59 protein-coding genes and 1 pseudogene (2 of these 60 only partly in view) are annotated in these 56,350 nt (G+C 63.8%); 18 read left to right on the forward strand and 42 right to left on the reverse strand.

Annotation, left to right across the window (positions count from 1 at the left end; genetic code table 11):
- The 4 genes from AC51GR_RS07615 to AC51GR_RS07630 form a co-directional block, all read right to left on the reverse strand.
- Positions 1-739 carry the 5' portion of a M23 family metallopeptidase gene (locus AC51GR_RS07615; RefSeq protein WP_496323982.1) on the reverse strand. It extends 8 nt beyond the left edge of the window, so the window shows 739 of its 747 coding nt (coding positions 1-739); its start codon is at positions 737-739; its stop codon lies beyond the left edge, outside the window.
- A gap of 192 nt (positions 740-931) precedes the next feature.
- Entirely contained in the window at positions 932-1,396 is a 465-nt protein-coding gene (locus AC51GR_RS07620) for an SRPBCC family protein (RefSeq protein WP_496323983.1), read from the reverse strand.
- 180 nt (positions 1,397-1,576) lie between these two features.
- Positions 1,577-2,914: an APC family permease gene (locus AC51GR_RS07625; protein ID WP_496323984.1), complete on the reverse strand. Its 1,338-nt coding sequence runs from the start codon at positions 2,912-2,914 to the stop codon at positions 1,577-1,579.
- Positions 2,915-3,103: 189 nt separating this feature from the next.
- Positions 3,104-3,676 (reverse strand): TetR/AcrR family transcriptional regulator, encoded by a 573-nt coding sequence (locus tag AC51GR_RS07630; protein WP_496323985.1) that lies wholly within the window; start codon positions 3,674-3,676, stop codon positions 3,104-3,106.
- A 104-nt stretch (positions 3,677-3,780) separates the two neighbouring features.
- Here AC51GR_RS07630 and AC51GR_RS07635 point away from each other — a divergent pair, with 104 nt between their 5' ends.
- Positions 3,781-4,818, forward strand: a complete 1,038-nt coding sequence (locus AC51GR_RS07635; protein ID WP_496323986.1) for an NAD(P)-dependent alcohol dehydrogenase — start codon at positions 3,781-3,783, stop codon at positions 4,816-4,818.
- A gap of 73 nt (positions 4,819-4,891) precedes the next feature.
- Here AC51GR_RS07635 and AC51GR_RS07640 read toward each other — a convergent pair whose 3' ends face one another.
- Both AC51GR_RS07640 and AC51GR_RS07645 read right to left on the reverse strand, forming a co-directional pair.
- Positions 4,892-5,548 (reverse strand): NADPH-dependent F420 reductase, encoded by a 657-nt coding sequence (locus AC51GR_RS07640; protein WP_496323987.1) that lies wholly within the window; start codon positions 5,546-5,548, stop codon positions 4,892-4,894.
- Positions 5,545-6,402 (reverse strand): helix-turn-helix domain-containing protein, encoded by an 858-nt coding sequence (locus tag AC51GR_RS07645; protein ID WP_496323988.1) that lies wholly within the window; start codon positions 6,400-6,402, stop codon positions 5,545-5,547. The genes AC51GR_RS07640 and AC51GR_RS07645 overlap by 4 nt, the downstream gene beginning before the upstream one ends.
- 154 nt (positions 6,403-6,556) lie before the next feature.
- Here AC51GR_RS07645 and AC51GR_RS07650 point away from each other — a divergent pair, with 154 nt between their 5' ends.
- A complete protein-coding gene (locus tag AC51GR_RS07650; RefSeq protein ID WP_496323989.1) occupies positions 6,557-6,814 on the forward strand; it encodes an ester cyclase in 258 nt (85 codons plus the stop codon).
- A 150-nt stretch (positions 6,815-6,964) separates the two neighbouring features.
- The gene (locus tag AC51GR_RS07655) at positions 6,965-7,495 is read left to right on the forward strand and encodes an SDR family NAD(P)-dependent oxidoreductase (protein WP_496324117.1); all 531 of its coding nucleotides are present in this window, start codon (positions 6,965-6,967) and stop codon (positions 7,493-7,495) included.
- A gap of 138 nt (positions 7,496-7,633) precedes the next feature.
- On the opposite strand, the gene AC51GR_RS07660 is transcribed toward AC51GR_RS07655, so the two are convergent.
- On the reverse strand, positions 7,634-8,044 hold the full coding sequence (locus AC51GR_RS07660; protein WP_496323990.1) for a RidA family protein: 411 nt from the start codon (positions 8,042-8,044) through the stop codon (positions 7,634-7,636).
- Between AC51GR_RS07660 and AC51GR_RS07665 the strand changes: the two are divergent.
- Positions 8,042-8,281 (forward strand): annotated as a pseudogene (locus AC51GR_RS07665) (winged helix-turn-helix transcriptional regulator); the annotation flags it as partial. The gene AC51GR_RS07660 and the pseudogene AC51GR_RS07665 overlap by 3 nt on opposite strands.
- A 196-nt stretch (positions 8,282-8,477) precedes the next feature.
- On the opposite strand, the gene AC51GR_RS07670 reads toward AC51GR_RS07665, so the two are convergent.
- From AC51GR_RS07670 to AC51GR_RS07680, 3 genes are all read right to left on the reverse strand, one after another.
- Complete coding sequence (locus AC51GR_RS07670; protein ID WP_496323991.1) at positions 8,478-8,681, reverse strand: zinc-ribbon domain-containing protein; 204 nt, start codon at positions 8,679-8,681, stop codon at positions 8,478-8,480.
- Positions 8,682-8,770: 89 nt separating this feature from the next.
- On the reverse strand, positions 8,771-9,382 hold the full coding sequence (locus AC51GR_RS07675) for a hypothetical protein (protein ID WP_496323992.1): 612 nt from the start codon (positions 9,380-9,382) through the stop codon (positions 8,771-8,773).
- Between the two features lie 72 nt (positions 9,383-9,454).
- A complete protein-coding gene (locus AC51GR_RS07680) occupies positions 9,455-10,054 on the reverse strand; it encodes a TetR/AcrR family transcriptional regulator (protein WP_496323993.1) in 600 nt (199 codons plus the stop codon).
- Between the two features lie 280 nt (positions 10,055-10,334).
- On the opposite strand from AC51GR_RS07680, the gene AC51GR_RS07685 reads away from it, so the two are divergent.
- On the forward strand, positions 10,335-11,327 hold the full coding sequence (locus AC51GR_RS07685) for an adenosine deaminase (protein WP_496323994.1): 993 nt from the start codon (positions 10,335-10,337) through the stop codon (positions 11,325-11,327).
- 22 nt (positions 11,328-11,349) lie between these two features.
- Here the strand turns inward: AC51GR_RS07685 and AC51GR_RS07690 are convergent, their stop codons facing one another.
- Complete coding sequence (locus AC51GR_RS07690) at positions 11,350-11,586, reverse strand: STAS domain-containing protein (protein ID WP_496323995.1); 237 nt, start codon at positions 11,584-11,586, stop codon at positions 11,350-11,352.
- Between the two features lie 340 nt (positions 11,587-11,926).
- On the reverse strand, positions 11,927-12,388 hold the full coding sequence (locus AC51GR_RS07695; protein ID WP_496323996.1) for a hypothetical protein: 462 nt from the start codon (positions 12,386-12,388) through the stop codon (positions 11,927-11,929).
- A gap of 406 nt (positions 12,389-12,794) precedes the next feature.
- On the opposite strand from AC51GR_RS07695, the gene AC51GR_RS07700 reads away from it, so the two are divergent.
- Together AC51GR_RS07700 and AC51GR_RS07705 are read left to right on the forward strand one after the other, a co-directional pair.
- Positions 12,795-13,166: a PLD nuclease N-terminal domain-containing protein gene (locus AC51GR_RS07700; protein ID WP_496323997.1), complete on the forward strand. Its 372-nt coding sequence runs from the start codon at positions 12,795-12,797 to the stop codon at positions 13,164-13,166.
- A 180-nt stretch (positions 13,167-13,346) separates the two neighbouring features.
- Positions 13,347-13,805, forward strand: a complete 459-nt coding sequence (locus tag AC51GR_RS07705) for an STAS domain-containing protein (RefSeq protein WP_496323998.1) — start codon at positions 13,347-13,349, stop codon at positions 13,803-13,805.
- 181 nt (positions 13,806-13,986) lie between these two features.
- Here AC51GR_RS07705 and AC51GR_RS07710 read toward each other — a convergent pair whose 3' ends face one another.
- The 5 genes from AC51GR_RS07710 to AC51GR_RS07730 form a co-directional block, all read right to left on the reverse strand.
- Positions 13,987-14,652 carry a hypothetical protein gene (locus AC51GR_RS07710; RefSeq protein ID WP_496324118.1) on the reverse strand — a complete coding sequence of 222 codons (666 nt, stop codon included), beginning with the start codon at positions 14,650-14,652 and terminating at the stop codon, positions 13,987-13,989.
- Between the two features lie 172 nt (positions 14,653-14,824).
- Positions 14,825-15,445 (reverse strand): DUF3618 domain-containing protein, encoded by a 621-nt coding sequence (locus AC51GR_RS07715; RefSeq protein ID WP_496323999.1) that lies wholly within the window; start codon positions 15,443-15,445, stop codon positions 14,825-14,827.
- Positions 15,442-15,804, reverse strand: coding sequence for a phage holin family protein (locus AC51GR_RS07720; RefSeq protein WP_496324000.1), 363 nt, complete (start codon positions 15,802-15,804; stop codon positions 15,442-15,444). Before AC51GR_RS07720 ends, AC51GR_RS07715 begins: the two co-directional genes overlap by 4 nt.
- A gap of 62 nt (positions 15,805-15,866) precedes the next feature.
- The gene (locus tag AC51GR_RS07725; RefSeq protein ID WP_496324001.1) at positions 15,867-16,631 is read right to left on the reverse strand and encodes a hypothetical protein; all 765 of its coding nucleotides are present in this window, start codon (positions 16,629-16,631) and stop codon (positions 15,867-15,869) included.
- Positions 16,632-16,772: 141 nt separating this feature from the next.
- The gene (locus AC51GR_RS07730) at positions 16,773-17,285 is read right to left on the reverse strand and encodes a hypothetical protein (RefSeq protein ID WP_496324002.1); all 513 of its coding nucleotides are present in this window, start codon (positions 17,283-17,285) and stop codon (positions 16,773-16,775) included.
- 111 nt (positions 17,286-17,396) lie between these two features.
- Here AC51GR_RS07730 and AC51GR_RS07735 point away from each other — a divergent pair, with 111 nt between their 5' ends.
- The 3 genes from AC51GR_RS07735 (at position 17,397) to AC51GR_RS07745 (ending at position 21,088) form a co-directional block, all read left to right on the forward strand.
- On the forward strand, positions 17,397-18,812 hold the full coding sequence (locus AC51GR_RS07735) for a pyridine nucleotide-disulfide oxidoreductase (protein WP_496324003.1): 1,416 nt from the start codon (positions 17,397-17,399) through the stop codon (positions 18,810-18,812).
- 208 nt (positions 18,813-19,020) lie between these two features.
- A complete protein-coding gene (locus AC51GR_RS07740) occupies positions 19,021-20,043 on the forward strand; it encodes a hypothetical protein (protein WP_496324004.1) in 1,023 nt (340 codons plus the stop codon).
- 463 nt (positions 20,044-20,506) lie between these two features.
- Positions 20,507-21,088, forward strand: a complete 582-nt coding sequence (locus AC51GR_RS07745) for a hypothetical protein (protein ID WP_496324005.1) — start codon at positions 20,507-20,509, stop codon at positions 21,086-21,088.
- Here AC51GR_RS07745 and AC51GR_RS07750 read toward each other — a convergent pair.
- Positions 21,082-22,536: a CotH kinase family protein gene (locus AC51GR_RS07750; protein WP_496324006.1), complete on the reverse strand. Its 1,455-nt coding sequence runs from the start codon at positions 22,534-22,536 to the stop codon at positions 21,082-21,084. The two genes, AC51GR_RS07745 and AC51GR_RS07750, sit on opposite strands and share 7 nt — an antisense overlap.
- Here AC51GR_RS07750 and AC51GR_RS07755 point away from each other — a divergent pair.
- From AC51GR_RS07755 to AC51GR_RS07775, 5 genes are all read left to right on the forward strand, one after another.
- The gene (locus AC51GR_RS07755) at positions 22,529-22,729 is read left to right on the forward strand and encodes a hypothetical protein (RefSeq protein ID WP_496324007.1); all 201 of its coding nucleotides are present in this window, start codon (positions 22,529-22,531) and stop codon (positions 22,727-22,729) included. The two genes, AC51GR_RS07750 and AC51GR_RS07755, sit on opposite strands and share 8 nt — an antisense overlap.
- A gap of 324 nt (positions 22,730-23,053) precedes the next feature.
- Positions 23,054-23,584 (forward strand): TetR/AcrR family transcriptional regulator, encoded by a 531-nt coding sequence (locus tag AC51GR_RS07760; protein ID WP_496324008.1) that lies wholly within the window; start codon positions 23,054-23,056, stop codon positions 23,582-23,584.
- Between the two features lie 96 nt (positions 23,585-23,680).
- A complete protein-coding gene (locus AC51GR_RS07765; RefSeq protein ID WP_496324009.1) occupies positions 23,681-25,009 on the forward strand; it encodes an NtaA/DmoA family FMN-dependent monooxygenase in 1,329 nt (442 codons plus the stop codon).
- A gap of 25 nt (positions 25,010-25,034) precedes the next feature.
- Entirely contained in the window at positions 25,035-25,751 is a 717-nt protein-coding gene (locus AC51GR_RS07770) for an NADPH-dependent F420 reductase (protein WP_496324010.1), read from the forward strand.
- 83 nt (positions 25,752-25,834) lie between these two features.
- Positions 25,835-26,581 (forward strand): NADPH-dependent F420 reductase, encoded by a 747-nt coding sequence (locus AC51GR_RS07775; protein WP_496324011.1) that lies wholly within the window; start codon positions 25,835-25,837, stop codon positions 26,579-26,581.
- Between the two features lie 12 nt (positions 26,582-26,593).
- On the opposite strand, the gene AC51GR_RS07780 is transcribed toward AC51GR_RS07775, so the two are convergent.
- The 8 genes from AC51GR_RS07780 to AC51GR_RS07815 all read right to left on the reverse strand — a co-directional run bounded on the left by AC51GR_RS07780 (position 26,594) and on the right by AC51GR_RS07815 (position 34,807).
- Positions 26,594-27,958, reverse strand: a complete 1,365-nt coding sequence (locus AC51GR_RS07780; RefSeq protein WP_496324012.1) for an NtaA/DmoA family FMN-dependent monooxygenase — start codon at positions 27,956-27,958, stop codon at positions 26,594-26,596.
- A gap of 49 nt (positions 27,959-28,007) precedes the next feature.
- Positions 28,008-29,369, reverse strand: a complete 1,362-nt coding sequence (locus AC51GR_RS07785) for an NtaA/DmoA family FMN-dependent monooxygenase (protein ID WP_496324013.1) — start codon at positions 29,367-29,369, stop codon at positions 28,008-28,010.
- A gap of 189 nt (positions 29,370-29,558) precedes the next feature.
- Positions 29,559-30,134 carry a TetR/AcrR family transcriptional regulator gene (locus tag AC51GR_RS07790; RefSeq protein WP_496324014.1) on the reverse strand — a complete coding sequence of 192 codons (576 nt, stop codon included), beginning with the start codon at positions 30,132-30,134 and terminating at the stop codon, positions 29,559-29,561.
- Positions 30,135-30,235: 101 nt separating this feature from the next.
- A complete protein-coding gene (gene add / locus AC51GR_RS07795; protein ID WP_496324015.1) occupies positions 30,236-31,255 on the reverse strand; it encodes an adenosine deaminase in 1,020 nt (339 codons plus the stop codon).
- Between the two features lie 47 nt (positions 31,256-31,302).
- The gene (locus AC51GR_RS07800; RefSeq protein ID WP_496324016.1) at positions 31,303-32,364 is read right to left on the reverse strand and encodes an ABC transporter substrate-binding protein; all 1,062 of its coding nucleotides are present in this window, start codon (positions 32,362-32,364) and stop codon (positions 31,303-31,305) included.
- Positions 32,365-32,487: 123 nt separating this feature from the next.
- Positions 32,488-33,243, reverse strand: a complete 756-nt coding sequence (locus tag AC51GR_RS07805) for an ABC transporter permease (protein WP_496324017.1) — start codon at positions 33,241-33,243, stop codon at positions 32,488-32,490.
- A complete protein-coding gene (locus AC51GR_RS07810) occupies positions 33,240-33,989 on the reverse strand; it encodes an ABC transporter permease (protein WP_496324018.1) in 750 nt (249 codons plus the stop codon). The genes AC51GR_RS07805 and AC51GR_RS07810 overlap by 4 nt, the downstream gene beginning before the upstream one ends.
- Positions 33,986-34,807 (reverse strand): ABC transporter ATP-binding protein, encoded by an 822-nt coding sequence (locus AC51GR_RS07815; RefSeq protein WP_496324019.1) that lies wholly within the window; start codon positions 34,805-34,807, stop codon positions 33,986-33,988. The genes AC51GR_RS07810 and AC51GR_RS07815 overlap by 4 nt, the downstream gene beginning before the upstream one ends.
- Before the next feature lie 889 nt (positions 34,808-35,696).
- On the opposite strand from AC51GR_RS07815, the gene AC51GR_RS07820 reads away from it, so the two are divergent.
- From AC51GR_RS07820 to AC51GR_RS07830, 3 genes are read left to right on the forward strand one after another with little or no spacing between them, the layout of a single operon-like run.
- Positions 35,697-36,647: a WcbI family polysaccharide biosynthesis putative acetyltransferase gene (locus tag AC51GR_RS07820; RefSeq protein WP_496324020.1), complete on the forward strand. Its 951-nt coding sequence runs from the start codon at positions 35,697-35,699 to the stop codon at positions 36,645-36,647.
- On the forward strand, positions 36,644-37,654 hold the full coding sequence (locus tag AC51GR_RS07825) for a glycosyltransferase family protein (protein WP_496324021.1): 1,011 nt from the start codon (positions 36,644-36,646) through the stop codon (positions 37,652-37,654). Before AC51GR_RS07820 ends, AC51GR_RS07825 begins: the two co-directional genes overlap by 4 nt.
- Positions 37,651-39,027: a glycosyltransferase gene (locus AC51GR_RS07830; protein WP_496324022.1), complete on the forward strand. Its 1,377-nt coding sequence runs from the start codon at positions 37,651-37,653 to the stop codon at positions 39,025-39,027. The genes AC51GR_RS07825 and AC51GR_RS07830 overlap by 4 nt, the downstream gene beginning before the upstream one ends.
- 46 nt (positions 39,028-39,073) lie before the next feature.
- Here the strand turns inward: AC51GR_RS07830 and AC51GR_RS07835 are convergent, their stop codons facing one another.
- From AC51GR_RS07835 to AC51GR_RS07910, 16 genes are all read right to left on the reverse strand, one after another.
- Positions 39,074-40,522, reverse strand: coding sequence for an HNH endonuclease (locus AC51GR_RS07835; RefSeq protein WP_496324023.1), 1,449 nt, complete (start codon positions 40,520-40,522; stop codon positions 39,074-39,076).
- A 90-nt stretch (positions 40,523-40,612) separates the two neighbouring features.
- On the reverse strand, positions 40,613-40,858 hold the full coding sequence (locus tag AC51GR_RS07840; protein ID WP_496324024.1) for a DUF6461 domain-containing protein: 246 nt from the start codon (positions 40,856-40,858) through the stop codon (positions 40,613-40,615).
- 274 nt (positions 40,859-41,132) lie between these two features.
- A complete protein-coding gene (locus AC51GR_RS07845; RefSeq protein ID WP_496324025.1) occupies positions 41,133-41,666 on the reverse strand; it encodes a hypothetical protein in 534 nt (177 codons plus the stop codon).
- A gap of 346 nt (positions 41,667-42,012) precedes the next feature.
- Complete coding sequence (locus AC51GR_RS07850) at positions 42,013-42,849, reverse strand: hypothetical protein (RefSeq protein WP_496324026.1); 837 nt, start codon at positions 42,847-42,849, stop codon at positions 42,013-42,015.
- 875 nt (positions 42,850-43,724) lie between these two features.
- On the reverse strand, positions 43,725-44,105 hold the full coding sequence (locus AC51GR_RS07855; RefSeq protein WP_496324027.1) for a hypothetical protein: 381 nt from the start codon (positions 44,103-44,105) through the stop codon (positions 43,725-43,727).
- A gap of 286 nt (positions 44,106-44,391) precedes the next feature.
- Positions 44,392-44,886 (reverse strand): flavin reductase family protein, encoded by a 495-nt coding sequence (locus AC51GR_RS07860; protein ID WP_496324028.1) that lies wholly within the window; start codon positions 44,884-44,886, stop codon positions 44,392-44,394.
- Positions 44,883-45,386 carry an NADPH-dependent FMN reductase gene (locus tag AC51GR_RS07865; protein WP_496324029.1) on the reverse strand — a complete coding sequence of 168 codons (504 nt, stop codon included), beginning with the start codon at positions 45,384-45,386 and terminating at the stop codon, positions 44,883-44,885. Before AC51GR_RS07865 ends, AC51GR_RS07860 begins: the two co-directional genes overlap by 4 nt.
- A gap of 48 nt (positions 45,387-45,434) precedes the next feature.
- Positions 45,435-46,466: an ABC transporter permease gene (locus AC51GR_RS07870; RefSeq protein ID WP_496324030.1), complete on the reverse strand. Its 1,032-nt coding sequence runs from the start codon at positions 46,464-46,466 to the stop codon at positions 45,435-45,437.
- Complete coding sequence (locus AC51GR_RS07875; RefSeq protein WP_496324031.1) at positions 46,466-47,998, reverse strand: sugar ABC transporter ATP-binding protein; 1,533 nt, start codon at positions 47,996-47,998, stop codon at positions 46,466-46,468. The genes AC51GR_RS07870 and AC51GR_RS07875 overlap by 1 nt, the downstream gene beginning before the upstream one ends.
- Positions 47,985-49,157, reverse strand: a complete 1,173-nt coding sequence (locus AC51GR_RS07880) for a sugar ABC transporter substrate-binding protein (protein ID WP_496324032.1) — start codon at positions 49,155-49,157, stop codon at positions 47,985-47,987. Before AC51GR_RS07880 ends, AC51GR_RS07875 begins: the two co-directional genes overlap by 14 nt.
- 151 nt (positions 49,158-49,308) lie before the next feature.
- Positions 49,309-49,986, reverse strand: a complete 678-nt coding sequence (locus tag AC51GR_RS07885; protein WP_496324033.1) for an isochorismatase family protein — start codon at positions 49,984-49,986, stop codon at positions 49,309-49,311.
- On the reverse strand, positions 49,983-51,440 hold the full coding sequence (locus AC51GR_RS07890; protein ID WP_496324034.1) for an MFS transporter: 1,458 nt from the start codon (positions 51,438-51,440) through the stop codon (positions 49,983-49,985). Before AC51GR_RS07890 ends, AC51GR_RS07885 begins: the two co-directional genes overlap by 4 nt.
- Before the next feature lie 8 nt (positions 51,441-51,448).
- Positions 51,449-53,098 (reverse strand): amidase, encoded by a 1,650-nt coding sequence (locus AC51GR_RS07895; protein WP_496324035.1) that lies wholly within the window; start codon positions 53,096-53,098, stop codon positions 51,449-51,451.
- On the reverse strand, positions 53,095-54,096 hold the full coding sequence (locus AC51GR_RS07900; protein WP_496324036.1) for a carbon-nitrogen hydrolase family protein: 1,002 nt from the start codon (positions 54,094-54,096) through the stop codon (positions 53,095-53,097). The genes AC51GR_RS07895 and AC51GR_RS07900 overlap by 4 nt, the downstream gene beginning before the upstream one ends.
- A 64-nt stretch (positions 54,097-54,160) precedes the next feature.
- Positions 54,161-55,246, reverse strand: a complete 1,086-nt coding sequence (gene rutA, locus AC51GR_RS07905) for a pyrimidine utilization protein A (protein ID WP_496324037.1) — start codon at positions 55,244-55,246, stop codon at positions 54,161-54,163.
- Between the two features lie 130 nt (positions 55,247-55,376).
- Positions 55,377-56,350: the 3' portion of a LacI family DNA-binding transcriptional regulator gene (locus AC51GR_RS07910; protein WP_496324038.1), read on the reverse strand. The gene runs 55 nt beyond the window's last position; only the last 974 of its 1,029 coding nucleotides appear in the window; its start codon lies beyond the right edge, outside the window; it ends in the stop codon at positions 55,377-55,379.

The following is a 56,350-nucleotide window of genomic DNA, read 5'->3' on the forward strand; positions in this document are numbered from 1 at the left end:
CGCTGACGCCGCGGTTGTCCAGCCAGACCTGGGGATCGACCTTGGTGCCGTCTTTTTCCCAGACCTCGTAATGCAGGTGCGGGCCGGTGGAATGCCCGCGATTGCCGACGGTGCCGATCTGCTCGCCGGCCCGGACCTGCTGGCCGGGCGTTACGTAGCTTTCGTCGACATGCCCGAAGACGCCGATGGTGCCGTCGTCTTGCTGGACCCGGATCCACTGTCCGAAGCCGTCTGCGGGTCCGGACTCGAGAACTGTCCCATCAGTGACCGCATAAACCGGCGTGCCGATGTCGTTGGCGATGTCCAGGCCGTAGTGGGTGGTGCCCCACCGAGCGCCGTAACCCGAGGTCACGGTACCCGTGGTCGGTGTCGAGGTGGCTCCGATGCCCGGGGTGGACAGGTGGGGCAACAGATCGCGCACGATGTCGTCGATGGGTGCCGGCAGCGCCACATCCGAGGGCAGCGCGGCCAGGGTTGCGGAAACCTCGGGCAGCGCGGCAATCGCCTCGAGGTTGATCGGGGAGGCCGGAGCCTCTGCGGCGGCGGCCTGGGAGGCTCCACCGACGCTCAGTCCGATGGCGCCGGCCACAGCCAACGCTCCGGCTGTTGCGCTCACCGGTCCGACGGTGGTTCTGGGAGCCCGATGCTGACCACCTCGGCCGTTGTGCGACGCGGAGTCCACAAGCAGCATGGTCGCGGGCAGAGAGGAGGCCTGGGCATTCAGTCGGTGGCGGGGCACAAATATGTCCGTTTCGTAAGAGGTAACTTTTTGGTATCAGCGAGGACACGGAAAGGTTACTGGTGCCACCGGCGGTTGTCCAAAGCGGGGGTGCGAGAGGTGGGTGCCGCGAGTGCTGGGACAGCGGGTTTGTGGTCACGGCAATACGCCCCGTCCCGAACGATTCGGGACGGGGCGCGCTACCGATAGTGATCAGGAAGCAACCGCGGCTGCCAGCCGACCAAGCGTGTCGGTCAGCTGATCCTTGGTGACGAGCGGGAACTTCACCTGTTCGAGCAACTTCTTATCGGTGACCTTCGACCAATCGTAGGTATGGCGAACCAGTGTCTCGTTGGGTCCCTGAGGCTCCAATTCCCACAGCCACTCCCACCCGGGAGGTTCCGTTCCTGCCGGCGCGGTCTTCCAGGCCAGCAACTTGTCCTTCGCGTAACCGGACACGTGGTTGTCGGTTTTGTACTCACCGCCCATGTGATCGCCCTGCATGTTCATGGTGAACACGTCGCCGACCTTCTGGATCCGGTCGGCGTGTTCGACCCCGCGGATGAATCCGGAACCGTCGAGTTCCTGGTGTCGTTCGGGATTGGAGAGGACGTCGAAAACCGCGTCGACGGGCGCGTCGATGGTGCGTTCGACTGTGATCTTTGTGTTGTCACTCATCCCTCCACCCTGCCCAAAATCTGTCGTCTTGGCAACGTTGCTCCGCGCTGCCGAGGTGAATTGCCTTGTCACGCGCCGTTTATCAAGCAGAGGTGGGACGCCATGGCTGCACGATGAAGTGGTCCTGTGCGGCGAAATATGCTGCAAACCCGATATTTTGGGTCGCTATGGACAAGAGCATCAGGCCGAGCGGCGACGCACCCACGTCGCTGCCGTGTGCAACACCACGCCGAATGCGAGGAGGATCCCACCGAACAACCACACCTGACCGCTCTGCTGGGTGAGAAGTAGCACGCACGAGGCCACCCCGAGTATCGGTATGACCGTCGGGACGCGAAAATGTTTGTGCTCCACTCGATCACGCCGGAGCACCAGGACGGCGATGTTCGTCGAGATGAAGACGAAGAGCAGCAGCAACACCACGGTCTCGGCCAAGGTCGACAGGTCGCCGGTGAGGGTGAGCAGCATGGCCACCAGCGTCGTCGCGGCGATCGCCGCCCATGGGGTGCGGCGGTTGGGCAAAACCTTTCCCAACATGCTGGGTAACAGCTTGTTCTCGGCCATCCCGAAGGCCAGGCGGCTCGCCATGATCATCGTGAGCAGCGCGCCGTTGGCGACCGCGATGAGCGCGATGAGGCTGAAAACCCAGTCGGGGATGTTGACCCCTGACTCTCTGACCACCGCGAGTAGGGGTCCGGAAGACGCCGACAAGTCGTTGGGCGACAGTGCGATCGAACTCGCGAGCCCGACCAGAACGTACACAAGTCCTGCCGTGGCCAGCGATCCGAACAGAGCCAGGGGATATACCCGGCTCGGGTTGCGGATCTCTTCGGCGACATTGGCAGAGGTCTCGAACCCGACGAACGAGTAGTAGGCGATGATGGCACCGCTGAGGACGGCCAGAGCGGGGGTTGACCCGTCCGGGAACTCGCCGACCCTGGATACGTCACCTTTGCCGCCGCCGAGCATGATCGCGACCACGATGATCACGATCAGCAGACCGCTGAGTTCGACGATCGTCATCACGACGTTGCTCTTCACCGACTCGCTGATACCCCGGGCATTGAGGCAGGCCACCAGCGCGAGGAACACCATGGCTGCCGGGACCGCCGGCACGTCGATGAACGTGCCCAAATATTCACCAGAGAAGGCCAGGGCGAGTCCGGCTGCGCTGGTGACCCCGGCAGCCAACATGCAGTACCCGACGAGGAACGACACGATCGGCCGTTTGAATGCCCGCGCGGCAAAAATCGCCGCGCCGCCGGCCTGCGGATATTTGGTGACCAATTCCGCGTAGGAGCCGGCGGTGAGCAGTGCGAGCAGGAGTGCGACCACGAGCGGCGCCCAGAGCGCGCCGCCCACCTCGTCGGAAAGCACCCCCATCAGCGCATAGATGCCCGCACCGAGCACGTCGCCCAAGATGAACAGAAAGAGCAGCGGACCGGTTATCTTCCGCTTCAGTTTTGAGCCGGGCTCATCGCCTGTTGCTTGTGTTCCCGAATCGGCTTCGGCCGTCATCCACATCTCCTGGTTGCAGGCCCGAAAGCACTGCTGGTCACTCCCGGAGAGGATCGTCGGTGCTTTCAGGTGTTCTTCGCCGGTAGACATAGCCAGTTGGCCGAGAATGGAAACCTCTGCCCGTGCCGCCGGGAGCGCCGCGGTCCCGAATTCGGGTCGATGCGGTCAACTGTCGGCGGATGCGGACGGTCACGGTGCGCAGAAGGCGCGCCGAGCCGCGGCGGCAAGGGCGGCTTTTCGTCGTTCGTGGACCGCCGTCGGTTCGTCTGTGTCGGCGACATGAACGATCGCGGCCTGGGCCCAGGTCGCGGCGAGAGAGATGGTCATTGCCCACATGTCTTGTGGCGCGATGTCTTTGACCAACAAGCCGCGCTCTTGTGCGTCCGCGAGTGCCGCGAGGTTGTCTCGATCGTGGTCACCTCGGTGGCCGAACAGGGCACCGGTCGGAGTGCGCTCCAATCGTGCCCATGTCAGCAAGCGGACCAGGTCTGGGTCACCGAGGTACATGTCGTACAGCGCTGTCACATAGCCGGGGAGATCGGTTGCGTCGAAGGGGACGGTGGAAACGTCGACGTCGACCCGATGGTCGAAAACTGCGTCGAACAATTGCTCTTTACTGCCGAAATAGCTATAGATCTGAGCTTTGTTGATCGAGGCACCTGCTGCGATCCGGTCCACCCGTGCTCCTGCAATACCGTAGTGCGCGAACTCGGTCGTTCCTGCCGCGAGTATCCGCACTTTTGTGGCCGCTGCGTCTCCCATCTGCCCAGCGTATCGGCAAACCAACCGGTTGGTTGCATTTTATCCGGCGTCGTCTACAGTAAGTATCCAACTAGTTGGTTGGAAATGAAGGCCGAAGGAGTCGCATGAGACCGACAACCGGATATCGAGCACTTTCCGCAGGATCGTCACTGGAACGGTGGGACTTCGAACGGCGCGAACTACGTGCACGTGACGTGGCGGTGCAGGTCACGCACTGCGGGGTGTGTCACAGCGATCTGCACGCGATGAATGATCCGGCAGGCAGTTTCCCCGTCACGCCCGGCCACGAGTTCGTTGGTGTGGTGACCGCGGTTGGCGATGCCGTCACCGGGTTCGCGATAGGAGACCTCGTGGCGGTCGGCAACATCGTCGATTCCTGCGGTCGGTGCGATATGTGCGGGGTAGGTCAAGAGAACTTCTGTCGCGAGTTTCCGACACTTACCTACGGCGGACGTGATCGCCTCGACGGAACGACCACACTCGGAGCATATTCGAGTGAATACGTCGTCGACCATCACTTCGTCTACCACCGCCCGCCCGGTCTCGATCCCGCTGCTGTCGCGCCGCTGATGTGTGCGGGGATCACGGTGTGGGAACCGTTGCGGCGCTGGGACGTCGGGCCGGGAGTACGCGTGGGCGTCGCTGGAATCGGCGGTCTCGGTCACCTCGCTGTGAAGTTCGCACACGCACTCGGCGCCGAGGTGACGGTGTTCACGACGTCGGCAGAGAAAGCTGATCAGGCCAAGGCGCTGGGTGCGGATTCCACAGTCCTGTCCACCGACCAGAGCGCCATGGAGGCACAACTCGGGACGCTCGACCTGATCATCGACTGCATACCCGTCGCGCACGAACTTGCTCCCTACCTGAGATGCCTCGCCCTGGATGGGACGCTGTGCTCGGTTGGTTTCCTGGGACCCATCTCAGTAGACACGCTCGAACTTCTCGGAGGCCGCAAGTCGCTGAGTTCGGCCGGCAGCGGGGGACACCGGTATACCCAGGACATGCTCGACTTTTGCGGTGAGCACGACATCACCGCCGACATCGAGGTGATGCCATCGGCCGCGGTGCAGATCGCTCTCGAACGCCTCGCAAGCGGCGACGTTCGGTATCGCTTCGTACTCGACATGAGCGACCTGCGCTGAGACCGCGGACGTCAGAAGTGCCGAAATGCACTCAACAACCAGCGTTTTGATGCGTCCAGGGTGACCGCCGGCGTCACGCGTTGCTGACGTGCTGCGCTCGGGCCAGATTGAGCACGAGCTCTTCGCGGGTCTGCCCTGTGTCGTGAAAGTTCCACATCGGTGTTCCGGGTGCAGAGCGCCAGGATTCGCGCAGTGGGCTGTTGTCAACAGTGTCGAAGCCGAACTCGTCGTACAGCCGCGTGACGAGCTCAACGGCTTCGGGGTAGTCGCTGGAGACGGCCAACGCCATGCGGTCGGGGGCACCGGTGGGGCGTGCGAACTTCAGCAGGCTCGGTGCTTGGATGTGGGTGAAGGCCTTCGCGACCTTCGATGTGGGCAGCTGTTCTTGCCGCAGCTCGTGAATCGTCTTCTGACCGGAATCGATGACGGGGAAGTGGCCGTCGCGCCAGGCCATGTAGTTGTTCGTGTCCAGCACAATCTTTCCGGCGAGTTCATCGACGGGCATGTTGTTGACCAGCGTCAGCGGCACGGCGACGACGGCGAAATCGCCTGCCGCTGCGGCCTCGTCCGCGCGTGCGGCACGGGCCGCTGGTCCCAGATCGGCGATAAGATCTGTAAGCGTCTCCGGTCCACGCGAGTTGGCGATGACAACCGTGTAGCCGTGAGCGATTGCGGCGCGGGCGATCTGGCTTCCGACTTCTCCTGCGCCGATTATCCCGATGATCGTCACAGCTGGCTCGTTACAGTGTGTTCCGCACCCGAGGCGGGCAGCCCGGCCGAAGCCAGTAGTGAAAGCTTCTCCGCAGCAGGGGAACCGGCGTCCGGGTGATACACGACCAGCATGAGGTCCTCGGTTCCGCTGATGGCGAGCCGTTCACGGTTGAGTGTCATCTCACCGACCTGGGGATGATCGATCCGGACGGGCACCCCACGCTGTCCCCGGACTTCGTGCCGGGCCCAGAGCCGGCGGAACCTCGGGCTCGCCAGCGACAGCTCGCCGGTGAGCTCGATGAACCGAGTGTCATCGACGTCGTTGCCGACGGACTGCCGCAGGTTCGCGATGAAGCACTCTGTGACGGATTCCCATTCCGGGTGCAGGGCCTGCTCTGCGGGGTCGAGGAACATGTCTCGCAGCTGATTTCCTCCCACAGTAAGACCGGGCGAAAGGGCTTGCGCGAGGCTGTTCGAGGCGACGATGTCGAAGTACCGATCCTCGATGAACGCGGGCTGCACCAGTGAATGCAGCAGTTTGAGTACACCGGCCGGCGGCGTCACCGAACGCTTGCGGCGCTTGCGGCGGCGCGGTACCTCCGCCACCAGCGTCATCAGGTGGGCCAGATGCTCGTCGTCGAGTTGCAGTACGCGTGCGATCGACTCGAGTACTTGTAGTGAGGGGTTGCGGTCGCGTCCTCGTTCCAGTCGCAGGTAGTAGTCGGCGCTGATGCCGGCAAGCATGGCGACTTCCTCCCGCCGTAGCCCTGGCACGCGTCGTACACCGCCGTCGGGAATGCCTGCCTGCTGGGGCGTCACCAATTCACGTCGGGCACGCAGGTACGAGCCGAGAGCATTTGTTGTTTCACTCATACGGATCAGCATAGGTCGGTGAGACACAGTCAGCGGGGGTCCTGCGACACCCTGGGCACGACGGGACTCTGGTCGAAGGACCTGTCCGCGCATAACTTTCGAGGAGTCAGTTCGGTCGGTTTGCCCGGCCTTGCTTCGCCCAGAAAGGAATCCAATGTCTTTTGACTCCCGCGAGTTCTACACGAGCTATATCGAGGCGCTCAACGCTCATCGGTTCGACCGCATGCACGAGTTCGTTCACGATCACGTGACGTTGCAGAGCGAATCGGGCTCCCGAGACGCTCTCGTCGCCGACCTGAACGGAATAGTTGGAGCTGTTCCTGACTTCCACTGGGAGGTAAGAGAACTCGTTGCCTATGGCGACCGGCTGGCTGCACGTCTGAACAACACGGGCACTCCTGTGAAGGAATAGCTCGGCGTCGCACCCACCGGAAAGTCCATCGAACTCGCCGAGTTCGCGATCTACACAATCCGCGACGGGAAGTTTCTGCACATGTCGGCGCTGCACGATGCCGGCGCTCTGCGCACCCAGCTCGCCGCCTGACCACACCACGCAACTGATATCGAAAAGGGAAAACATGACCGTCACTTTGATTACCGGCGCCAACAAGGGCGTTGGGTTCGAAACCTTGATGTTCTGGTGAACAATGCGGGCATCCTGGAGACCGAGCTCGACGGATCTGCGGCACTACGAGCGTTCGACACGAACGCGGTCGGCATCGTGCGAGTGACCGAGGCGACCCTGCCGCTACTTCGCAGGTCGTCCAACCCCACCGTGGTCACCGTATCCAGCAGCGCTGGATCGTTCTGGGCGGTGAACAACCCTGAGCGGGCGGAGTTCAACCTGCCTCTCGCGCTTTACTCGGCGTCCAAATCTGCCGCGACCATGCTGACAGTGCAATACGCCAAGTCGCAACCGGGCATCAAGTTCAATGCCGTCGAGCCGGGACCCACCGCAACGGACTTGACCGCCGCCTTCGGGATCGGGCGGCCGGCTGACGAGAGCGCAAGGGTTGTCGTGCGTTGGGTGACACTCGGACCGGAAGGCCCTACCGGGACGTCCCAGGACGAAGCGGGCACATTGCCCTGGTAAGCCTCACGAGGAGTACATCAACTGGTAGGGCCTCGAGTACCTGCGATAGCTGTGTCAGTGAGCGGTGCGGGGCCGATCGTCCGTCGACGGGAAGCTTCCGGCTGGTTACCCCGCGCGTAGAGCGCGGTGCGGGCCCGGTCAGTCGAGGATCGCTGTGGCCTCGACTTCCACGAGTACGTCGGGTTCGAAGAGGTAGTCGACTCCGATCAATGAGGCGGGTGGCATCGGAAGTGGCAGTCCGATGTCAGCAGCCACGCGTTCGATGCCGGCCATGAGCTGGGTGATCTTTTCCGGCGTCCAGTCGGTGACATAGAACGTCAGTCTGAGTACATCGGCGAACGTGGCACCTGCGCCGGCCAGTCCGGTCGAAGTGTTGCGCAGAGCCTGCGCGACCTGTCCGGCCAGGTCGTCTGGGGCCACGGGTGTTCCATTGGCCAAGCGCGCAATCTGACCACTGACGTGCACGTGGCGCGACCCCGTACCCACCGCGACGTGGTGGTAGGGGGTGGGTTGCGTCATGCCTTCGGGGGTGGAGTAGTTGACGGACAAGCAATCCCGACCGTCACTCAGAAGTCGCTCACCGCAACATTGCGCAAGCTCGAGCGGAACGGAATCATCGAAAGGAACCTACTCGGTTCGCGCCCGGTCGCAGTTGAGTACCGGATTACCCCGCTGGGAAAGACGCTCCGGCCACCGGTCGACGTGATCCTTCAATGGACTGCTGCGCACATGCCTGACATCGACCGAGCTCGCTCGAAGTTCGACACTGCCGAGGAGGGTAGTTAGCGACAGCCGTGGGTGTCGAAACCGATCTTCACCCTCGCCTTTGGTTAGAGCTGCTCTGCACCAGTAGATACCAGTCGAATGGCACCGTGCGGCATTCGTAACGTGCGGTAACCGTTTCGCAGGAGCGGTTATCGACTTCGTGAGCGCGGCAGGTCCCTATCGGGTTGGTTGTGGTTGTGGGGGTGAGGGTAAGCGCTCATACCTCGGCGACGGTGCCGCAGATGCCACATTCCTCGAACTGACGACGCTTCCAGCGTGCGATCGGAACGAAGAACAGCGTGAATTGTTTGAATTGCCCTATGCGTGTCCACTGCGTCGTGTTGTGGCAGTGCGGGCACGTTCGGTTTTGACCCGGGCCGAGGTGTTGCCGCTTGATGCCGTAACCGAAGATGAAGAACACAAAGCCAGCATAGAGGTTCCGTCGGGGCCGGCATGTTGCCTGTCACAGTTCAGCCGACCGGCCGCCGCGGCGATGGCTTCCGGGGTTGGTTAATCGTTGATAGCAACGGGAGTTGGCCGTTCGGCTGGATTCGTCCGGCGGCGGATCTCGATGGTGGCCGCGATTGTGGTGGTCACGGCGACAACGTAGACGGGGAACAGCCAGTCGATAATGCGCCACGAGTCCAGGGTCAGCAACGCGATCCCTCCATTGAGTCCGGCGAGTACGTAGTAGTCCGACCTCTCGGTGTGAGGTGACCTCCAGCTCTTCACGATGGTCGGCAGTGCGGCGACGGAATCTGCGATCACGACCATGACGAGCGCCATCGTGGCGTTGTCCAGTAGGAGCCATGCAGCGATGGCGGCCACCGAGATCGCGCCGCAGACCACGTCTGACGTCGTGATGCGCCAGTAGCTTTCCCGGTTGACAAATGACGAGGCAAAGACGAAGGCCGGTCCCAGGCCGACGGACAGGGTGAGGACTGAGGATAGTCCGACCCCTTCGTCGATCTGCGCGAGGAAAGCGATGACGGGCATCGCAGCCCAGAGGAACCACGAGACCCTGTTCGGACTGGCCGAGCCGCTCAGCACCGCGCGGATGTAGAAGGAACAGCCGACCAGGCTCAGCAGCGCGCCGAACAGGACGAAGTGGGGGTCAATCATCGTTGAACTCGTTTTTCGTTGGGAGGCGAAACGCGGAATGGCCGTCGCTTCGCCGGGCTCTTCGGATGTGGATCAGTCCGTTGCTGTCAGCGAGTTGAGCGCCTCGGCGGCACACGTTGTGAGTAGGCGTAGTTGCGTTCGCGGCGGGTATGTCTCGGTGTCCAAGATGGCCGTCAAAGCGAGTCCATTGACTGTGGCGGACAGCGACTTCGCAATATCTTCGACGTCGTTTTCGGTGGCGTCGGAATGCAGGTCCTGAACCAGGCCGGTGATGCGTGTGACCCATTGCCGGTGGTGGTTGATGTGGATCTCTTTGAGTTGTGGCTCCGCCAGGGCAGTTGCGGCGAAGCCTGCCCACACGCGGACCTCGTCGACGCGGTCGTGATCGAGTGGCAGCACGGCTGACAGCACGTCCACGAGCACGTCGATGCTCGGCTCGCGGCCTGCCTGGATTGCATCGGCGCGTGTGACGACGCGGCTGTACATCGTTCGGCAGGCGTGAACCAGAACTTCTGTGCGCGAACCGAAGTGGTGCATGATCAAGCCGGTGGTGCAGTCTGCGCGGATAGCTACCGCGCGTAGCGACACGTTCTCCAGACCACAGTCAGCCGCCACGGCCCACACAGCGGCGGATATCCGGTCGACCACCGCTTGTGTTGGCCCGTCGGTCATGGGCGCTCCCGTCCCGTCGATACGTAACATGCGTTATGCACAGACCGTAACACGCGTTACGTCATCGGCCGAGTTGGCAACATTGCCTCTATTCAGGTCTGGTGAAGATGCCCGTTTGTGCCCTGACCACTGATCCACCCGATGAGGGGTCGGCAGATGCCGACGCGACGAGTGGTAGCGTGGACCGTTCGCCGGGGCTGAGCAGGACTGCGCTGACCGAACGCCCGGACTTCGCCTACTCGGTCACTTCGACACCTGCACAACATGATTGGACCAGCGAATGACGTCCCTACCGGTCGCCGAACTTCACCTCCACCTCGAGGGAACCCTCGAGCCCGAGACGGTCTTCAGGCTCGCCGAACGAAACAAGATCGCGCTGCCTTACGCCGACGTCGATGAGCTCCGGCGCCAGTTCGAGTTCGCGGATCTGCAGGAATTTCTCGATCTGTACTACGCGAACATGTCGACGTTGCGGACAGCGGCCGATTTCGCGGAGATGACCAATGCCTACCTGGCGCGGGCGGCGCTCGCCGGGGTTCGCCATGCGGAGGTGTTCCTCGACCCCCAGGCCCACCTGGTTCGGGGAGTTGCACTCGAAGAGGTGATGGAGGGAGTCGACTCGGCGCTCAGTACCTCCTTCGAGAATCACGGTGTCAGCAGCGGCCTGATCGTCTCGATGCTGCGCGACCACAGTGCCGAGTCGGCCATGACCGTCCTCGATGACGTGCTTGCGCTCGGAACCCCGATGCTCGGAATCGGACTCGACTCGGCGGAGGTCGGGCACCCGCCGTCGAAGTTCGTCGAGGTGTACGCGAAGGCGCGTGCCGAAGGTTTGCACCTCGTCGCGCATGCGGGCGAAGAAGGCCCGCCGGCATATATCTGGGAGGCATTGGACCTGCTCGGTGTCGAACGCATCGACCACGGAATCAGGTGTCTCGAGGACGAATCGCTTGTCCGACGCCTGGCGCAGGACCGTGTTCCGTTGACCGCGTGCCCGCTGTCGAATGTCAGCCTGAAGGTGATTGACCAGCTCTCGGATCATCCGTTGCGGACGATGCTCCGCAAGGGCCTGAATGTGTCCGTCAACTCCGACGATCCCGCCTACTTCGGCGGATACGTCGACGACAACCTGAACGGCGTCCGCGACGCGCTGGGACTCAATGCTGAAGAACTCGTGACACTGGCGACGAACTCGGTCACTGGTTCGTTCGCGACCGACGCCCGCAAAGCCGAACTCCTGAAGGAAATTTCGGTTGCGGCGCAGACCCTCTGAGCGCGGCTACGTCGCCGGTGTACTAACCGACCATGTCGAGGACGCAGCGTGCCGGGTCGGTAGGGGCGAACACCCGGACCTGCCCGGGCCCAGCGTTGTGGGCATTGGTCACGACGTGGGCGCCTGCAGTGGAGAAGAACGTGACCGCGGACAGGTCGACGACGATGTCCATGGTCTGGACTGCGGCGTGGTCGAGGGCGTCCTGTAGCTGGGGAGCGGTCAACATGTCGACTTCTCCGCGCACGATGATGACCGCCACGCCGCTAGAAAATGAGATGGACTCGACAATCCATAGTGGGCCACGATCTTCGCCGTCAAAAACAAGAGAATTGTCAGATGTGGGGGTCATTGTTGCCCAGCCCTCGTGTTGGGGGACCAGTTGGTCCCGCGTCCCGCTCCTGGGCCTCGTGCAGGGAGCTACACAGCGGGACGCACTAACGATGACTCCGCCAGTCTAACCCAAGTTCGAAAAATAGTTCGATAAGGCAGGTAACTGCGATTTGCGTTTACGCCTCAACCTTGGGCTGCGAAAAACTCTGTCTCAGAATCGATTATGTCGATAAGTCTCGTGGGACGGTTGGACGGGAAGGGATCAGGAGCTAGCGGGCGGTGTATTCGTTGGTGCAGTCCGAGTAGCTCATCCAACCGTTGGGGGCGGTGTTGTTGACCGAGGCGACGACCGTGATGCGGCCCTTGTCGACATCCTGGATCGGCAGTGTGATCTGGGTGTAGCCGCGGTCCACCGAGCTGACGGACTCCCCGCTGCCGTTGAATCCGGTGTCCAGGTTCGCCCAGATCACAATCGCTCTTTGTTCGTAGGGCGTACGGGTGTTGGAGAGGGTATGGAACTTGAAAGTGGTCTTCCCGGGGCCGGCCGGCGTGGTGGTGACCACTGATCGCTCGGCGCGGGTCGGCTCCGCCGGATCGGGGTAGGTGATCGTGCACAAAGGGCGCGGCACCGGTAGGGCGTTGGCGCTACCTGCCATGAGCGAGGTGCAGGCCGCGGCTGCGGCAAGGGTCGTGGCCAGAAGGGGCTTGGTGTGGGTGAATCGACGCGCCATCGGAATCTCCTTCGCGTGCGGTCGGTTCCGTGCCGGCCGCAGTGTGGGCTGAGTGGTCGCCACGTCATTGTGACGTGCCTCATACGTCGGAACTCGTGCACGCTGTGTTACAACGCGAAATGTGCTGCTGAAGCAGGCTGTGGAATCGGTGGTCCACTGATTCGCGGGAGCAGTCTCCAATAAGTAACCGGCGCTTTCCTTTTGCGATCGGCAACTGGTGCTGGCCATGATCGAATTCGCCACTACTCTGACGGTCCCACCGGGAGTGTGGTGTCCATCGAACCGTGTCTGTTTGTTTGGTTTGCTTCGTGAAACTATGGCGGTTTGTCTGGGGTAGAGGTGAGGGGAAGCCGGTGGGGTCGTATCTGATGATCGCCGAATGGAAGATTGTCTACGAGGGGGAGCGATGCCGTATCTGGGTTTGATTGTGTTGGTGGTGATGATCGCGGCGTTGGTCGACATCATCGGGAGCGAGGCCGGGGTGCGTGGCTTGCCGCGGTGGGGGTGGTTGCTGTTGGTGATCGTGATGCCGCTGGTGGGTTCGATCGTGTGGTTTGTGGCCGGACGGCCGGTTGCGGGCGGGGCTTACGGTCGGCCGCGTGGCTCGGGCCGTGCCACCGCTTTGGGATTTCCCGAGTATGACGAGCCGGGTCGCTTTGAACCGCAAGACCCTGCCGCCGATGCCGAGTTCTTGCGGCAGGTGCGTGAACGGGCCGAGGCGCAGCGTCGACAGGGTGAACTGGAGCGGCGGCGGCGTCAACAGGAGGGCGAGAAGTGAGCTGTGGGCTGGGAGGCGAAGGATAGGTCGCACTCACCGCTCGGTGCTTGGCCGCAGGACTTGCGCGGGGGTCCGATTTCGTGGCAATATCTGCACCGGTTGAACACAAGCCGCCCTCACCCGCCGGCCGTGTTCCGAACACCGGCCAGCGTTCCGCCCGGTGTTTTTAGGGGTTATCCGATGCCTGTGCCGCATATTTCCGTTCCCGAGACCACTGCACATTCGTGCAATCCATCCTTCTCTGTATCCGCCGTGAGTCACGACGGATCAGCGGTGGTGACTGTGTCCGGAGACCTGGACCAACTCACTGTCGAGCAGTTGAATCTTGCGACGGCGAGGGTCCTCCGTGAACTCTCCGGTGTTCTGGTCATCGACCTGACGCCCACCACGTTTCTGTGCACCGCGGCGATGGCGTCCTTGCTGTCGGTGCATGAGCGGGTGAAGGAGATGGGTGCCGAACTCGTCGTCGTCGCGCAGGGTCCGGTGACCGCCCGCCCGCTACAGCTGACAGGTCTGGCGGACACCATCAAGATCGTCGCCTCCGTTGACAGTGTCTTCCCCCGCAGGGGTGGTTCGTGTGCCGGGACCGCACCGGTCAGCCGTACCGCCGCACCGTCGCTTGCCGGAGTGGGTCGATGACGGCGTCGCAGGCGGACTCGCCGTCGACAACGACCGGGTTCTCTGAAACCAGTTCGCCTACAACCGAATCGAACTCATCTGCAGCCGGCCCGGACGCGGGTTCGCCGGAGCCGAGTCTGCTGGAGCGATGGTGGACACGGGCGATGGAACACGGCGAGCCGGGCCGGTAGCAACTCACGACCTATCCGCCGCGCGTGAGATCGAAGTCGTAGCGCGACGTCGGCACCACGTCGAGGTTCCGATCGGCACCGAAACGGGAAATGCTGTTGAGCATCAGGGTCATTCGATGATCAAGTTCGTCCTGGTCACCACCGCTGCCGTAGAACGCGTGGATATCGCTGACGGCCGCCATCGGGAAGAGCTCTTCGACGATCCCGTCCACGCGGGGAGTGTCGTCGAGGAGCGCCCGAGTGACGACGTTCTGGACGTAACCGAAGGTGGCCTGGGTGTCGATCGCCACCTGTGTGTGGTGTCCGAGCCAGCGCTCGAGCCACTCGTGGTGATCGAGCTCGGCGGGGCGCCGGAGGAACGCGATGTTCGACAACGCGTCGATCCGCGATCCGTCGGCGGGTAGCAGCGGGTCAAGCGGCGTGCGGTCCCGGACCTCCCAGGCCGCGATTGCCCCGTCGATGTTCTCAACGATGGCGGCGAGCAACTGGTCGGGGTCTGGGGCCCAGAATGTCACCACGGCTTGGATCGGGGGATCGAGTTCGTCGATGCGCATGGCTGGTGACACCGGCTCGTCGCTGATGTTGACCTGCACACGAGTCGCACCCGACGCGGCACACCGATCGACGAGGTCAGTGGTACTCGCCCGCGATAATCCACCATTTCGGATCGCCACGATAACCTTCGATGAAGTCACGGCGCGTGACGATACCGGTCAAAAGTGCCATCGGTCCGCGGTTCGTGAGAAGCCGGCCCCTTCGATGGCCAGGCACCGAAGAGCTGTGTGATCGCAACGTTCGGCCGCTGACTATGGCAAGGACGCCTGTACAGACGTCCTTGCCATAGGTGAGTCAGCGTTGTTGGTCGGCAACCTTGCCGGTGGCCTGCTGTGCGTGATCCTGTACGTCCTGAACAGACGAGGTGCTCTCGTCCTTGACTGTGGAGGCGGCGTCTGTCGCGGTGTCTTTCACCGCAGCCGCTGCCTGCTGAGCGGGTTCCTGCAGGTTCTGGGCGGTCTGCTTGGCGATGTCGGTCACCTCATCGGTCAACGGTTGCGCCTTTTCCTGTAGCGCCGCCGCTGCCTGCTGCTCGCGGTCACTGGCAGGAATGAGCGCGGACACCAGCAGACCAGCGCCGAACGCGATCAGGCCGGCGGCCAGGGGATTGCCCTGGGTCTGCGCTTTGACTGCGCCCGGCGCCGACTGCACCGCACCGCCCGCGGACTGCGCGGTATCCGATATGGATCCCATCGCCGAACTCGTTGCCTGCGAGGTGCTCCCTGCAGTGTCGGAGGCCGAACCCATGACGCGCTCGCGGACGCTGCCGAGTGTTCCGGTGACCCGGCCGACTTTGCGTTTGGCCATGGTTGTCGGATTCGCCTCGTAGGCCAGGGTGTTGACGTCGGAACTCAACGTGGCCCGGGTCTGTTCGATGTCGGCGCGGATCTGGTTGGGATCGGAACTGCTGGTCATGACTCCTCCTGAGGATGCGGCGCGAGGGCGCCGGGAATTTGGGTGACGGTCTCGGCGGTTTGCGGTAAACCTTTGGCTTTGCGTAGTGCGGAGCGACCGAGAACAGTGAGAACGGCGCCGATGACGGCCCATACGAGCACCACGATCAGCGCGGACCAGCCGTGTCCGATAGCGGTGCCCACGCTCCACCACAGGGCCACCGACAAGAACAGCAATACGAAGTAACCGGCGACGGCGGCTCCGACGAGCATCCCTGACCCGGTGCCGACACGGCGTGCAGTCTGGGTGGCCTCGGCCTTGGCGAGGGCGAGCTCTTGACGGACCAGGACCGAGAGGTCTTCGCTGACATTGGATAACAACTCTCCCAGCGATGGAGGGTCACTTTCACTGTGGGCATGAGCGCTGGGAGGAGGTGGGACGGTCATCGCGCCGCACCCGGCGCCGGGGGAGTGGGACGTCCCGGTTGCGGCGCCGACAAGGGCGGCGTCGGGTACGGCGAATCGACTGGCCCGCCGCTGCCTGCGCGATCGGCGGCGTGCTGCCCGGTCGGGTACCCCGCCGGGGGTGCCAGGGGAGCGGTCGGCGCGACATCAGCGCGTGGAGGTGCTGAGACTGTGCGAGAGCTGGGGCCAGAGTTGTTGTCGTTGCTGGTGTTCGCGGCGGTGATTCCGCGCCCAAGGCGTCCGGCGATCAACCCGGCGCCGGCGGCCAGAGCCAGAAATGTTCCGGGCTTGCGGCGCGCGAATCGGGTGACCTCATCGAGGATTTGGCCGGGTTCGCGGTCCTCGAGCCAGGAGGCAACAGTATGTGCGTGCTGAGAGGCTTGACGGGTCAAATCGGTTGCAATACCGGGATTTTCGGACTTGTCAGCCATCGAACTGAACTCATCCGACAAGGCCTGCAGGCCGCCGGCGACACGTTGCTGCTGATGGGCAGCCTGGGTGGTCAGTTCGTCACGGGTCTGACCCAGCAGGTCCTGGGCCTGGTTCTTGACCTCACCGGCCACCTGCTGTGCTTGATCGCCGGCGACGTTGGCGACGTGTTTGCCCGCGTCGGCGGCAGTATCGGCGACCGCGCCGGCTTGCTGCTTGGCGACGTCGGCCGTTGAGGTTGTGCCTGCGTCCGGCGACCCGGAGGCCGGTGGGGCCGCATATTCGGGGATGGGTGCTCCACTGGAAGATGTCATGAGAAGGCTCGCATTCGTACTCGACGATGGCGGAAAGCAGGCCAGTGGCTTCGACCTTCCCGGCGAGTACCCCAATCCGCCGAAACCAAGCACGACCACACGCGCTCAAACCATTTGACGCATGTCGGCAGTCCCCTTCGCTCACCAGGTGAGCGCGGTTGCCCATCCGGAGGTCTCCAGTGACTCTCGCGGCACCCGCCGAGCGATCAATCCGGCCAGTACGACCGCTTCCGGACGGGTCAAATACGACGGATTTGCCATGATCGGCGCCCGGAACTGTTCACAATTCCTCAGCGTCGGCGTTGCCGCCATCACCGCCCTCGGCACATATGAGTCTTGATCGAGTCGAATCGCCTGAAACTCAACGTGCAGAGCAGATCCCGGGTCCGCCGGTTCGTCGGCGACACCGTCGCTCGTCACGCGTCCGAACTCATAGATGCCCGGATTCTTTTTCCCGGTGATCCACAGCGCGATGAGATCACCGCGACGAACGAGTGCCGGGCGCCGGGTCCGGGCACTGAGGCACCACGTCGTCTCGATGACGGCGGCCGGCATGCTGCGTGCCATGCCGAGTTCGGTGCCGACGTAGCCGGAGTTGGTTGCGCCATTGCCTTTGACGATCCAACACCCGAGGTCATCGCGATCCATACCCATGTATCTCCCGGTTCCTTCGCCCCTGTGCTTCTGCTCCAGTACCCAACCCGGCGTAAACCATGCCGAAGAGAGGTCATTGACGTTGCCCGTGGCCAGGGTCAGTCTGATGGGATGGCGGTGCTGGAGGCCGACTACCTGGTGGTCGGTGCGGGCGCGATGGGGATGGCCTTTGTCGACGCCCTCATCGACAGCGCCGACGTCTCCGTGGTCATGATCGATCGGCGGCACGGAGTCGGTGGTCACTGGCTCGATGCCTATCCGTTCGTCCGACTCCACCAGGCCTCTGCTCTCTACGGGGTGGCCTCGACGCCATTGGGCGGTGGACGGATCCAGCAGCGCGGGCCCGAGGCTGGTCTGCACGAGCGGGCCACCGCGCCGGAGATCTGCGCCTACTACGAACGCATTCTGCGTGACCGCTTGCTCGCTTCCGGCAAGGTGTCGTTCCATTCGAACTGCGACTACCTCGGCGGCGGCCGGTTTGTGTCCCTGATCTCCGGGCGTCAACACGAGGTGCGGGTGCGTCGCAGCGTGGTCGATGCCCGCTATCTCGCCCCGGACATCCCCTCCTTGACGCCGCCGCCGTTCGAGGTGGCCGACGGCGCGCACGTCATACCCGTCAATGATCTGGTCGGCCTCGGTCGTGCCACATCGCAGTATGTGATCGTCGGTGCGGGCAAGACCTCGACTGACGCCTGCGTGTGGCTGATCGACAACGGGGTCGACCCGGACGCGATCTGCTGGGTGCGGCCGCGCGATCCGTGGATGCTGAACCGTGCCGTCATCCAACCTGAACCGGTGATGTTCATCGGTGCCGCGGCCGACACCGTGCAGGCCGCATCCGAGTCCGCCTCGGCCGATGAGATGTTCTGCCGCCTCGAGGACTCCGGCGTCATGCTGCGGATCGACCGTTCGGTGACGCCCACGATGGCAAGGACTCCGACGATCGCGCAGTGGGAACTCGACCGGTTGCGCATGATCGAGAATGTCGTACGCCGGGGACACCTACGCGCAGTCGCGACCGGGCGCCTCACGTTCGACAAGGGAGTGGCTGCTGATGATGCGGTGGCCGTCGACCCCGACGCGGTGATCGTCCACTGTGCTGCCCGGGGGCTACGTACTGCGCCGCAGGTGCCCATCTGGGGGAACCGGACGATGACGCTGCAACCGGTACGTGCCGGGTTTCCGTTGTTCGGCGCGGCGCTGACGGGCCATGTCGAGGCGACCGTGGCTGTCGGAGTGGACGCCGAGACCGCAAATGCTGTGAAGAACGCGGTCTGCCCGTCGTCGACCTATCCCGACGGTCTTGCCGAGTGGGCGTGGATGCAGGTCACCGGTGGCCGCGCCGCTGCGGCATTCAACGCCAACCCTGACATCAAGGCTTGGGCTGATCAGGTCGCGCTGAACCCTTCGCGTACGCCACCGGACCTGATGGAGTCCGATGAACTCGCGGCTGCGGTCGAGCGATTGACGAAGTACGCGCCGCTGGGGATGAGCCGGCTGACCGAGTTCGCCGGGATGCCCGCGTAACCGGACAGTCGCTCAGCTCTCCGTGAATGGACCCCGCTGACGACGATGTCTTTCCAAACATTCTGGGCAACGCGGCGATTCGGGTAGTCGACTACTCGTGTCAGGGGTCGGTCGGGTGGCGAGAATTGTGCCATGGGAGTCGAGTTCGGCGGGTATGCCGATCCTGCTGCCGCCGGCTCCCGTAGGGCTGTAGTACTGGAGGTCGATGATGGACTGGCAGGCATTCTTCGTACTCCTGGCCGTTGGACTGCTCTATTTGGTCATAGTCTGGCTCACCTACAGCTGGATGATCGCTGCCCCGAGGCGGTGGTTGCTGAAGTCGCAGATCGCGCGATTGCGAGCTGGGATCGAGATTTCCATGCACACCGGCCTGGACACCGACAAACAGCTGGGGGCATTACTCAAAGCGGAATTGGCGGGTCTGAACGAGTCGGTGAGATTGAGCCAGCCGCCGAGGGACCAGAAAGACCAGACATGCAAAAAGGCCCATAAGAAAGCTCTGGTGAGGCGTTCGTTCCGCGCCGTCAATCTCAACGAGTTGATGGCCGCCCAGCAGACACTGAACGGTCTGAGCCGACTCCGGTCGTACCTCGTCCCTGACGACGACTTGGCATCGTTCGCGGAAACCATCTTTCTCCGACTCTCGGAATCCGACAAAATGAGCGAAAAGGCGCTAAGAGACCGGTTCAAAAGCGATTCCATCACGCCGAATGCCCGGCGAATCATCATGGCGCGCGCCGACGAACTCTGTCATGCCCGCGAGGACGCTGCGCTGCGCGCAGACTTCGACCGGCAGCGGGCCTCGCTGTGGTTGGCGCTCGTTGGACTTTGGGGCGTGATCGCCGTCGGTTCGATGCTCGGGCATGTCGAGACGCTGCTCTTGGGCGCTATCGGCGGGTTCCTCGCGCCGCTCATCGACGCTCGCCTGAGCAACGCCACTCAGACGACGTGGGGAGTCCGGGTACTCAGCCCTGTCGGTGGTGCATTGACAGCGGTCGGAGGCCTTCTCATGGTGACGTTCCTCGCGAGTGAAGACATCGGCCTGCTCGGCCAGGTCTTCCGGGATGCATGGAACGACCCGACAACTCCAGTGGCGCTGGCGTTGGCGCTGCTGTTCGGCTTCTCCGGAAAGATGTTCTCGAACATGGCGATCACCGCCGGTTCGCAGATCGCGGGGTCTCGCCCAGCTGACGAATCAAAGCTGGTATCCGGTTCTGACCTGCGAATATGATTCGCGCAGTACGCCATACATGATGCGCGGCCCCGAGGCTCGACACACAACCGCAGGGGAGGGACCACATGGCGCACTGGAATGCAAAAGCCGCGGCTGCGTTGCACGCAGTCGAGCGGGGTGTGCGCAAAGGGAAGGTCAAGTCGACGCCGTTCGGGGAGACGAACGGAAGCGCGCCGTTCAACGCCTCGGGTGTTGTGCAAGTCGGTCCGGGCCGGTTCGTCTTCGTCGACAACCACGACCCGTCTGCGCTGTTCGAACTGGCGCTGGATGTCAGAAGCTCAGGAGTGGAACGGATTTCGCGCCGGCCGTTGGTCGGCTTGAGTGAGGGGCAGCTGGGTGATCCAGAGGGGCTGGCCCGCATTGACCGCGACGGTGAGGTCTACATCGTTGCCGCGTCCTCTCTCTGTGTTGTGGACACCAAAGGGTCAGGGCGACAACATGTCAACGACGGGTTGGTGTGGTGCGCGTTCGCTACACATCAAACGGTGACCTTCAGGCCGAAGCGATGCTCGGATTCCGTGACTGGTTGCTGCACCATGTGCCGTTCCTCCGGCCGGCCGGCCGGAGAAACCCCGACAAGGACGGGCTGAACATCGAAGGCCTTGGCTGGGACCCGCGTACGCCGGGGCTGCTGTTCGGCCTGCGGGAGCCGGCGGATCGCGGAAGTATCACGGTGATTCGGGTCCCGATCGACGCTGGCGTTGCCCCATGGAACACCGGGTCGCTCGCGACGCCGTCGATCGAGCACATCCGCATACCGGGAGCGACCGGGAAGCATGGCGTCCGCGACATCTCCTACGACGCAGGGGCCGGCGACTTCCTGATGATGCTCGGGCGGTCGACCAGCGACGGCAAGGAACCGTTTCAGCTCGGCACGTGGAAGCGCGGTCACGACGACATCGAGCTGCTCGACGTCAACTTCCATCGGTCGATGAAACCAGAAGGCGTCGTGGCATTCTCGAGCGGTGGCGAGAGGAAACTCCTGATCGTCGACGACAAAGGTGGCTACGCGATCATCGACTATCCCGTGAGCGATCAGTAGAAGTAGAGGTTGGAACCAGGAAGTTCCTGGTGCACCCTGGCCCTGCCGCCCGGAGTGAGGTCGAGCCCAAACTTCGCCATCTCGTTGGTCCGCACGCTGACGAGATTGAAATATCCGGTATAGGCGAACCGGCCCGGCGGATTGGCCGGGTCGGTGACCGGGACAGGCACGGGCGCAATCGTGAACTCTTCAGCGTGGTCCCCATTGCTGGGCGCACAGGTGTAGAGATACTTGTGCCCCTGCGGCGTGACCTGGGTGGCGCCGGCGTGCAGGACGCGGTTGTACGCCTGATTGGTCAGCGACTTTGCGGTTCCGAGGTCATCGAGGGCCCACAGATCGGCTTTGTCGTTGTCGTCTTTCATCGGCTGGTGGTAGACCTCGAAGTTGACCGGAGCGGGAATGCCTGGCGGAATGGACTCGGTATTACTCGCATGGAGACACTCCCCGGAATCGTGCTTGAGGACATGAACAGGATTTGCCGGGCCGGGAAGGCCCGTCGCGATGAACCCCGCCGACTCGGCCAGCCGTAGTTGCTGCCGCACGGACTCGATTTTGGCGACAGCATCGGGTACGCCGAATCCGACGACCAGTCTCTCCATCTGATCAATCAGGGGTTTGAGGACCGTCTGCTGATGCTCGCGGCTGAACAACGTGTCCCGATACAGCCGAATCTGGTCGAACAATTGCTTGCGGCGCGCGTCGTCATTGCGCACCAGTTGCGCGATCAAGCCATCACGGCCCAGCTTGAAGGGTTTGTTCGGCTGCAGAATCTGGTCGATGCCCCACGGGATCATCTTGAATTTGACGTTGCCCACGCCCGGAACGGCGACGGCTGCCAGGTCGTTGTAGATGTAAGTGTTGTTGGTGTTGTCGGCATAGCCGTCCCAATGCTTGAAGAGGAACTCCATCGCGTAGACCTTGAGGAATTGGTCCATGTCGAGCACCTTGTCCGCGCCCGCGAGGCCACCGGCTTTGACCTGAGCAACCGCAAACGTCAAGTCGGCTTTGTCCTCGAATGCGGAGAGGGATTCGACTCCGATGAGTTTCAGCCGCTCCTCGACGAAATCGTCATGATGCTCGAGCTCGTACAGGTTGCCTTTCAGATTGCCCTTGAAGTTCCGCTCGATGTAGCGCTTCATGATTGGTTCGGCGTTGACGTAGACGCCTGGGCCGTTGACGCCACCTACACCTTGGCCGACCAACGTTCCGTTGACGAACACCTTCGCGTAGTTGCATCGCGAATTGGGCAGCCCGGCCATGTCCAGCATCCGGTAGCCCAGTGTCTGCTTGATGTAAGACTTGTCTTGAATTGAGTTGTTGAGCGTCACGTAGCGCGACCCGATCAGGGCCTCGATCGCTTTGGCATCGCCGAACTTGCCGAAATCGACATGGAGGCAAGGCTTGTTGTTGTCTATGGAGCCGCAGAATGATTTCTTCTTGATGCCCACGTCGGTGGCCGTGGTCTTGGCGGGGAACTTCGTTCCGGATATCTCGACCGATGTCGCCTTCTGCCAGGTGTACCTGCTGCCACCGGTCCAGTCGAAGTTGCACCGGCCGCCGGCCGGCTCCTCGTTGCGCACGGCGTCCCACTTTGCCGGAGGCATGGTGATCTTGACCGTGATCACGTTGTCGAGTGCATAAAAGGTATCAAGTGCTTGTTGCTGCACACTGCTCATCGCCGTACCTCCATTGCTGCCATGCATTGCTACCGACAGTCTGTGCCGGGCGCAATGGGATGCGCACGAGTAGTCCGCTACCTGTTCGCACGAACCGGGAGAGTGACCGTGCTGGGGGCCTCCGAAAGATGGGCAAGGGTGACGCCCGGCGCCTCGGAGAGATTCTCCGCTTAAGCTGGGGGCGACGCCAGGAACTTCTTGCGTCGTCGTCGGAAGGTTCGATATGACTGAGGCGAAGACTGCGGCGCGGCGACCCCGCGCCGACGGTGAGAGAAATCGCGCCCATATCTTGGCGATCGCCGAGAAGGTGTTCTCGGAGGAGGGGATCTCGGGTTCGATCAATGAGATCGCCAAGCGCGCCGGTGTCGGTGCGGGCACCTTGTATCGACACTTTCCGTCTCGGGATGCGTTGCTTGCCGAGTTGCTTCGCAGTCGTGACGAGGAACTGGCGGCTCGTCGGGACGCTATCGAGGCTAATGAATCGGATCCTGCGACAGCTCTTCAGAAATGGCTCGACGCGGTGTTCCAGTGGTCTTCCGCTTTCGAAGGCCTGTCGAATCCCTTGCGCGAGGCGCTCACCCACAAGACCTCGCCCTTGGCCATGACCTGTGAAGGATTTGTCACCACCACCGATCATTTCCTGGGCGCAGCTCAGCGTGATGGTGCCGCGCGCATCGGCGTACGTGGCCGCGAGTTGTTCCTCGCCGTCCTTGCGATGTCATGGGTCAGTGGCGCTGCCATAGCGGACGAGTCTTCGTCCGCCGCGTTGCGGGCACTGATTCGGTCAGGATGGGATCGGTCCGGTGACGCGCGGCAGTGAGCGGGTAGGAATGATCGCCCGACCTGAGGCTTGCTAAGCGGAGAGCCTGTCCGTAACGTGGTTTCGGAGAGGTTCTCCGGATAGCGAGGTCGAACGATGGACAAGCCACAGATACTCCTGGCCATGCAGTTGGTGGGCGGGTACGGCAGTGAACCGGGCGCGTGGCGGTTGCCGGGAGTGGACTTGAACAGTCACGCCGACATGGACGCCTACGTTCGCTTCGCACGTACCGCAGAACGCGGCAAGATCCAGTTGCTGTTTTTCGCTGATACGCCGGCTTTGGACATCGATCTTGCGCGGCAACCTTCGAACTACGTGCTCGATCCGATCGTGGCGATGACAGCGATTGCGCGGGAAACCTCGCGCATCGGGTTGGTGGCGACCAGCTCGACGACCTTCACCGAACCGTTCAACCTGGCCCGGCAATACAAGGCGCTCGACGTGATCAGCCGTGGCCGCGTGGGCTGGAACGCAGTCACGACCTCGAGTCCGGAGGCCGCAGCCAACTTCGGTGCCGCGGTTCCCCCGCGGCAACAAAAGTACGAACGGGCTCACGAGGTGATCCAAATCGTCGAATCCTTGTGGGGCAGTTGGCAGCAAGACGCATTCATCGGTGATGTCGAGCGCGGTGTTTTCGCCGACCCCGACAAGGTGGGTCCGGTGAATCTGCGGGGCAAATATGTGGCTGCGCGAGGCCCTTTGGCCATCCCGCCGTCTGAACAGGGGCAGCCGGTGATCTTTCAGGCCGGTGGCGGGCGGGAGGGGATGGAGTTGGCCGGGATGTACGCCGACGGTGTCTACGCCAATCCGTACACCATCGAGAGCGCGCGTGCCCAACGGCAGGCGCTGCGCGCGTGCGCGGTCGCTGCCGGCCGTGAGGCAGGCGATGTAAAGATGTTTGCCGGCTTCATGCCGACTGTGGCCGATTCGAAGGCGGAGGCACTTGCGCGGCGTCGTCGTCTGGATGAATCGATCGACCTTGAACAACGCGTCGGGTATCTGGGAGCGATGTTGGGACTTCGGTTGAGCTACGACGATATTGATCGACCGGTTTCCGGTGCCAACTTGGCTCGTGCCGTGGCCAACCCCGGCGATCCTCGATCGGAACGGGCGCTCGAGGTGGTTCGAGAAGGGTGGTCGCTGCGGGATGTCCTGGCGCACGGCGTGATCGACTATCACCCTGTTGTCGCAGGGACGCCCGAGGATATCGCCGATCACATGCAGGAATGGTTTGAAGCCGGGGCGTGCGATGGCTTCTCGATCGCCGTAGACGGTCTTCACGACGGCGTGGGAGCTTTCGTTGATCGGGTTGTGCCGATCCTGCAGGAACGCGGAGTTTTCCACCTCGACTACGACGGTCCGACCTTGCGCGACAACCTCAAGGCCGCACCACGCTATGGGCGCGACACCCGCGTATCTTCCTGACCTACAAGAGAGCTGAGCACACATCATGACAACACTGGGAATCATCGGTAGCGGAAACATCGGCAGCGCAGTCGCACGGTTGGCGGTCGCCGCCGAAATCAACGTTGTGATCGCCAATTCGCGTGGACCCGGGACGCTTTCGGACCTCGTCGAGGAACTGGGACCTCGCGCCACCGCCGGCACCATCGAGGAGGCTGCTGATGCTGGGGATTTTGTGCTGCTAAGCATCCCGGTAGCCGCTTACCGCGTCCTGCCCGAGGGGTTGTTGAGCGGGAAAACGGTACTTGACACCGGAAACTACTATCCGTCCCGGGATGGCAGGATCGCCGAGCTGGACTCGGGACAGGTCAACCAGTTTCAGTGGAACCAGAAGCATCTGCCCGGGGCGAAATTGGTGAAGGCATTCAGCAACATTCTCGCGCACCACATTCCGCAGCTAGCGCGTCCCTCTGGTGCGCCGGACCGGAGCGCTCTTCCCATCGCCGGCGATGACCCTGACGCCGTCGCCCTCGTCGCGGGTCTCATCGACCGCCTGGGTTTTGACACCCTCGATGTTGGATCAGTGGCGGAAACATGGCGTTTCGAGCCCGAAGCGGCCGGCTACACGCAGGTCTATCTTGCAGATCCGAACGTACCGTTCGAGGATTTCATGACCGCGGCCGCGGCACCGGTCTCGAAGGAAGCGCTGCGCGCAGTACTCGACACCGCAACACCGGTAGACGTCGCCAATCGCATGTTCTGAGAGAGGTTCACGTGACGGCTCGGTGGCGTCACGATCTCTATTCCTCCAAATAGTTCGACATCAACCCAGATAGGAAGTTCTCAATGAAGATTGGCATTATCGGTGTGGGTCACATCGGAAAGACGTTGGCACAGAAGCTCAGTTCGGCGGGCCATGATGTGAAAGTCGCGAATTCGAGGGGGCCTGAGACCATCGACGCGGAGGTCCTGACCACGGGTGCTCGTGCCGTCACCGCTTCCGATGCCGTAACGGGGGTCGACGTCCTCATCTTGTCGATCCCTCTCCACCGGCTACCCGAGATCGCATCGCTGGTCACCGACCTGCCGACCGACGCGATCGTCATCGACACATCCAACTATTACCCTCTACGAGACGCCGTCATCGATGCGATCGAGGCGGGGCAGATTGAAAGCCTCTGGGTTGCAGAGGTATTAGGACGTCCAATCGTGAAGGCTTGGAATGCGATCGGATCCGATTCTCTAGCCAGCAAAGGCACTCCGGCGGGAAGCCCCGACCGCATTGCGATACCGGTGGCCGGAAACGAACGAGCTCATCGCGAACTCGGTATCGCTCTGGTCGAGGACACCGGCTTCGACGGTTTCGACGCGGGAACATTGGCGGAATCATGGCGGCAGCAGCCAGGTGCACCATGCTACTGCACCGACCTCACCCGCGAACAGATGCAAGAGGCACTCGATCGCGCGGAGGCCTCTCGGTTGCCGCGACGGCGTGATCTCGCGGTCGAGGCCATTATGGAAAGAGTTGGGGACTCGGGGACGAATCCGTCGGCAGATTTCGGCGTGCGACTCGGTCGAGCGCTGTTCATGTGACCCGAAGCGGGATCAGACCAACGCTCCCGCCGAGCGGAAGGCCGCACCCGGATGCGTGTCGGGCAGCAGTTTGTTGCCCTCGCCGAACAGATGCTCGCGCAGCGTCGTGCCGGGTAGTTCGTCCTTGAGCAGGCCGCGACGTCGGAGTTCCGGCATGACTTCTCCGAAGAATGCGTCATGGTTGCCGTCCGGCTCCGGCTGAACCAGGAAGCCGTCCGCATCGGTTTCGGCGATCATGGCCTCGGCTTGGTCGACCACCTGCTCGGCGGTGCCGAGGAACGGTTTGCCCATCACGCCGTTGGCGCGGAACTCCGCGAGGACTTCGCGCACCGTCGGTGCGTCCGGTCCCAGGAAACGTTCGATGTTGGTGCGGCCGTTGTCACCGTTGGCGGCGGTCTCCGGGATCGGCTTGTCGAGATCGAAGGACAACAGGTCGATGCCGGTGAAGTACGCGTAGAGGGTCGCGGCGTGCTCCAGTGTGATCGAGGCGATCTGCTCCTGATGCTGACGCGTCGCCTCCTCCAGACTGTCCGCGACCCGGAAGGTACCGGCGATCAGACACTTGACGGCATCGCGTCCACGTCCGTTCTCCTCGGCGAGCCGCCGGATGTCCGAGATCTGTTGTGCCAAAGCGTTCGATTCCGCGGCGAGGAAGACCGCCTCGGCGTACTTCGCGGCCAGCGCGCGGCCCGGCGCGGACGCACCCGCTTGAAAGAGTGTGGGCGTCACCTGGGGACCGGGCGGCGTCACGAGAACTCCGTCGCTGCGGAAATGGGGTCCACGGTGATGGATCTCGTGCACCTTCGACGGATCCGCCCACGTTTGTGTCTGGCTGTCGTGGCGGTACGCGTCGTGCTCCCAGCAACCCTCCCAGAACTTGAGGGACAACTCGACGTGGTCGGCAGCCTTACGGTATCGCTCGTCGTGTGCCATCAGGGGCTCACCGAAGAGCAGTGCCGAACCGGCCTGCGCCGAGCCGGTGACGATGTTCCAGCCCACCCGGCCCTTGCTGAAATGATCGAGCGCGCGGTATTGCCGCGTGACGATGGGAGGCGATTCGACCTGCGTTGACACCGTCGTGACCAGGCCGAGGTTCTCGGTGACGGCGGCGAGAGCCGAGATCATCACCTGCGGATCGATGGACGAGAACTGCACATTGCGTTCGATCGCAGTGGGGATGATCCCACCGTTCATCGTCGGGTACCCGTAGGAGTCCGCGAGGAACAGGAAGTCGACCCCGGCCGCCTCGCACTTCTTGGCGAGATCCAACCAGTACTCGAGATCGGTGAAACCCAAGTCAGATTCATGTCCGGGGATCTTCCAGGCACCCCGCGCACCACTGGTCTGGAACATCCCGATCGCTAGTTTCTTGCTCATGCTTCTTCTTTCGTTGATTGGTGAGATGGGTGATGAAAGTGATGTCGTATCAGGCGAATTCAACGGCGGAGCGGCGGTATGATGCCCCCGGGTGATCCACCGGCAGGTGCGGCGACGTGCCTCCGAGCCGTTGACGCAAGGTGGTGGGCGGAGCATCGGTGACCACCAACCCACGTGCGGCCAGCTCAGGCAGCACGAGATCGATGAAGCTGTCGAAAGTGCCGGTGTGATCAGCCTGAACCAGGAACCCGTCGGCGCCGGTTGTCGCGATCACCTCTTCCGCGGCGTCGGCCACCTCGACCGGGTCGCCGATCAGGGGGCTGCCCATCACGTTGTTTCGCTGGAACTCTTCGAGAATCTCGCGAACTGTCGGTGCCTCGGGTCCCAGGAACCGCTCGACGTTGGTGCGCCCGGTCTGCGTGGTCGCGGCGCTCGGGTCGAGCTGTTTGTCGGGGTCCATCGTGGTCAGGTCCAGGCCGGTGAAGAATGAATAGGCGACCGCGGCGTCGCGAAGTGTTCGGGTTGACACCTGACGTCGACGGATCTCCAGCGCATCGGCACGGGTGGGTCCCACGATGAACGTGCCGGCGACCAGACATTTGACCGAGTCCGGATCTCGGCCGTATGTCTCTGCGCGCCTGCGGATGTCGGCAATCTGCTCGGTCATCGTGGGTACCTCGGCGGCGAGGAACACGGCTTCGGCGTACCGTGCCGCGAGATCCCGGCCGGCGCTCGAGGAGCCGGCCTGGAATAGCGTGGGCGTGCGCTGCGGTCCGGGTGGCATCGTGAGGATGCCTTTCGCCTGGAAATGGGGTCCGTGGTGTTCGATCTCCCGCACCCTGTCCGGGTCCGCGTACACGCCGGTCTCACGGTCTGCGAGCAACCCCCCGTCGTCCCAGCACCCCTCCCAGAGCTTCAGGCACAGGTCGACGTGATCGGCGGCGATCTCGTAGCGCTTGTCGTGGTCGGTCAACGGAATCCCGAACAGTCGTGCCGAGGCGTTCTGCCCAGCACCGGTCACGATGTTCCAGCCGATGCGTCCCCGCGTGAGGTGGTCGAGTGTTGCCATCTTGCGCGCCACCATCGGCGGCTTCTCCACCTGGGTCGACAGGGTGGTCACCAGACCGAGCCGTTCGGTGACCGCCGCGAGGGCACCGAGGAGCACCGTCGGGTCACCCTTGGGGAACTGGATTCCCCCGCGAAGCGCGTCCGCGGGTATGCCGTCACCGAGAACCGGATAGCCGTAGTCGTCGGCGAAGAACAGAAAGTCCACGCCCGCCGCCTCACAGCGTCGTGCCATCGTCAGCCAGTGGTCGAGGTCGACGAAGTCGGTCGATCTGTTCTCCGGGAGCCGCCACGGTCCGGTCAGTCCGGAGTGCTGGAACATCCCGATCTTCCACAGTTTCACCATGTCGAGTCACTCCATCCACTCTTTTTGAACTGAACAGTTCAAACTGTAGGTGGCTGGTGTTTCGCCGGGATTACCCCCGATTACACGTAAGAGAACCTCAGTGCCTTCGGCCTGCCGCCAAGCCCTTCGGCTCGTTGCTCATCGCTCCTCGCACCTCAGTGGGCGAGGGGTGGGCGCTGCTTTTTCGGATCAGTGCGGTGCCGATGAGGACACGACCGCACGCACACCCTCCTGATAGGGCAGACGGAGCTGCGCGTGTGGGACACCGGAGAGCAACAGCACCTGCAGCCCACGCCACAGAGCCACCACCTGGATCGCTCCGGTGCGCGCGTCCCTGTGACCGAAACCCTCGGCCTCGAGCAGCTTGCTGACTTCCGACACCCATTGCTGCCCAGCACGTTCGGTGAATCCCTGCCACTTGCCCGGCTCTCGCATCGCGACTCCGAAACGCTGGAAGTACAGACGCAGGAACTCCAGATTGTCGGGGTGCGACAGATCGTCCCACGCACGGACCAGTCGGTCGTAGAGGTCACCCGGCTCGCTCAGCCGGACGAACAAATCACGTAGGCGTGGGAAACGATCGAACGCTTTCAGCGACGCCTCGTCGAGCAACTCCTCGCGGGAACCGAAGTAGTAGAGCAGCATCCGATTGTTCGAACCGACCTCTCGCGCGATCGCACTGAGGCTGACATCGATCATCCCGCGCTCGAGAATCAGGTCGATCACTAGATTGAGCAACCGCTCGCGCTCACTGCCTGTCGCCATGCCGCCATCCTAAGGTCACTCGGAAAATGCGAACGCACCATTCACAGGGATCACTGTGAATGGTGCGTCGCCACGTCGTCAGCGCGGCGAGAACAGTGGCGCTACGACGCCAACCACGAGTCGATTCTCGCCTTCGCCTGCGACTTCACCTCATCCGGGGCCAGTGTGGTCTCGATCGACGTCCATGCGCACGCCGCGAGCTGTTCGTCAGACAACCCGATCGTGTCCCGGCACAGTTGGTATTCCGCCAAGATGTTCGGGCCGAACAGGATCGGATCATCGGCGTTGATCGAGCAGCGCACCCCCTGTTCGAGCAGGTAAGTGATCGGATGCGACGCAATGTCTTCGACGACATCGAGAAGGACATTCGATGTCGGGCACATGTCGAGTGGGATGCCGCGTTCGGCCAACTCTGCCACCAGATCCGAATCCTCCACACACCGGACGCCGTGCAGAATGCGGTCGGCACCCAGGACGTCGATCGCGTCCCGTACCGATTCGGCGCCGACCAATTCACCGGCATGCGGTGTCACCTGCAGATCAGCGTCCTTGGCGATCTCGAACGCGGGGCGGAACCTCGATCCGGGGTGGCCCCGTTCGTCGGCGGCCAGGCCCAGCGATACGACCCCCGCCCCGGCGAACCCGGCTGCCGCCTCGGCGACCACGAGTGCACGATCGGTGCCTGTCGTGCGGTCGATTGTGGGCATGAGTCCGTACGCCACACCGTGCTTCTGCGAGGCCTGCCGCGCGAGGTCGATCATCGCGCCCAGTGCGGCCGGTACCGAACCGTAGACATCGGTGTACCGGTCCGGGCTGACACTGAGTTCGAGGTAGGCAACGCCTTCCGCCGCCTGGTCCTCGAAGATCTGGTCCACCAGCAAAGCGAGGTGGTCGGGATGGCGCAATGTCGTCAGCAGCCCTTTGTACATGGCGGAGAACGCTGAGAAGCCCTTGAACCCGCCGGTTTCGGGCAACTCGATTCCGACGCGTGCGCTCAGATCGGCGAGCGTCTCAGGACGGATGCCGGCCTCCATGTGCAGGTGCAGGTGTCCTTTGGGGAGTGCGCGCAGGTCGCGTCGGCCGGAAGCGGTTCCCGGGGCATCGATTTTTGTGCTTGTCATTGCAGGTCCTTCTACGTCAGAGTGGCGGGTAATTGGAGACTGTCGCGTTATTGGAGACTGTCGTGGGCGGCCTGCAGATAACTCATGTCGACGTACTCCTCCGGCGCTGGGAATTCCTCGTAACCGGCCGTTCTCATCCACGAGTACATCTCCTTGTTCATGAGATCGATGTCCATCCAGAAGAGCGGACTCCCGGTGTCGCCCACGAGCAGACCCTGCTGCACCTCGTTCTCCCGGATCTGCTGGGTCAGATCCAGACCGAGGTCGACTCCGTACTTCTCCACCGCGAGGTGCGCCCCGACAGTGTGGTCCTTCTCGTTCTCCTGCCACCCGCGAATCGATGCGCGCAGGAACTTGGTGACGAGATCCCCGTTCTGCTCGACGTACTCCGACTCGCCGAACATGACCCCGGCATAGGTTCTCAGACCCAGCTCGGAGTACATCGTGACGACGTAGTCACTCGGCTTCATCCCGTACTGTTCTTCCAGCGTGATCGGCTGATTCGTCACGTACGCGGTGTAGGCGACACCTTGCTTCTCCACGAGCGGAGCGATGTCGAATCCCACGGGAACGAACTCGTAGTCGGGCTGTTCGCCGGCGACCTTGAAGGCCGCGTCGTAGCTGATCTGCGTACCCTCCTGCCCCAGTAGCTTTTTGCCGCGCATGTCGTCGACGGTCCGGACCGGCTCGCTGCTGAGCGACACGACGGCGCCGGGCGAATCCTGGAACTGGGCTCCGAAGGCCGTCCAATTGTCGCCGCTGGCGAAGGTCTGCAACCAGGAGGGCATGTTGGGCACGATGCCGATCTGCGCTTCGCCGGACGCCACGGACTGTGCGGGCGTCGGCGCGTTGGGGCCGCCGCCGATCCAGTTGACCTTCAGACCTTCCTCGGCGAAGTAACCCTTGTCGTCGGCGAGCCAGAAGCCTGCCCACTCAACGTTCTTGATCCAGCCGAGGGACACGTTCACAGTGGTGAGGGGTGAGCCGTCCGGTCCGACCTCGGTGTCGCCGTCATCGGCCGAGCAGGCTGCGACCGATGTGAGGCAGGCGGCCAACAGTGTGGTGATCGCCACCCGCATCCGACTTCGTCGAATTGTTCTGGTGAGCATAGCTTCTCCTTCTCGAGCCGGTCGTCCGTGCGTTACGGTGAACTGCTACGAACGACAGGCAGCGGTGGCAGTACGCCATTACCGGCGCCCTGATGTGTTCGGGTACAGCGTGATTCGTCGTGGTCAGGTGACTCGGTCGTTGACGCGACGCTCCATACCCCGCGCCACGCCGAACACGAGAACCGACACCACCGTGGCAACCAGGGCGGTTCCCCACGCCCGGTCCATGTCCTGGTAACTGCGTGATTCGCTGAACAGTGCGCCCAGACCGTGTGCTCCCATGAGGAACTCGGCCAGCATCGCCGCCAGCACGGCCATCGGCGCCGTGATCCGGAGGGAGACCATCAGATTGGGCACTGCGTTCAGCACACCGAGCCTGCTGAGGACCTGAAACTTGCTCGCCCCCAACACCTGGAAGAGGTCGCGGCCACTGTCCGGGATGGCGCGCAGGCCTGAGAGAGTCAGGACGAATGCGGGAAAGAAGCTGATCAGTGCAGTACAGGTGAGGACGGCGACGTCACCGTAACCAACCACGCGGGCGATGATCGGGATCATCGCCGTGATCGGAACCGATCGGATGATCAGGGCGGTCGGCGTCAGCACGCCCGAGGCTGCTGCCGACCACCACACCAGTACGGCGCCGACGGTGCCGATGAGGGTGCCCCCGGCCAGCCCGCCCACGGACATCCCCATCGTGTACAGGCTCGGCCCGAGGTAGTGGCCGAATCCGGCCACCACATCGGTGATCACATGCCACGGTCGTGGGGCGACGGTGGCGGTGTAGCCGCTGGCGACCACCCAGATGTCCCACGCAACGAGGGTCAGGGCGACCGGCCACAGATGGACGAGCCCCATGCCGATGAATCGGACGCGCCTCATGTGAATCTCCTAGTTGCGATACGCTGCAGCCCCATACACGCGAGGTATGCCACCAGCGACATCACTGTCGCCGCGGCGGCCGCTGCCCAGAGCAGCGGCATCTGAAAGTTCTGCATCGCGCTGACGATGATCAATCCCAAACCCCTGGGCGCGCCGAACCATTCGCCGATCGTGGCGCCGAGGACCGCCGCGGGTGCGGCCAGCGTGAGACCGTCGAACAGGGCCGGCACAGCGTGGGGCAGCTCGAGCAGGAGTAGCCGCCGTCCTTTTCTCGTACCCAGGACCGTGAACACATCCTGGTGAGTGGATCCCACTGCGGCCAGTCCCGAGGTCATCGCCACGAACATCACGAAGCCGACGCTCAGCGCCGCCACGACCGCGGGCGTGTCTGTGCGGCCCACGGTGGTGATCAGCAACGGAGCCAAGGCGATCATCGGTATCGCATGCACGATCGCGGCCATGCGGTCGAAACCAGGGCGCAGTGGTGGTACCACCAGGGCGACGGCTGCGGCGAGGATCGCAATGATCGCTCCGGCCGCAAAGCCCTTTACGGCAGATGAGAGGGTTACCAACGTATTCCGCTGGACCAGGCTCCATCCGGTCGGGGTCGACAGGTAGTCGAAGACGTCGGTGAGGGGTGGCCATGCCCGTCCGGCGATGCCGAACCGTCCCACGAGCTCGATCAGGAGGAGAAGGCCGATACATCCGGAGACCGAGAACACAAAGTTCTTGTGGGAAGCGCTCACGCCGCGGCGCTTTCGTCATGATCGAGCATGGCGGTGAGCGTGTCGACGATGTGGTGGAACTCCGCGGTACGCGTGATCGACGCGTCGCGGGGACGCTCGAAGTCGACCTTGTGGATGGCCTGAATGGTGCCGGGACGCTTGCTCATCACGACGACGCGGTCGGCAAGCATGACCGCCTCGTCCACATCATGCGTGATGAGAAGGGTGGTGATCCGTTCCTCGGCCCAGATACGCGAGAGCTCGGAGTTCATCCGTCGGCGAGTGACGGCGTCGAGTGCACCGAAGGGCTCGTCGAGCAACAGCAGGTCCGGGTTCAATGCAAGGGCTCGGGCGATCGATACCCGCTGCCGCATGCCACCGGACAGTTGCTTGGGGCGCGCCTTCTCGAATCCGGCGAGTCCGACCAACTCGATGAGCGAATCCACCCGTGCCTGGTCGACTTTCCGTCCCGCGACCCGGTAGGGGAGAGCAATGTTGGCGCGCACCGACGACCACGGAAGAAGTGCGTGCTCCTGGAAGGCCACGCCGAGACGGTGTTGTCGCGCCAGCACTTTCGGATCGTCGCCGAAGATCTCGACGCTGCCCGCGGTGGGCATGTCGAGCCCGGACAGCAACCGCAGCAGCGTCGACTTGCCACACCCTGACGGGCCAATCACCGCCACGAACTCGCCTTTGGCAATGCTGAGATCGACTGATGCGACGGCGTCGATCTTTTTGCCGCGGCCGATGGTGAAGGACTTCTCGACACCCTTGATCGAGACCGCAGTCTCGTCATCATCCAGGAGTCCGCGGGCTTCGAGGGCGAGGGCAGCAGACATGTGTGGGTTCCATTCTGAGCGGGGGAATCCTGACCGCACTCGGGTTACGGCGCTGGAAACCGAAGTCGTTAGGATGTCGTTGAACTAACCAGTTCAAAAGCTACGAGCAGCCAGTTTCGTCCGCGTTACGCATCGGTGCTGACCGTGTAAAGCCACTTCGAGTCGAGCGCGAGTCTCCGGGAATACCAGCGCCATCAGAGCCGATCGAATTTTGCTCAGGGCCAACGCAAGTGGCACCTATCAAAATGACAGAACGACGCGACGACTTCTGTTCCTCGCGTCGCCCGTGGGTACATTGCCTAGCCTGTCAGCGTCGGCCGTCGTGGTTGAGGGCGTGTCGGTCACGTACTCACCGTGCGGCGCAAGTTGGTGAGTGGATGCGGACGCCAGCAAGGTGCACTGGGAGGTCAAAGTCGACTACCAGGTTTGGAGGAGCTCGATCACGCTGCGACAATCAGGATTCCGGGTTACGCCGATTATCGGCGGCCACCGCCTGCGGCGGTGTCGGAGGCATTGAACAAAGCGGCGCGGCGAGGGGCCAGGATTGCGTCCATCTGTACCGGAGCGTTCGCACTGCCTGCTGCTGGTCTGCTGGAGTTGGCTGCGCGTGTCAACCAAGTCAGGAACTTCTCGAGAAAAGACCGATCACACCATTGAGCAGGTTGCCAGCCGCTGTGGCCTTGGCAGCGCCGCGCCACCACCCTACGTGCGCGCTTCCGAGATGCGGTGGGTACCACGCCCACCGCGTACCGAAGGGCATTCAGCCAGTCCGGTGCCGCGTGGGAACCGAGGCAATAGTGATCAAGTCGATGATTCCTTAGCGGGCGAAACGGATATACAAGACGTGCCGGGAACCCGGCCCGGCTGTTCGAGAGGGAAGTAAGTACTGATGACAACCGAAGACCATCGCGACGCGCCGGTGGATGGGCGGACACGACACTACGGCGAGTTCTACGGTGTCTCCGAGGCTCCGGTGACCGACGACAGGAAGCTGCTGGTCGTCTGGGGAAATTGCCAGGCCGAAGCGTTGCGGATCGTGGTGTCCAGCTCCCCGGACCTTCCGTTCCGTACCGTTCGCGTCCCACCTGTCCACGAACTCGAGTCCTCCGACATCGCCCGGGTCGAGCTCCTCGTCCGCCGAGCCGCGGTCATCGTCTCCCAACCGGTGCGTGCCGGGTACCGGGGATTGCCGATCGGCGGACCGGACCTGGCCGACATGGCGCCGTCGGCGTCCGTCATCGTGTGGCCGGTCATTCGCTATGGCGGGTTGTACCCGTTCCAGGTCATCGCCAGACATCCCGCGCAACCGTCCGCGGTGCCCGCTGCAGTTCCGTATCACGATCTCAGAACGGTCCTCGCGGTGAGGGACGGCCGCAGCCGCTTTGATGAATGGGACGTCGACGTCGCGCCCGATCGCATCCGGGAGGCAGCGCAATGGAGTGTGGACCAGCTCGCGGTCCGCGAGCGCCGGCACTGTGACATCGGGGTCTCCGACATCCTGCTCGGAGTCGGGTCCGACGCCGCCCACACCATCAACCATCCCGGAAACCGGGTACTGCTCGCCCTCGGCGGCCGGATCCTCGACGCACTCGGGGCGTCGGCGCCGGTGCCACCGTCACGCGACTTGCTCGGCAACATTCGAGCGCCGTTACAACGACGGGTGATCGACGCGCTCGGTATCGAGGCATCCCCGCGGACGTCGTGGGAGGTCGACGGTGCTGTGATGACCGAAGAAGATGTTCATGATCGTCAGATGCGCTGGTACGCCGACCATCCTGAGTTCATCGATGCCGTCCTGGACCGTTACGTCGAACTCATCGAAATCTTGGGACTGTCATGACCGGACCAATAGGACATCTCATCGTCGGACCTCGGTCGCACGGTGTGGTGCGGTATGCGCAATCGGTTTTCGATGCGGTGATCGCGGAGGGCGGCGATCATCGGCTCGCGCGTATGCGCACATTCTGTGCCGGCGTTCCATCGGATCTGGCCGAGTGCGCGCTCGTGCACGTGCACGTCACCGACCGCCTGTTCGGACGTACGCCCTTACGGGCACGTGACAACCTGCTTGCACTGATCGCGGGGCTTCGCCGGCCGGTTTCGGTGACGTTGCACGATCTACCCCAGCCCTCGGACGGAAGAGCGATGCAGGCACGCATCGAGTTCTTCCGCGCGGTGGCCCGATCCGCGACGGGTGTGATCGTGTCGAGCCGGCACGAGGCGTCGCTCTTCGCCGAGTACGTCGACGCCTCGATCGACCTGGAGGTGGTACCGCTGATGTTCGATACCACCCGTGTCGAAAAGCCCTTGGAGTCAGCCGAATTGACTGTCGGTGTGCTGGGCTACCTGTATCCCGGGAAGGGGCATCTCGAGACACTCCGGGCGATGTCCGGTCTTGATCCGTCGATCGGCTTCGTGGCGCTCGGCACCCCGTCACCCGGCCACGAGGATCTCGCCGACGACCTTGCCAAGCTCGCCGCGGATATGGGGAGACGGTGCGAGATCACCGGTTATCTGACCGACGACGAACTCCGTCGGGCATCGGCCGAAGTCACGGTTCCCGTCGCCTACCATCGGCACATGTCGGCATCTGGTTCGATCAACGCCTGGATTTCCGCCGGACGCAGGCCGCTGGTCCCGCAAACCGCGTATACCGAGGAACTCGCTGCGCGTTCACCGGGCGTGCTGACGATGCACGCAAACAACGACGACGCACTGCGGGCCGCCATCGAGAATGCGTTCGTGCATCCAGCGGATACCTGGATCGATTCGGCGGTGGCGCCGTCGCCCTCGGCTGCCGACGTCGGCCGAACCCATGAGCGATTGTTGCGGCGGTGGAGTGCATGACGGTCATCAGTCTCGGCGATGGTCGGACGATCGTGCCCGACAACCGCTGGGACCTTGTCAGCGACGCCGCGTCGAGGCCGTTGGTGAGTGTCGTGATCCCGTACTACAACCAGCCCCACCAACTCGCGCTGGTGCTCGAGGCGTTGACGGCTCAGACCTACCCGCCGGATCGTCTGGAGGTGGTGGTCGCCGACGACGGTTCGGAATGCGCGCCGGACGTGAGTGCTTGGACATCCCGGCTGAACATCACTGTGGTGACGCAGGAAGACAAAGGCTTTCGGGCCGCGGCTGCGCGCAATCTGGGAGTCGCGGCGTCGAATGGCTCGGTTCTGTGTTTTCTCGACGCAGACACGGTTCCGACACCCGACTACATTCGCCACGCGGTCAGGTTGCCGGCGGCGGCGCCAGACACCCTTGTTGTCGGGCGGCGCAAACATGCAGATCTGAGTCAAGTGGCTCGGGCCTCGGTGGTCGAGTGGCTGTCCGAACGACGGCATCTCGAACTGTCGCATGGCGGCGAACCCGGATGGCTGGTGGACGCGTATGACCGCACATCCAACCTGCTGACTCCGGGCTGGGACAGCTACAAATACATGATCAGCGCGGTGATGACCTGCAGCCGTGAGCTATTCGATGACGTGGGAGGCTTCGATCCCTCGTTTGTCCAGTACGGGGGAGAGGACTGGGAGCTCGCGAATCGGGCCTTCATGATGGGCGCGCTGTTCGCTCACGAACCTGACGCGATCGCGTGGCACGATGGTCCTGACTGGGCCGCCCGTTCGGTGCCCGAACGGATCTCGGAGAAGAACGCTGAAGCTCTTGCGCTCGCCCCGCTCATCACCGATCCGGCGGCCAGGACCGCCGGACTGTCGTATTCGATCCCGGACATCGTGGTGCTGGTATCGACGGAGGGCCACACCGCGGCATCGCTGATGCAAACCATCGCCGGCGCGCTGCGCGGGGTGGATGGTGCTGTCTGGCTAGTCGGCGCACGCGCCGACGCACTGCTTGCCCAACTGGGAGTGCACGATTCACGAATCCGGATCGGTAGCCCGGACGCATCGACGTTGTCGCGGTGCAGGTTTGTCGTCGAGGTCGCCGGGCCTGTTGTCTTTTCTGGCGATTCACTTGCGCTACTCACAGCCCAGGTTGCGCCGGGGGAGAGCGGCCAGGTGACGGTGGATTTCGATGGGTCACCCTCGGCGACGGTGACGCTTTCGTCGTCGCGCGCAAGGCACCGGGTCCGACGGTGGTCGGCGCACACCGACTTGGGCGCCGACGAGCTCCTCAGCCAGCTGTTCGGGGTCCGGACCCTGCACCACGACCGTGTCGAGATCGCCGTCTCCGGCAGCGAACCGTCGTTGTCCTGGTGACTGTTGAGCCGGCGGCCACCGGCACGGCGCGCTCCGCGGAGCGCGGTTATGCGGCCATCGGGCGGCCGCGTTGTGTAGTGCGCAATTCCCAGGCCGCGTAGAGGACTTCGGTTGTGTAGCCGAGGTCGAGCTGTCCGCCGCCAACGGGTTCGACGGCATCGGGTGCGATTGTGCTGTCAGGTAGCCATCCACTGGGAGTCTGTGTGGCAGGGGCGGTCTCGATCAGCGAGCCATCCGTGCGCTGAAATGTGAACAGCTGATGCCCGCGCGAAGTGATCCCGAATTCACCGTTGTGTAGCGCCCGATGATGGGAGGAGCACAACAGGACCAAGTTGTCCGCATCGGTGGTCCCGCCGTCCCGCCAGAACCGAACGTGATGAGCGTGTAGATGCCGGGTACGGCCGCAGCCCGGGTATCGGCAACCGCGATCCCGCTCGTACAACGCCCGAAGCAATGCCCGCGTGGGCAGGCGGCGTTTACGGCCCCACGTCATCGCCACACCCCGATTGCCCTTGGGGTGCCGGACGGTACGCGTTGATCCACCGCACGCAGCCTCGTCGACATCGGATTCGGACAACGCCGGACCACCGTCGAGATGCGGACTTGTCTCGGAGTTCTCGGTGTCGGTGTGGACCACAATTTCGGCACCGGGAGCGAACTCGGGCATGTCGATCATGGTCGCGGCGGCGTCGGCCATCGCGACGACTGCGTCGGCGATGTTCGAGGGCACGTGTCGCCACAGATCGGCTTTCACCGATGCGGTATCAGTGGTGCCTGTGTTCGTGATCTCTGTCGGCAGATCGGGATCGACGCTGGTGCGGGTGCGCTCGTACTCGCTGCGCACCACACCGGCGAGAAACCTGGCACCATCGACCGGTCTGAACCGCATGGACACTGACAAGGTCCCGTCGTCGTTCCACCGCCACTGCGCAGTGGAATCGGCTCGGTCCGTTTCGCTTTCGCTACTTCCGCGATCGATGTGTTTGATCGCCCGGACGAGTCGTTCGACTTGTGCCGCCGTCGCCGACAAGGCCACGGTCAGCAACTCCTCCTCGCGATCGACCGTGGCCACGCGAGTCAATGCGCGGAGCTTCGAATACGACAGCCGCCCATCGCCGAACGCGGTGTGCAACTGCGGTAGCTCGGTGAGTGCATGCGCAATCCGCAGGTGGTCTTGGGCGGCACGCAGCGACAACCCTGTCCGCCACGAGAGCCAATGCGCGCACGAGCGGATCCCATCGCCGGACCACACGCCGCGGTTGTCGAATTCGACCAGCACGTCGAGGAACTGCGCAGTCAACGCCGCAATCTGACTGGCATACCCTACGACCCGCTCGGTGAGTTGAACATCCGACAGCCCTGCGGGACTGACCTTATCGAAGATGGTCGACGGCCCCTCCACCAACCGGAACCGCTTTGACTCAATCGTGTTGACCGACACTTCTACCCCCGATGACCCGTGACTCGATTTGGTCGTGACGGTATCGGAGACCACCGACAATTCGGCTCTGGTGCGCTCCGCGGAGCGCGATCGAGGCGCGCGCTCAGGTACGGCTTGTGCCTGTCGATGGCCAGTCGACTAGCACTACTTCGGGTGATGCCGGCGAGACGGCGACGACTTGCTGGTCCATCCCGACAGCCCCTGCTCTTCAGCGAGCCCGCTACCCTCGAACAGGGCCTCGTCAGCACCTTTCACGATGGGGCGAGTGCGTCGAGCTTTCAAGCTCGCTAAGACGTCGTCAGGCTCGATTGCGCTGATCAGCGTGATGCAGTACGCGTTCTGAATCCAGGCTTCTTCGGTGACCCACCTGTAGTGCTCGAAAGTCGCCATACCTATCTGTACTCCATTGGCGGTGTGGAGGTGCCTCTGCTGTCAAGGCGTCAGTCGTCGAATCGGACGCTTAGAACAGATAGCCCTGAGTGAACCGGACCAGACTGTGTCGGGGGATGCGACGCTCAGTATGCGTGCTCAAGGTTCGTTGATCGGACTCCAGAACTCGACAGGTTCGGCGGCTATCGGTGAGATTGGCATGTTCCATGAGGAACTTACGGTCACCGGCGACCCGTGTTGAGGTCGTCTTTGACAGCTCGAACGCTCAAGCCGCTCAACGCGTCGTCGCGGATCTGCTCGACGTCTCTGACCCACTTGCTAACGACATACTCAACACCTGCGGGAGTGTGTTGTAATTGTCGCCGGTGACCCCACGCCCGACGGCGTCGTCTGTCGGTTCTCCTAGTGCGTGGGGATGCATGTGAGTCTCGATATTGAGGAAGCGATCCTCGAACAGTTCGTTTTTGGGTCGATGGCCGTCACGCAGGTCGATGGCATGCGTCGTTTGGTGCCCTTTCGCCGCGATGCTTTCGATCACTTCGTCTATCGGGCAACCCGATTCGCGGTCGTGGAGGGTACCTGGGACACGTTTGTCCTGGGTACCCAGCGGTATCTGAAGATTGTCGATGGCTGCCCAGGCGAGGTGCCGCCGCTCATCCCGCCCGACGTTGCCGAAGTAGTCGCCACGATTCTTTCGCGGTTCCGAAGGCGAGAGCCCGGCGAGCCGATCTTGGAGGGGCACCAAGACGCTACTGAGGTTCATCAGTTGCTCGGTGAGGAACTGATGTTCGCGCTCGGTGATGATCACGGTGATGGAGTGAAAGCGGCCGGCACAAGGGCATTCAGCAAAATGATGTCGGCGCGAATCGGCGACGGATTTGTGCACCCGGTCGTCGGGGGCTATCTGTGGAGTGACCTTCCCGCGGCTCCGCAACCGGGGCCTGCCGGCGGCCGGCACATGAGAGTTCTGCCGCAAGTTGCCGCGTTCGTCGAGCAGTGGAGAACAACTGCGGCTGATCGACCACGTTGCGAGCGGCTCATCCTTGATCGGGCCCACGCCCGGGGCTGGCGAAGGATCGACCCTCCGGGCCGCGGCGATCCTTCGGCTGGGTGGTACGTGTATGCACCCAGGGACGATCAGTGAGTCCGCTGTTTCAGTGTCGGTGCCGGTCTTCCATGATTTCGAGGGTGCGGCGATTACTCGTCGCGTGATCGCTGCGAAACTGGCCGATGGGTATGGCCATGATCGAGTCGGCACCGAGTTCAGTCACGCCCAGCAGGTCGACAAGCGCTGCACGAGCACTGCTTTCGCTGTCGGCCGCAGCGATAGCGGAGAGGACATCTTGAGGTCTGGCTTGCGCGGCTACAACTGCTCTCATGAACTCGATGCGCTCGTCCTTATTCGTCTCGCCGCTTGGGCGTCGGTCACGAGGCGAGCGGACTTGGTGAACCAGTCCATCCCACACGAACAATGAGTCAGGAAGAACGTCTGGCTGGGCGAGATTGTCGACCTGGAGAAGAACCGCCCCGTCGCCGTTCGCTACACGCACCAGCAGTCCCGTGGCATCGTCGAAGGCCATGATGACGGCTTTCCCCTTGGGCGTCAGCAATCGGACTGACCAGGCGGCGCGCCCTCCGACATCGATGGCGCTCGCAGTGCCATCTGCGGTCATTCCGGCGCTCATGTTGTGCAGCAGCGACCTGGGACCCAACAGATCGAGCGGGGTGAACTGAGCACCCAGAATCGGCAGTTGGATATCGCCGTCGAGCTGCTGCATCTGATCGTCGATGCGTACGACCGCGGTCGAGTTTGCCGCGAGGTATACCGGCTGGCCATCGTGTTCGATACGCCATTTCCCGCCCGGCGCATGATGAAAGTCGAAACGCATCGTTTCTGGGGATGACGTGCTGATCTCCAGTGTTCCGGTGATGCAAACAGATTCGGCGGCTGCATTGCGGCCGGCAAGCTCTACCCACGACGGTGTGCTCATAGGTGCAGGGTAGAGAACCACCGCAGGGATGGTGGGTCAACTCGGGTTGGCGTCGCGTGACTTGGCGCAGTCGGAGGTGACCTTGAGGATGGTGTCGGTTGGCGTCGGCGCTTTCGGCGACCTGTGCAATTTCGATGCACCGCATGACATCGTCGAGATTGCCGAGGGTTTGGTTGCTGCCCCGGAGGGGGCTTGATCGCCGACTAGAGCGTGCGCGGTCGTCGGTCTGCACATTCCACTAGTAGCTGACCCGACGGCTGCGCGTCCTGGCGAGGAGCGGCCAATCGGCGCCTGGCAATTGTGGTCACCGACTCTCAGATAGGTGTCATCGCTCCCATGTACGTTGCCATCCCACACTGGCGGTCCCGCTCGCTGGGCTTCCGGCGAAACAATCCCAAGCGGGAACACCTACCCGACTGGATCACGCCGAAGGTCTGGATCCTTAGCTGGTGAAGGATGGCGAACGGGGAGACGCGCCAGGGCGAACAATCAGCTAGGGAGAGCGCCGACAGGACTGACGCCGAACGCCCTAATGGGTCAGCGGGTAGGCTCCCGCGATGCGGCGTATCGGAACCACCTTTGCCGCAGCAGGACTCGTAACAATCACAGCTAGTTTGAAAGACCCTGACTTCCAAGCGAACCTCTGGAACGGCCAACCCAGCGAACGAGCCGAACAACCTTCAGCCGCCGGGGCTGTTCGCAACTGATCCGAACACGGCCGCATCACCTTCACTGCTCGGTCTGGCGCTTTGCCCGCGTTGATGGCCTGTATTCCGTCGGGCTGATGCGCGCGGCAGAACGTCATGACAGTGTGCCGATCGGAGTTTGGCGGCCTTTGTCGTCCCACACGGCGGCCCCGTCGACGAGGTTCGGTGTCATAAAGCCGCCGCTGTCGCCCCAGGGCCACGCAACGTGCGCGCGGGCGACCTGGTCTTGAACGACATAGCAATGCACGTGAGGATGTTCTCCTCAGTGTCGTCGACCTGTGCGCCACTTCCGTCAATACCGAGGCCGTTGGGCCCGCGACCAACTGCCGTGACGGCGCTCAGGAGGAACACGTATCCGGTATCCGCGTCGTATTCCGCGACCCAGTCGATCCGCTCAATGGAGCCACCGTACTGACGCACGTGCAGGTCGCGGCCAAGCCGATGTAGCGCACTGGTCCACGCATGTGGCAGATCTGAGGCCACCAGGTCGACTCCGTGCTGTTCGGTCCACGTGGCCGCCAGTACCTGCTCATCGCGATCCCGAGACATTGTTCAAGAGTGCCATTCTGGCAGTGCGAATAGGCGGATTGACTGTCCGTGCATGTCTTTCGATGCAACAGTCGTTCCCGTTGTGTTTCGCCACTGCTGGGTCGGGCCCCACGTTGACACTTCCTTCGGAGCTCAGACCAAATTGTTGCGGTGCTTCAACACGGGCTCGATGACTGGGTGGTCGCAGCTCGGACCCTCGCCGACGCTCGTTCGCCCGTTCGTAGCAGGACTTCAGAAGAAGTGATTGCCGATTGGCAACACCGTCGCGAGTATTGCGATGCCGTCCTTACAGCGCCAGTGTCCGGAAAGCGCTGCGGTGGAATACGATCGGTTCTACGCCCGATTCGGCGTGGTCGCTGTAGACAGCGTTGACCCCCATCACCACAATGGTGTGGTCGCCGGCCAGGATCTCCTGATCCACCGTCACATCCATCCAGATCCCGCAGCCCGCCACGAACAGTGCTCCACCGTCGTGGGTTTCGGTTTCGATCCCGGCGAACCGGTCGCCGTTCTTGGCCGCGAGTACGCGGGCCGCGGAATCGTGCGCGGTACTGAGCACACTGATACCGAGGTGTTGCAGTCCCGCAAGCTTAGGCCACGTGGACGAGGTGTTCTGCACGCAGAAGGAGACCAGCGGCGGATCGAGCGAAACCGGAACAAAGGTGCTGGCCGCCATGCCGATCCGTTCTGCGCCGGTGTCCGCGCAGACGGCGATCACCCCGGCGGGGATGTGCCCAAAGGTGCGACGCAGGGCGGTGCCGTCGAGAGGTTCGTTCGTCATGGTGCATCCGTTCGGACAGTCGACCGCAGAACCGATGCCCAGCGATCGGCGTAGTCGGCGATGCGGGTATCGGTGGTGTAGGTGGAATCGATGAGATACAGACCCGGCGCGGGGCAGGTTGCGCCGAGCTCCACGAGAACTGGCTTGAGCAGCAGATCTGGGGCCATCGCGTGAGCCGGTCCGGCGCCGAGCATCAGGGGAACCGCGGTGACGTCACGCAAGCCGTCGCCGGTGGCGAACTGATCGAGGAACAGTTTGAGGATGCCCGTATAGGTGGCCTTGAATGTCGGACTCGCGAAGACTACGAGGTCTGACGATGCCACCATCTCCACGGCCGCCGCCACCTGGGCGTCGCCCCATCCGAGTAGCCCGGGACCGAGGTCGACCACGTCGATGACGTGGTCGGGCTCGGTGCCGGTGAGCGCCTGCGCGAGCCGCGTGGCCGCGTCGAGGGTTCGTGAGCCGGCTTTCGGGTTGCCGGCGAGAACTGTTGTCGTCATGGGTTCACCTTTTTTCGTGAGGAAAGACGTCAAGGGGCGTCGTGGGTATCAAGTCGCCGATCGGGAGGTGGTCCGGCGGCGGACCGCACCGGAGAGCGCGACCGCCACGATCAGGGCGCCACCGTAGAACAGCTGCTGGACGAAGCTGGCCGCACCGAGCATCTGCAGACCGACCACCCCGGCGACCAGGAAGTACACCGCGAGGAGCGTGCCGAACGGATTGAAGCGGCCGGGGATAATTGCGGTGGCACCGAGGAACGCGGCCGCGAACGACGGCAGCATGAACGACTGTCCCGACGACGGGTCGGCCCCACCGAGCATGCCGGCGTAGACGATCCCGGCCAGGGCGGCGACGAGCGAGGACATGACCAGCGAGCCGCCCCGGATGCGGTCGACGTGCAATCCGCTCAGGCGGGCCACCTCGGCGCCGCGGCCGACGAACAACAGTCGCCGCCCGATCGGCGTGTACGCGAAGACCAGGGCCATGATCACGACCAGCACCAATGCGAAATAGAACTGCAGCGACACCCCGAAGATGCGGGTGCCGACGGTGGCGTCGATGAGCGCGGACTCGACACCGGTCACCGAGGTGGAGTTCGACATCCATTGCACCACACCGAGAACCACCGTCCCGCTGCCGAGGGTCGCGATGAAGGAGTCGATGCGCAGGCCCACCACGAGGACGGCGTTGATCATCCCGACCACCAGGGTGACCAGGACCGCCACCGCGATCGCCGCGAGCAGCGACCATCCGTGCTGGACGTTGAGCACGGCGATGGTCATCGCGGACAACGACATCGTCGACACGGCGGACAAGTCGAACTCACCGGCGGTGAGCGGGATGATCAGACCGAGGGCGAGGATGAGCAGCACGGCCTGGGATCCGAGGATGTTCTGCAGGTTGCTCGTGGTCGGGTAGACCTCGGGTCGGAGCAGGCTGAACACGATGACGACGGCGACGAGTGCGAGCACCAGGGCGTACTTCTCGAAGATCGGGCCGGCGCCGAGGCGACGGGTCGGGCGGGGTGGTTCTTGGGCCGCAGCGGCGGTGGTGGACTTGGTATCGACGGTGACGGACATCAGATCGGCGCTTCCTCTCGGGTGGAACCGAGGACACTGTCGGAGATGTGGTGTTTGGCCAGCAGTTCACCGGACAGTTCGGTGGCGATGCGGCCACGTGACATGACGATCACGCGGTCGCACAGCACGGACAGTTGTTCGTAGTCGGAACTCGCGATGATGATTCCCGCTCCGCTGCGGGCGGTTTCGCGGAGAATCTCGAAAATGCGGGCACGGGCACCGATGTCCACACCCTGCGTCGGCTCCGCCAGGAGCACCAGCTTCGGATCGGTCTGCAACCACTTGGCGATCAACGCCTTCTGCTGGTTGCCGCCCGACAGGGACCCGTAGGCGGCGCGCGGGTCGCGGGGGCGGACGTCGTACTGCTCGGCGATCCGGGCGGCGAGCGCATCGAGCGCTCGGGGCCGCACCAGCTTGCCGAGCACCGGAAGTGTCACATTCTCGGCGACGGTGAGTTCGGGCGCACTGCCGTCGACCTTCCGATTCGGTGGCACATAGACGATCTCGGCCTCCAGGGCGTCGATCGGTGTCACCGAGTTCAGTGTCAGGGTTCGCGCACCGACGCTCAGGCTTCCTTCCCGGGCGAGCCCGGCGCCGTAGAGCGCCGGCAGGACATCGTCGTACCCTGATCCCGCGATCCCGGTGATGCCGACGATCTCACCGGGGTGCACATCGACATCGAGGCTCTCGATGGCGCCGCTCGAGAGCCCGACAACCCGGGCCAGCGGCGGGTCGCTGCGGTCGGTGACCGCACGGGGTTCACGACGTTCGGCGGCCTCGAGTGTCCGGCCGACGATCAGGTCGATGAGCGAGGCCGCGGTCAGATCGGCTGTGCGATGGGTGCCCTGGGACACCCCGTCGCGCAGCACGGTCACCCGATCGGTGTGCTCGAGGACCTCGTCGAGATCGTGTGAGACGAACAGGACCGCGGCCTTGCTGTCGGCGACGATCTCCCGGACCACCGAGAACAGCAGGTCGGTGCCCTCGCGGGGGAGGAAGACCGTCGGTTCATCGAGGACCAGCAGCGTGCGGCCGTCGCCGAGTTCGTCGACGGCACGCAGGATCGCCAGCAGTGCCCGGTCGGTGGCACCCAGCGACGACACCAGCGCATCCGGATCGATGTGCAATCCGTACCGGGCGAACAACTCTCGGGCGATCGTCTTTTCGCGACGCCACGAGATCCAGGGCTTGGACGCCGCGATGGTCGAACCGACGCGCAGGTTCTCGACCACCGAGAGGTCGGGAACGAGCGCGAGATCCTGATGGACGAAACTGATGCCGATGTCCCGGAACCCGCCGGACGCGATCGGCAGGGCGACGTCGCGTCCGCGCACCTGGAGCGCGGCACCGGGATCCGGGGTGTGAAATCCCGCGAGCACCTTGATCAGCGTGCTCTTGCCCGACCCGTTCTCACCGAGCAGCCCGTGGACCTCGCCGGCGTGCACCGTGAGACCGACGTCGGTCAGGACGGTGTTCTCGCCGAAGGTCTTTGACAGCCCGACGATGTTGACGATGGGGTCAGGGCTGGACACTGCTCCCCCAGAGTGCCTCGTATCCGGTGACATACGCGGTGCCGTAGCCCTTGTCGGGTTGCGGCGGGGTGCCGGTCTCGTCGATGTTCTCTTCGGTGATCAGCTTGAGGGGGGTCTGCTCGGCGCCGTTGGGGACCGGAGGCAATCCGAGGAGCAGGCGCCCGGCCTGATCCATGGTCGCCCAGGCCAGCCATGGGATCGATTCGCCCACGTTCATGGTGACGATGCCGTCGTCCTGCTGGATCTTGAGCACCGCCGGGGTGCCGTTGACCGACGAGATCTGCACCTGGCCGGCCTTGCCCGCGGCCTTGATCCCGGCCTGGGCGTACAGCGACATCGAATCGTAGATGGGGAGCACGAAGTTGATCGACGGGTCAGCCGACAGTGCGGTCTGGATCTCCGGCTGGATCTTGGTCGCCCACTCGGCGACCGGCACGTTGACGACCTTGTATTTGCAGTTCGGGCAATACTTTTCGATCTCGTCCTTCATGGCGGCGACCTCGGCCTTGGCAGGCGGGACCTCGTCAGAGGTGATGATGACGGCGTTGCCCTTGCCGTCGGTCCGGTCGATCATCCAGTCGACGGTGAGGCGATTGGCCTCGGCGAGAGGGGCGTCGGTGTAACCGTCGATGAGTCCGTCGAGCGTGGCGGGGATCGATTCACCGCGAAGTGTGGTGTGCGTCAACATGACCGGGATGCCCGCGGCGTCGGCTTTCTGCAGGGCGGGCTTGATGAGTGAACCATCGATACCCTGCGAGAGGATGATCAGGTCTGCCTTCTGGTTGACCGCCTGCTCGACCCCGGTCGCCCACTGGGCGGGCTTGCCCTGGTTGACGTATTCGATCCAGGTGGCCCCGTACCTCTCGGCCACTTTCCTCGACTCGTCGTCGACCGCGACGTTGTACGGGTTTTCGCTGTTGGTGGGGATCGTGAAGATCGTCTTGCCCGCGATGTCCTTCATCGGGAAGGGATCGGCCTCGAGCGTGAAGGCCGGATCTTCCGTGTACTTGGCGAGCTGGGACTGGGCGTATTCGATGCCGGCGGTGGCATCGCCGCCGGACCCACCGCCGGAACCGGAACTGCTACACGCCGAGAAGCCGAGTGCAGCGGCGAGACCGATCGCGGCGATCGAGACGCCGCGGGACAACGATGGTGCCATGAAATCTCCTGATGGGAAGACAGATCGACCGAGGGGGTGCGACCGGGGCGACGTTGCCGGAGTCGGCGAAATGCATTGTGACTTCGAATGCATTGACTGCGAATGTATCGGACCGTGTATTTCCAGAGGCATCATTCTTGGTTCGTTCGTGTTAACTAACCCGCTTGGTGGTGCCGGAGATGTGACGCAGGTAATCCTGGGCCCGGGTCAGTGGCCAGACCTCGGCCATCTTCTGCTGCATGTCGAACAGGTTGGACTCGTGGATTTCCGGATCGCGGTCGCCGACAGCATCTTCCACGACGATGGGGATGAAACCGTGTTGCATGGTGTCGAGCGTGGTCGCCCGGACGCATCCGCTGGTGGAGAGCCCGGCGATGAGTACGGTGTCCACACCCAGTGAGGTGAGGTAGGAATTCAGCGAGGTGCCGAAGAAGGCACTCGCGTACTTCTTCGTCACCAGGAGTTCGCCGTCGGCCGGGGTGAGCCCGTCGATCGGTTCCCCGAAAGGACTGCCCTCGCAGAACGCGGCAAGCGTTCCCGTCTTGCGGAAGAACACCCCGGCGTCGGCGCCGTCGGCGCGCAGACGCACCTCGGTGAACACGACCGGGATTTCGGCGGCGCGGGCCGATGCGAGCAGTGTCCGCATGGCCTCGACGTTCTCTTCCACACCGGCATAGAGGGGACAGTCGGGATCGATGTAGGCGCGGGCGGCATCGACGACCAGCAGGGCCGGGCGGGCACCTGGTTGGAGTTCTTGCCCGAAGCCGACGCGGGCGTAGTCGGTTGCCTGGACCGAGCGGCCCGCACGGTGGGAAGAGGTTGAGGTCATGCGGATTCCTTCATGGCAGTGGGGGATTGGGCGGGGAACCCGGTCGGTGGGGCGAGGACCGGTGGACGCGGTGCGGCGAGGCAGACGACGATCCCGACCACGGCGAGTGCGGTCAGCATCAGCCCGGCGGTGCGCAGATCGTCGACATACCCGCTCAGTTCGTCGCGTGATGCAGCGGCGCCGATGCCGGTTGGCACGATCGCCAGCACGAGTGCGGTACTGAGCAGGTTGCCGACGTTCTGCATCGTCGACCGCATGCCGTTGGCGATCCCGCGCCGCTGCGTCGGCACGGTCAGCATCAGCGCACTCGTACTCGGCGTCATGAACAGGCCGATGCCGCACCCGACGACGAACAGGAAGGCCGAGGTGACCGCCAGGGGCGCGCCGTCGACGGTCAGTGTGAGTGTCATACCCAGCAACCCAATCGCGTTGAGCGCCATGCCGATCGCAGTGAGTGTGCGGGGCGCGATGCGGGCGACGAGGGCGCCGGCGATCAGCGCCGCGACCACCGTGCCGACGGCGACCGGGGTGACCAGCAGGCCCGCGACGAAGGGCGATGTCCCGTCGACTGCCTGCTCGAACAGCGAGATGATCAACGGGACGGAGTAGGTGGCGGCCGCGGTCAGCAGACAGGCAACGAGTACGAGACCGATTCCGCGGGTGCGGAAGAGCCGGACGTCGATCAGGGGATGGGTGCGACGGACCTGCACCGTCACGAAAACGACCGCCGTCGTGGCGGCCACACCGCCGCACAACCAGGGGAGCCACGGCGACGTGATCAGTCCGGGGGTCAGGGCGAGCACGATGACGGTGAGCAACACGGTCGACAACACCGCGCCGGTCAGGTCGAAGGGTTCACGGCGAGCAGTGTTGGTCGCTGTGCGGGGGATGACCGCGATCGAGGCCACCGCGGCGACCACGCCGATCGCCAGTGCAACCACGAACAGTCCCCGCCAGCCGATGAGCGCCGTTGCGGCGCCACCGATCACCGGACCGATCACCTGAGCGAGCGCGGCGACCGTGGCATTCCACCCCAACGCGCGGCCGAGCAGGTGCCGGGGGAAGGTATCGGTGAGCAGCGCGGTGTTGTTGGTGATCACCGAGGCGGCCCCGACACCCTGCAGAACCCTCGCGGCGATCAGCCAACCCGCGGTGGGCGACGCGATGCACAACCCGGTGGCGACGGTGAACACCACCAGACCGGCCAGATAGAGCGGCCGGCGACCGACGATGTCGGCGAGTCGACCGAAGACCAGGATCAGGGCCGTCGTGACCACCATGTAGCCGACCAGGATCCAGGTCGCCTGGGCCGGTGACGCGTCGAGATCGGTGGCCAGCGTCGGCAGGGCGACGGTGAGCCCACTCATGCTGACGAAGACCGCGACGACACCGACGCTGGTGGCGGCGAAGACCCGCCAGGGGTGGGGATGCTGCGCCGGGACCGTGTCATCCATGAGACGGGCTATCCATGAGCCCGTCGATCGTGGTGATCGGTGAGCTGCTGAAGTGCCTGGGCGAGGCCGATGACGAGCCCGTCGGCCCAGGGACGGCCGACGATCTGGACACCGACCGGCATCCCGTCGACGAATCCGGCTGGGATCATCACCGCCGGAAGTCCGAGGTGATCGAACAGGGCAGTGTTGCGGCCGACGATCGACTGCATGGGGTGCCGGACGCCGTCGACCTCGACGGTGACATCGGACAGTCGCGGAGCGGTCGCGCCGACGCCGGGGGTGACGATCATGTCGACCCCGGCGTCGTCGAAGGCCCGCAGTGTGGCGCGCAGGGCTCCCGCCCGGCGTCGCAGGGCCCGGAGGTAATCGACCGCCGTCGCCGCGGTGCCGCGGGCGATGCGTATCTGCGTGCCGATGTCGAACCGAGCGAAACGGTCCAGTGCGCCTTCCTGATTCGATGCGAGCTCGGTGGTGAGCACGATTGTGAAGTCGTCGTGGAGCAGGGGCGCGTCGGGGATGTCCACAGGGACGACCTGTACGCCGTGCCGGCCGAGGACGGCCAGAGTGTCCTGCCACGCCGCGAGGACCGCGGCATCGCACAGTTCGGTGAACCAGCCGGTGGGGACACCGATTCGGAGGCCGTCGAGGCGCAGTTCGCCCGGGCCCAGGACGGGAAGGCTCGCCCGGACGTCCTCGGTACGCGCGGCGGGGGCCGCGCCGGGATCGAGGTCGTCCGGTCCGGCCAGCACGCCGAGCACCGCGCGGAGGTCGGCGGCGGAACGGGCCATCGGCCCGACGTGGTCGAGTGTCCACGACAACGAGGCGACACCGGTGCGTGGGATGAGCCCATAGGTGGGTTTGATGCCCGAGAGGTTGCACAGGGCGCCGGGGACCCGAATCGATCCGCCGGTGTCGGTGCCGAGGGCGAGCGGGATCAGTTCGGCGGCAAGGGCACCCGCCGAACCCGTCGATGAACCGCCGGTCCAGCGGGCCCGGTCCCACGGGTTGGTGACCGGGCCGTAGCGCACGTTGTGCGGTGCACCGCAGGCGAATTCGGTGGTTGCCGTGATCAGCGCGGGGATGGCGCCGGCGTCGCGCAATCGGGCGACGACGGTCGCATCACCGGTCGCGATGCGATCGCCGGTGACGTGCGAGCCGGCGGTGACCGGTGAGCCCGCGACGTCGATGATGTCCTTGACCCCGAAGAAGATGCCTTCGAGGGGTCGCGGTGTCCCGGCCCGCCATCGGCGGTCCGATTCGGCAGCTGCCGCGGCGACGGTCCCGACGACGGTGAGGATTGCCCCACCGGACAGCTCGGGGTCGGTCCACCGCGCGCGCAGGGCGGCGAGCACCTCGCTCGGCGACGTGACACCGCCGCGGTAGGCGGCGAGCAGATCCAGGACGCCGAGATCGTGCAGCGCCCGGTCGGTGCGCGGCACATACGTCGGTACCGAGAAGGTCTGGGTCGGAACCGATGTCGCCGCCATCAGAAAGGCGAAGTCGGCGGGCTCGGTGCCTAGGGTGTCCGGTGCGGACGGGAGGGGCACCGATCGTGAGGATGCGATCGGCCCGCTCATGTCGGTGTGGGCCTGCGGGAGTAGATCGTCGAGGGCCAGGGCGGCGGGGGCGGTGAGGTCGGGGTAGTCGGTGCTGGTCACCGCACCGCCTCGACTGCGGCCAGTGTTGTCGCGACCGTGGCGGGCCGGGACAGTGGGGCGGACCGGGACAGCGGGGCCGGCCGAACCGTGCCGTCGGCGAGCCGGGCGAGCAGGTTGATCACGTCGGGACGGCGGTCCCGGCGAAGCGGGAAGGCGGCGCGTACCGATGCGACGAGATCGAGATCGAGTGAGAAGCGCAGGGTCACACCGTTTTGGTGGGCGGGGGCCTGGGCGACGATCTTGCCGTCCGGGGCGACGATGCAGGAGAGTCCGAAGTAGTCGACGGTGACGCCGTTGAGTGCTTCCGGACCGGCGCGGTTCGCGGCGATGATCCACATCTGGGATTCGAGGGCACGCGTCTGTAATTCGGCGAGGAACAGGTCTTCTCGGCTGCCGAGCGACGACACGATCGCGAGCATCACCTCGGCGCCGAGACCGCGTGCCACAGCCCAGTTCTCGGGAAAACTGCGGTCGTAACAGATCACGCAGCCGAAGCGGGTCCCGAGTAGGTCGGCGGTGGCCGGGGAGGAGCCGGGGGCGAAATGATACTTCTCATCGATGTCGACACCGCTGACCTTGTTCGCCGGTAACGAGAGCTTGCGGTAGGCCGGGACGTGCCCGCCGTCGGGGGTGTCCCACGCGGTGATGCCGCCGTCCGGGTCGATGAGCACCACGGAGTTGTGCGTGATGTCGTCGGCGGTGCGCTCATAGGTACCGAAGGCGATCGCACATCCGAGTTCGCGCGCAATGTCGCCGAACAACTCGGTCGCCGGTCCGGGCAACGTCTGCGCCCACGCGGTACGGTCGACGTCGTGGCTGGTGCAGAAGTAGGGCGTGGTGATCAGTTCGGGCAGAACCACCAAATCCGGTGTGGCGCCGCGGTCATCGGGTAGCGTGGCCTCACGCACGCGGGCTGCGAGTCGGGTCAGGTTGGCCGGGATGTCGTCGGTGAGTTCACCGATCTGGACGATCGCGACGTCGAGTGTGCGTGAATGCAAAGGGGGCCTCCGTCGGGCGGGTGAAGGGTGGACGGCCGGGGCCGCCCACCCACCATCGGGGGGATCAGGCAGCTGCGGACCGGAATGATTCGCGGCACTTCATGAGCGGCTGAATCCGGGTTCCGAAGTTCTCGACGCCCGCGACGAAATCGTCGAAGGTGAGCATGATGCCCTTTATCCCCTCGACTTCGGCGACCTCGTCGAGCATCTTCGCCACGGTCTCGTAGGAGCCGACGAGCGTACCCATGTTGAAGTTCACCGCACCTTCGGGAAGGGAGATGGTCTTGGCGGTCGAGGAGTCGTCGGCGTCCGCGTCGGTGGCCGATTGATCGGCCATGTAACCGAGCGCGGCGAGGTCGGCGTTGTCGTGGTAGTCCTGCCATTTCGCCTGTGCCGCTTCATCGGTTTCGTCGGCGATGATCATGAACAGGGCCATCGCGCCCACGTCGCGGCCGGTGGCGGCGGCAGCGGCGACGAGGGTGGAGGTGGCCTCGGACAGGGCGGTCGGGGTGTTGATCCCGGAGCCCATGATGAAGTTGAAATCGGCCATCTCGGCGGCGAACGCCATCCCGGTCTTCGACTGCCCGGCGGCCACGATGGGAACCGCGCCGCCGGTCGGGCGTGGAGACAGCACACAATTGTCCATGGTGTAGTGCTTGCCGGTGAAGCTGGATACGCCGTCGGCCCACAGCTCGCGCATGATTTGCACGTACTCAGCCGCCTGTTCGTAGCGATATCCGAAATATTCTTGGCCCGGCCACATCCCCATCTGGGTGTACTCGTTAGGTGCCCACCCGGTGACGATGTTGACGCCGAAGCGGCCCGGTGCGATCGAGTCGATCGTCGAGGCCATGCGGGCGACCATGGCCGGTGGGAGGGTGAGGATCGGGGTGGAGGCGAACAGCTTGATTTTCTCGGTGACCGCGGCGAGTCCGGCCATGAGGGTGAAGGACTCGAGGTTGTGATCCCAGAACTCTGTCTCGCCGCCGAAACCCTTCAACTTGATCATCGACAGGACGAAATCGAGTCCGTGATGTTCGGCATTCTGCACGATCGTCTTGTTGAGTTCGAAGGACGGCATGTACTGCGGTGCGCTCTTGGAGATGAGCCACCCGTTGTTGCCGATGGGAATGAAGACACCGATATCCATGTCACTCCTGATGCTGCGGGATTGGTCGGGAGGAATCTGGTCAACGCATCGTCGGGTCAGCCGTGACTTCGAATGTATGCAGGGGTTCTTTCGGTCCTGTGGCGCCTTGGTAACGGATGTGTTGCTCGGCTCAGTGAATCCGGGGACAAGGTCCGGCGCTGCCGCGCTGAACCCACTCGACCCCGAATTCGCGGTGGACCGGGGTGCCGGCGGCTCCGTCGATACGCGCGAGCAACAGTTCGGCGGCGGCGAGCGCCATGTCCTCGAGGGGCTGGCGGACGGTGGTCAGATCGAGGATCGACCATCCCGCGATGTCGAGGTCGTTGTAGCCGACGATCGAGACGTCCTCGGGGACACGGAGTCCGAGGCGTTTGGTGGCGTCGAGGGTGCCGAAGGCGACGAAGTCGGTGACGCAGAAGATCGCGGTCGGGCGGTCCTCACTGCCGAACAGTTCCAGTCCGCCGGCGAGGCCGGTGGTTGCATCGACGGCGCCGCGATGGACCAGTCCCTCGTCCAGTGGAAATCCGTGCTGCGCCAGGGCTTCTCGGAACCCACCTTCGCGGAGCTTGACGCTCGCGTTCTTCACCGGTCCCGAGATCAGGCCGATCCGGCGATGACCCATCTCGATGAGATGGTCGGCGACGAGTCGTCCACCGCCGACGTTGTCCGAGGTCACCCGGTCCACGCGCCCCGCCTCACCGCCGTCGACGTCGCGGCTGAGGATCACCAGCGGGATCTTCGAGTCGATCAGCTCCGGCACAATGGGTGAATCGAGACGCGCGGAGATGAACACGACGCCGTCCACGAGTCCGCCTCGCAGCGCGAGGATGTCCTTCTCCAGCGTTCCCTCGGTGCGGTCGCTCATGAGCAGTACGCGGTAGTCATCCAGCGCGAATCGGTCCTGCAGCGTGTTCACCAGTGTGGGGTGCGAGGGATTGCGCAGGTCGCCGCTGACGACGGCAATGGACATCGAACGCCGTGTGATGAGACTGCGTGCTGTGACGTGCGGAACGTAACCCATCTCCTTCGCCAGCGCCTGGATCGCGTAGCGCGTCTCTTTGATCACGCGCGGGTCGTCACGTAAGGCCCGCGAGACCGTCGACT

It is taken from the genome of Williamsia sp. z71 (assembly GCF_059553375.1).

Coding starts and splice junctions, on each gene's coding strand:
- AC51GR_RS07740 (WP_496324004.1), top strand. CDS start 19,021: ATGGACTGGCAGGCATTCTTCGTACTCCTGGCCGTTGGACTGCTCTAT.
- AC51GR_RS07870 (WP_496324030.1), bottom strand. CDS start 46,466: ATGTCCGTCACCGTCGATACCAAGTCCACCACCGCCGCTGCGGCCCAA.
- AC51GR_RS07635 (WP_496323986.1), top strand. CDS start 3,781: ATGAGACCGACAACCGGATATCGAGCACTTTCCGCAGGATCGTCACTG.
- AC51GR_RS07860 (WP_496324028.1), bottom strand. CDS start 44,886: ATGACGAACGAACCTCTCGACGGCACCGCCCTGCGTCGCACCTTTGGG.
- AC51GR_RS07735 (WP_496324003.1), top strand. CDS start 17,397: ATGGCGGTGCTGGAGGCCGACTACCTGGTGGTCGGTGCGGGCGCGATG.
- AC51GR_RS07815 (WP_496324019.1), bottom strand. CDS start 34,807: ATGTCTGCTGCCCTCGCCCTCGAAGCCCGCGGACTCCTGGATGATGAC.
- AC51GR_RS07880 (WP_496324032.1), bottom strand. CDS start 49,157: ATGGCACCATCGTTGTCCCGCGGCGTCTCGATCGCCGCGATCGGTCTC.
- AC51GR_RS07890 (WP_496324034.1), bottom strand. CDS start 51,440: ATGGATGACACGGTCCCGGCGCAGCATCCCCACCCCTGGCGGGTCTTC.
- AC51GR_RS07700 (WP_496323997.1), top strand. CDS start 12,795: ATGCCGTATCTGGGTTTGATTGTGTTGGTGGTGATGATCGCGGCGTTG.
- AC51GR_RS07850 (WP_496324026.1), bottom strand. CDS start 42,849: ATGAGCACACCGTCGTGGGTAGAGCTTGCCGGCCGCAATGCAGCCGCC.
- AC51GR_RS07725 (WP_496324001.1), bottom strand. CDS start 16,631: ATGACATCTTCCAGTGGAGCACCCATCCCCGAATATGCGGCCCCACCG.
- AC51GR_RS07730 (WP_496324002.1), bottom strand. CDS start 17,285: ATGGGTATGGATCGCGATGACCTCGGGTGTTGGATCGTCAAAGGCAAT.
- AC51GR_RS07820 (WP_496324020.1), top strand. CDS start 35,697: ATGACAACCGAAGACCATCGCGACGCGCCGGTGGATGGGCGGACACGA.
- AC51GR_RS07830 (WP_496324022.1), top strand. CDS start 37,651: ATGACGGTCATCAGTCTCGGCGATGGTCGGACGATCGTGCCCGACAAC.
- AC51GR_RS07840 (WP_496324024.1), bottom strand. CDS start 40,858: ATGGCGACTTTCGAGCACTACAGGTGGGTCACCGAAGAAGCCTGGATT.
- AC51GR_RS07650 (WP_496323989.1), top strand. CDS start 6,557: ATGTCTTTTGACTCCCGCGAGTTCTACACGAGCTATATCGAGGCGCTC.
- rutA (WP_496324037.1), bottom strand. CDS start 55,246: ATGGATATCGGTGTCTTCATTCCCATCGGCAACAACGGGTGGCTCATC.
- AC51GR_RS07775 (WP_496324011.1), top strand. CDS start 25,835: ATGAAGATTGGCATTATCGGTGTGGGTCACATCGGAAAGACGTTGGCA.
- AC51GR_RS07755 (WP_496324007.1), top strand. CDS start 22,529: ATGCCCACGTCGGTGGCCGTGGTCTTGGCGGGGAACTTCGTTCCGGAT.
- AC51GR_RS07620 (WP_496323983.1), bottom strand. CDS start 1,396: ATGAGTGACAACACAAAGATCACAGTCGAACGCACCATCGACGCGCCC.
- AC51GR_RS07685 (WP_496323994.1), top strand. CDS start 10,335: ATGACGTCCCTACCGGTCGCCGAACTTCACCTCCACCTCGAGGGAACC.
- AC51GR_RS07780 (WP_496324012.1), bottom strand. CDS start 27,958: ATGAGCAAGAAACTAGCGATCGGGATGTTCCAGACCAGTGGTGCGCGG.
- add (WP_496324015.1), bottom strand. CDS start 31,255: ATGACAAGCACAAAAATCGATGCCCCGGGAACCGCTTCCGGCCGACGC.
- AC51GR_RS07770 (WP_496324010.1), top strand. CDS start 25,035: ATGACAACACTGGGAATCATCGGTAGCGGAAACATCGGCAGCGCAGTC.
- AC51GR_RS07765 (WP_496324009.1), top strand. CDS start 23,681: ATGGACAAGCCACAGATACTCCTGGCCATGCAGTTGGTGGGCGGGTAC.
- AC51GR_RS07715 (WP_496323999.1), bottom strand. CDS start 15,445: ATGACCAGCAGTTCCGATCCCAACCAGATCCGCGCCGACATCGAACAG.
- AC51GR_RS07865 (WP_496324029.1), bottom strand. CDS start 45,386: ATGACGACAACAGTTCTCGCCGGCAACCCGAAAGCCGGCTCACGAACC.
- AC51GR_RS07855 (WP_496324027.1), bottom strand. CDS start 44,105: ATGTCTCGGGATCGCGATGAGCAGGTACTGGCGGCCACGTGGACCGAA.
- AC51GR_RS07785 (WP_496324013.1), bottom strand. CDS start 29,369: ATGGTGAAACTGTGGAAGATCGGGATGTTCCAGCACTCCGGACTGACC.
- AC51GR_RS07645 (WP_496323988.1), bottom strand. CDS start 6,402: ATGAGTGAAACAACAAATGCTCTCGGCTCGTACCTGCGTGCCCGACGT.
- AC51GR_RS07800 (WP_496324016.1), bottom strand. CDS start 32,364: ATGCTCACCAGAACAATTCGACGAAGTCGGATGCGGGTGGCGATCACC.
- AC51GR_RS07705 (WP_496323998.1), top strand. CDS start 13,347: ATGCCTGTGCCGCATATTTCCGTTCCCGAGACCACTGCACATTCGTGC.
- AC51GR_RS07885 (WP_496324033.1), bottom strand. CDS start 49,986: ATGACCTCAACCTCTTCCCACCGTGCGGGCCGCTCGGTCCAGGCAACC.
- AC51GR_RS07680 (WP_496323993.1), bottom strand. CDS start 10,054: ATGACCGACGGGCCAACACAAGCGGTGGTCGACCGGATATCCGCCGCT.
- AC51GR_RS07825 (WP_496324021.1), top strand. CDS start 36,644: ATGACCGGACCAATAGGACATCTCATCGTCGGACCTCGGTCGCACGGT.
- AC51GR_RS07625 (WP_496323984.1), bottom strand. CDS start 2,914: ATGACGGCCGAAGCCGATTCGGGAACACAAGCAACAGGCGATGAGCCC.
- AC51GR_RS07695 (WP_496323996.1), bottom strand. CDS start 12,388: ATGGCGCGTCGATTCACCCACACCAAGCCCCTTCTGGCCACGACCCTT.
- AC51GR_RS07790 (WP_496324014.1), bottom strand. CDS start 30,134: ATGGCGACAGGCAGTGAGCGCGAGCGGTTGCTCAATCTAGTGATCGAC.
- AC51GR_RS07805 (WP_496324017.1), bottom strand. CDS start 33,243: ATGAGGCGCGTCCGATTCATCGGCATGGGGCTCGTCCATCTGTGGCCG.
- AC51GR_RS07675 (WP_496323992.1), bottom strand. CDS start 9,382: ATGATTGACCCCCACTTCGTCCTGTTCGGCGCGCTGCTGAGCCTGGTC.
- AC51GR_RS07630 (WP_496323985.1), bottom strand. CDS start 3,676: ATGGGAGACGCAGCGGCCACAAAAGTGCGGATACTCGCGGCAGGAACG.